55 protein-coding genes and 5 tRNA genes (1 of these 60 running past the window's edge) are annotated in these 57671 nt (G+C 55.6%); 14 read left to right on the top strand and 46 right to left on the bottom strand.

Annotation, left to right across the window (positions count from 1 at the left end; genetic code table 11):
- On the bottom strand, positions 1-1135 hold the 5' portion of the coding sequence (gene bioF, locus EKN83_RS18155) for an 8-amino-7-oxononanoate synthase (RefSeq protein ID WP_126801408.1). 23 nt of this gene lie to the left of the window's left edge; only the first 1135 of its 1158 coding nucleotides appear in the window; the start codon lies at positions 1133-1135; the stop codon falls past the left edge of the window.
- Entirely contained in the window at positions 1132-2172 is a 1041-nt protein-coding gene (bioB, locus tag EKN83_RS18150) for a biotin synthase BioB (RefSeq protein ID WP_045285438.1), read from the bottom strand. The genes bioF and bioB overlap by 4 nt, the downstream gene beginning before the upstream one ends.
- Positions 2173-2240: 68 nt before the next feature.
- Here bioB and bioA point away from each other — a divergent pair, with 68 nt between their 5' ends.
- Complete coding sequence (gene bioA, locus EKN83_RS18145) at positions 2241-3548, top strand: adenosylmethionine--8-amino-7-oxononanoate transaminase (protein ID WP_032672459.1); 1308 nt, start codon at positions 2241-2243, stop codon at positions 3546-3548.
- 48 nt (positions 3549-3596) lie between these two features.
- Positions 3597-4073, top strand: a complete 477-nt coding sequence (locus tag EKN83_RS18140) for a kinase inhibitor (protein WP_047958060.1) — start codon at positions 3597-3599, stop codon at positions 4071-4073.
- 85 nt (positions 4074-4158) lie between these two features.
- Here EKN83_RS18140 and hutH read toward each other — a convergent pair whose 3' ends face one another.
- The 5 genes from hutH to hutI all read right to left on the bottom strand — a co-directional run bounded on the left by hutH (position 4159) and on the right by hutI (position 10404).
- Positions 4159-5679, bottom strand: a complete 1521-nt coding sequence (gene hutH / locus EKN83_RS18135; RefSeq protein WP_126801407.1) for a histidine ammonia-lyase — start codon at positions 5677-5679, stop codon at positions 4159-4161.
- Entirely contained in the window at positions 5679-7364 is a 1686-nt protein-coding gene (gene hutU, locus EKN83_RS18130) for a urocanate hydratase (protein WP_045285436.1), read from the bottom strand. Before hutU ends, hutH begins: the two co-directional genes overlap by 1 nt.
- A gap of 127 nt (positions 7365-7491) precedes the next feature.
- Positions 7492-8226, bottom strand: coding sequence for a histidine utilization repressor (locus tag EKN83_RS18125; protein ID WP_094919195.1), 735 nt, complete (start codon positions 8224-8226; stop codon positions 7492-7494).
- A gap of 19 nt (positions 8227-8245) precedes the next feature.
- Entirely contained in the window at positions 8246-9184 is a 939-nt protein-coding gene (hutG, locus tag EKN83_RS18120; protein ID WP_126801406.1) for a formimidoylglutamase, read from the bottom strand.
- Positions 9181-10404 (bottom strand): imidazolonepropionase, encoded by a 1224-nt coding sequence (hutI, locus tag EKN83_RS18115; RefSeq protein WP_126801413.1) that lies wholly within the window; start codon positions 10402-10404, stop codon positions 9181-9183. The genes hutG and hutI overlap by 4 nt, the downstream gene beginning before the upstream one ends.
- A 224-nt stretch (positions 10405-10628) precedes the next feature.
- Between hutI and EKN83_RS18110 the strand changes: the two genes are divergently transcribed.
- Complete coding sequence (locus EKN83_RS18110; RefSeq protein WP_126801405.1) at positions 10629-11912, top strand: putative acyl-CoA thioester hydrolase; 1284 nt, start codon at positions 10629-10631, stop codon at positions 11910-11912.
- 55 nt (positions 11913-11967) lie between these two features.
- On the opposite strand, the gene tisB is transcribed toward EKN83_RS18110, so the two are convergent.
- On the bottom strand, positions 11968-12057 hold the full coding sequence (tisB, locus tag EKN83_RS18105; protein WP_023332440.1) for a type I toxin-antitoxin system toxin TisB: 90 nt from the start codon (positions 12055-12057) through the stop codon (positions 11968-11970).
- Positions 12058-12647: 590 nt separating this feature from the next.
- Positions 12648-13643: a 6-phosphogluconolactonase gene (gene pgl / locus EKN83_RS18100; protein WP_047958053.1), complete on the bottom strand. Its 996-nt coding sequence runs from the start codon at positions 13641-13643 to the stop codon at positions 12648-12650.
- A 140-nt stretch (positions 13644-13783) separates the two neighbouring features.
- Here pgl and EKN83_RS18095 point away from each other — a divergent pair, with 140 nt between their 5' ends.
- Entirely contained in the window at positions 13784-14602 is an 819-nt protein-coding gene (locus tag EKN83_RS18095) for a pyridoxal phosphatase (RefSeq protein WP_025757227.1), read from the top strand.
- On the opposite strand, the gene modC is transcribed toward EKN83_RS18095, so the two are convergent.
- From modC to EKN83_RS18075, 4 genes are all read right to left on the bottom strand, one after another.
- Positions 14603-15661: a molybdenum ABC transporter ATP-binding protein ModC gene (modC, locus tag EKN83_RS18090; RefSeq protein ID WP_126801404.1), complete on the bottom strand. Its 1059-nt coding sequence runs from the start codon at positions 15659-15661 to the stop codon at positions 14603-14605.
- A gap of 2 nt (positions 15662-15663) precedes the next feature.
- Complete coding sequence (gene modB, locus EKN83_RS18085; protein ID WP_025757225.1) at positions 15664-16353, bottom strand: molybdate ABC transporter permease subunit; 690 nt, start codon at positions 16351-16353, stop codon at positions 15664-15666.
- A complete protein-coding gene (gene modA / locus EKN83_RS18080) occupies positions 16353-17126 on the bottom strand; it encodes a molybdate ABC transporter substrate-binding protein (protein ID WP_126801403.1) in 774 nt (257 codons plus the stop codon). The genes modB and modA overlap by 1 nt, the downstream gene beginning before the upstream one ends.
- Before the next feature lie 178 nt (positions 17127-17304).
- On the bottom strand, positions 17305-17454 hold the full coding sequence (locus EKN83_RS18075) for an AcrZ family multidrug efflux pump-associated protein (RefSeq protein WP_013097516.1): 150 nt from the start codon (positions 17452-17454) through the stop codon (positions 17305-17307).
- Between the two features lie 127 nt (positions 17455-17581).
- On the opposite strand from EKN83_RS18075, the gene modE reads away from it, so the two are divergent.
- From modE to gpmA, 7 genes are all read left to right on the top strand, one after another.
- Positions 17582-18370: a molybdenum-dependent transcriptional regulator gene (modE, locus tag EKN83_RS18070; protein WP_025757223.1), complete on the top strand. Its 789-nt coding sequence runs from the start codon at positions 17582-17584 to the stop codon at positions 18368-18370.
- A gap of 67 nt (positions 18371-18437) precedes the next feature.
- Positions 18438-19910, top strand: a complete 1473-nt coding sequence (gene modF / locus EKN83_RS18065; protein WP_126801402.1) for a molybdate ABC transporter ATP-binding protein ModF — start codon at positions 18438-18440, stop codon at positions 19908-19910.
- A 201-nt stretch (positions 19911-20111) separates the two neighbouring features.
- On the top strand, positions 20112-21128 hold the full coding sequence (galE, locus tag EKN83_RS18060) for a UDP-glucose 4-epimerase GalE (protein ID WP_020884951.1): 1017 nt from the start codon (positions 20112-20114) through the stop codon (positions 21126-21128).
- 9 nt (positions 21129-21137) lie between these two features.
- Positions 21138-22184 (top strand): galactose-1-phosphate uridylyltransferase, encoded by a 1047-nt coding sequence (gene galT / locus EKN83_RS18055; protein ID WP_025757220.1) that lies wholly within the window; start codon positions 21138-21140, stop codon positions 22182-22184.
- Between the two features lie 2 nt (positions 22185-22186).
- Positions 22187-23335 (top strand): galactokinase, encoded by a 1149-nt coding sequence (gene galK, locus EKN83_RS18050; RefSeq protein ID WP_025757219.1) that lies wholly within the window; start codon positions 22187-22189, stop codon positions 23333-23335.
- Entirely contained in the window at positions 23329-24369 is a 1041-nt protein-coding gene (galM, locus tag EKN83_RS18045) for a galactose-1-epimerase (RefSeq protein WP_126801401.1), read from the top strand. The genes galK and galM overlap by 7 nt, the downstream gene beginning before the upstream one ends.
- A gap of 206 nt (positions 24370-24575) precedes the next feature.
- Positions 24576-25328: a 2,3-diphosphoglycerate-dependent phosphoglycerate mutase gene (gene gpmA / locus EKN83_RS18040; RefSeq protein ID WP_008501111.1), complete on the top strand. Its 753-nt coding sequence runs from the start codon at positions 24576-24578 to the stop codon at positions 25326-25328.
- A gap of 60 nt (positions 25329-25388) precedes the next feature.
- Here the strand turns inward: gpmA and aroG are convergent, their stop codons facing one another.
- Positions 25389-26441: a 3-deoxy-7-phosphoheptulonate synthase AroG gene (gene aroG, locus EKN83_RS18035; RefSeq protein WP_025757217.1), complete on the bottom strand. Its 1053-nt coding sequence runs from the start codon at positions 26439-26441 to the stop codon at positions 25389-25391.
- Between the two features lie 304 nt (positions 26442-26745).
- On the opposite strand from aroG, the gene EKN83_RS18030 reads away from it, so the two are divergent.
- Both EKN83_RS18030 and zitB read left to right on the top strand, forming a co-directional pair.
- Positions 26746-27126, top strand: a complete 381-nt coding sequence (locus EKN83_RS18030) for a protein YbgS (protein WP_025757216.1) — start codon at positions 26746-26748, stop codon at positions 27124-27126.
- A 106-nt stretch (positions 27127-27232) separates the two neighbouring features.
- On the top strand, positions 27233-28171 hold the full coding sequence (zitB, locus tag EKN83_RS18025) for a CDF family zinc transporter ZitB (protein WP_126801400.1): 939 nt from the start codon (positions 27233-27235) through the stop codon (positions 28169-28171).
- On the opposite strand, the gene pnuC is transcribed toward zitB, so the two are convergent.
- From pnuC to sdhC, 26 genes are all read right to left on the bottom strand, one after another.
- A complete protein-coding gene (gene pnuC / locus EKN83_RS18020; protein ID WP_045285425.1) occupies positions 28168-28887 on the bottom strand; it encodes a nicotinamide riboside transporter PnuC in 720 nt (239 codons plus the stop codon). The two genes, zitB and pnuC, sit on opposite strands and share 4 nt — an antisense overlap.
- Before the next feature lie 22 nt (positions 28888-28909).
- The gene (gene nadA / locus EKN83_RS18015) at positions 28910-29953 is read right to left on the bottom strand and encodes a quinolinate synthase NadA (protein ID WP_025757213.1); all 1044 of its coding nucleotides are present in this window, start codon (positions 29951-29953) and stop codon (positions 28910-28912) included.
- A 191-nt stretch (positions 29954-30144) separates the two neighbouring features.
- Positions 30145-30220, bottom strand: a tRNA-Lys gene (locus tag EKN83_RS18010).
- Positions 30221-30243: 23 nt separating this feature from the next.
- Positions 30244-30319 (bottom strand) — tRNA-Lys (locus tag EKN83_RS18005).
- 45 nt (positions 30320-30364) lie between these two features.
- A tRNA-Lys gene (locus EKN83_RS18000) sits at positions 30365-30440 on the bottom strand.
- 3 nt (positions 30441-30443) lie between these two features.
- A tRNA-Val gene (locus EKN83_RS17995) sits at positions 30444-30519 on the bottom strand.
- 127 nt (positions 30520-30646) lie between these two features.
- Positions 30647-30722, bottom strand: a tRNA-Lys gene (locus EKN83_RS17990).
- 161 nt (positions 30723-30883) lie between these two features.
- Positions 30884-31675, bottom strand: a complete 792-nt coding sequence (gene cpoB, locus EKN83_RS17985; RefSeq protein ID WP_025757212.1) for a cell division protein CpoB — start codon at positions 31673-31675, stop codon at positions 30884-30886.
- 9 nt (positions 31676-31684) lie between these two features.
- Entirely contained in the window at positions 31685-32206 is a 522-nt protein-coding gene (gene pal, locus EKN83_RS17980; RefSeq protein ID WP_003858578.1) for a peptidoglycan-associated lipoprotein Pal, read from the bottom strand.
- Between the two features lie 35 nt (positions 32207-32241).
- Positions 32242-33534, bottom strand: a complete 1293-nt coding sequence (gene tolB, locus EKN83_RS17975) for a Tol-Pal system beta propeller repeat protein TolB (protein WP_025757211.1) — start codon at positions 33532-33534, stop codon at positions 32242-32244.
- A 109-nt stretch (positions 33535-33643) separates the two neighbouring features.
- The gene (tolA, locus tag EKN83_RS17970) at positions 33644-34924 is read right to left on the bottom strand and encodes a cell envelope integrity protein TolA (protein ID WP_126801399.1); all 1281 of its coding nucleotides are present in this window, start codon (positions 34922-34924) and stop codon (positions 33644-33646) included.
- 28 nt (positions 34925-34952) lie between these two features.
- On the bottom strand, positions 34953-35381 hold the full coding sequence (gene tolR / locus EKN83_RS17965; protein ID WP_003858589.1) for a colicin uptake protein TolR: 429 nt from the start codon (positions 35379-35381) through the stop codon (positions 34953-34955).
- Between the two features lie 3 nt (positions 35382-35384).
- Positions 35385-36077 carry a Tol-Pal system protein TolQ gene (gene tolQ / locus EKN83_RS17960; protein WP_008501101.1) on the bottom strand — a complete coding sequence of 231 codons (693 nt, stop codon included), beginning with the start codon at positions 36075-36077 and terminating at the stop codon, positions 35385-35387.
- Complete coding sequence (ybgC, locus tag EKN83_RS17955) at positions 36074-36478, bottom strand: tol-pal system-associated acyl-CoA thioesterase (RefSeq protein ID WP_003858593.1); 405 nt, start codon at positions 36476-36478, stop codon at positions 36074-36076. The genes tolQ and ybgC overlap by 4 nt, the downstream gene beginning before the upstream one ends.
- Before the next feature lie 148 nt (positions 36479-36626).
- Positions 36627-36917 carry a cyd operon protein YbgE gene (gene ybgE / locus EKN83_RS17950; RefSeq protein ID WP_126801398.1) on the bottom strand — a complete coding sequence of 97 codons (291 nt, stop codon included), beginning with the start codon at positions 36915-36917 and terminating at the stop codon, positions 36627-36629.
- On the bottom strand, positions 36917-37030 hold the full coding sequence (gene cydX, locus EKN83_RS17945) for a cytochrome bd-I oxidase subunit CydX (protein ID WP_003858598.1): 114 nt from the start codon (positions 37028-37030) through the stop codon (positions 36917-36919). Before cydX ends, ybgE begins: the two co-directional genes overlap by 1 nt.
- A gap of 14 nt (positions 37031-37044) precedes the next feature.
- Positions 37045-38184: a cytochrome d ubiquinol oxidase subunit II gene (gene cydB, locus EKN83_RS17940; protein ID WP_045286160.1), complete on the bottom strand. Its 1140-nt coding sequence runs from the start codon at positions 38182-38184 to the stop codon at positions 37045-37047.
- A 15-nt stretch (positions 38185-38199) separates the two neighbouring features.
- Positions 38200-39768, bottom strand: a complete 1569-nt coding sequence (gene cydA / locus EKN83_RS17935; protein WP_025757209.1) for a cytochrome ubiquinol oxidase subunit I — start codon at positions 39766-39768, stop codon at positions 38200-38202.
- Between the two features lie 732 nt (positions 39769-40500).
- The gene (gene sucD / locus EKN83_RS17930) at positions 40501-41370 is read right to left on the bottom strand and encodes a succinate--CoA ligase subunit alpha (protein ID WP_008501094.1); all 870 of its coding nucleotides are present in this window, start codon (positions 41368-41370) and stop codon (positions 40501-40503) included.
- Entirely contained in the window at positions 41370-42536 is a 1167-nt protein-coding gene (gene sucC, locus EKN83_RS17925; RefSeq protein WP_006809579.1) for an ADP-forming succinate--CoA ligase subunit beta, read from the bottom strand. The genes sucD and sucC overlap by 1 nt, the downstream gene beginning before the upstream one ends.
- 117 nt (positions 42537-42653) lie before the next feature.
- Positions 42654-43874 carry a 2-oxoglutarate dehydrogenase complex dihydrolipoyllysine-residue succinyltransferase gene (gene odhB / locus EKN83_RS17920; protein WP_047958039.1) on the bottom strand — a complete coding sequence of 407 codons (1221 nt, stop codon included), beginning with the start codon at positions 43872-43874 and terminating at the stop codon, positions 42654-42656.
- Between the two features lie 14 nt (positions 43875-43888).
- Positions 43889-46696 carry a 2-oxoglutarate dehydrogenase E1 component gene (gene sucA / locus EKN83_RS17915; RefSeq protein WP_045286158.1) on the bottom strand — a complete coding sequence of 936 codons (2808 nt, stop codon included), beginning with the start codon at positions 46694-46696 and terminating at the stop codon, positions 43889-43891.
- Between the two features lie 238 nt (positions 46697-46934).
- Entirely contained in the window at positions 46935-47651 is a 717-nt protein-coding gene (sdhB, locus tag EKN83_RS17910) for a succinate dehydrogenase iron-sulfur subunit SdhB (RefSeq protein ID WP_014883037.1), read from the bottom strand.
- Positions 47652-47666: 15 nt separating this feature from the next.
- Positions 47667-49433 carry a succinate dehydrogenase flavoprotein subunit gene (gene sdhA, locus EKN83_RS17905; protein WP_025756374.1) on the bottom strand — a complete coding sequence of 589 codons (1767 nt, stop codon included), beginning with the start codon at positions 49431-49433 and terminating at the stop codon, positions 47667-47669.
- Positions 49433-49780, bottom strand: a complete 348-nt coding sequence (sdhD, locus tag EKN83_RS17900) for a succinate dehydrogenase membrane anchor subunit (protein ID WP_012016623.1) — start codon at positions 49778-49780, stop codon at positions 49433-49435. The genes sdhA and sdhD overlap by 1 nt, the downstream gene beginning before the upstream one ends.
- On the bottom strand, positions 49774-50178 hold the full coding sequence (sdhC, locus tag EKN83_RS17895) for a succinate dehydrogenase cytochrome b556 subunit (RefSeq protein WP_020684965.1): 405 nt from the start codon (positions 50176-50178) through the stop codon (positions 49774-49776). Before sdhC ends, sdhD begins: the two co-directional genes overlap by 7 nt.
- A 639-nt stretch (positions 50179-50817) precedes the next feature.
- Here sdhC and EKN83_RS17890 point away from each other — a divergent pair.
- Complete coding sequence (locus EKN83_RS17890) at positions 50818-52101, top strand: citrate synthase (protein WP_025756373.1); 1284 nt, start codon at positions 50818-50820, stop codon at positions 52099-52101.
- 85 nt (positions 52102-52186) lie between these two features.
- On the opposite strand, the gene nei is transcribed toward EKN83_RS17890, so the two are convergent.
- The 6 genes from nei to phrB are packed head-to-tail and all read right to left on the bottom strand — an operon-like array spanning position 52187 to position 57485.
- Positions 52187-52978 (bottom strand): endonuclease VIII, encoded by a 792-nt coding sequence (gene nei / locus EKN83_RS17885; protein ID WP_126801397.1) that lies wholly within the window; start codon positions 52976-52978, stop codon positions 52187-52189.
- Positions 52979-52988: 10 nt separating this feature from the next.
- Positions 52989-53735, bottom strand: a complete 747-nt coding sequence (pxpA, locus tag EKN83_RS17880) for a 5-oxoprolinase subunit PxpA (RefSeq protein ID WP_126801396.1) — start codon at positions 53733-53735, stop codon at positions 52989-52991.
- Positions 53722-54654, bottom strand: a complete 933-nt coding sequence (pxpC, locus tag EKN83_RS17875; RefSeq protein WP_025756370.1) for a 5-oxoprolinase subunit PxpC — start codon at positions 54652-54654, stop codon at positions 53722-53724. The genes pxpA and pxpC overlap by 14 nt, the downstream gene beginning before the upstream one ends.
- Positions 54648-55304, bottom strand: a complete 657-nt coding sequence (pxpB, locus tag EKN83_RS17870; protein WP_025756369.1) for a 5-oxoprolinase subunit PxpB — start codon at positions 55302-55304, stop codon at positions 54648-54650. The genes pxpC and pxpB overlap by 7 nt, the downstream gene beginning before the upstream one ends.
- Positions 55305-55318: 14 nt before the next feature.
- The gene (locus EKN83_RS17865; protein WP_025756368.1) at positions 55319-56062 is read right to left on the bottom strand and encodes a type 2 GTP cyclohydrolase I; all 744 of its coding nucleotides are present in this window, start codon (positions 56060-56062) and stop codon (positions 55319-55321) included.
- A 10-nt stretch (positions 56063-56072) separates the two neighbouring features.
- Positions 56073-57485, bottom strand: a complete 1413-nt coding sequence (phrB, locus tag EKN83_RS17860) for a deoxyribodipyrimidine photo-lyase (protein ID WP_126801395.1) — start codon at positions 57483-57485, stop codon at positions 56073-56075.
- Positions 57486-57671: the final 186 nt, after the last annotated feature.

Here is a 57671-nt window from a genome sequence, read left to right as displayed (position 1 = left end):
CCTCCAGAAGGGCATCAATATCGTCGGCTTCGTGTGCCGCGGTCAGCGTGAGGCGCAGTCGGGCGGTACCCGGCGGCACGGTGGGCGGACGGATGGCCGTGACCCACATCCCCCGCTCGCGCAGCGTATGCGCCAGCGTGAGCGCCAGGCTGTTTTCACCGACGATTACCGGCTGGATTGCGCTCTGCGATTCGGTACTCCGGAAGGGAAGCCGATCCAGACCCTGTCGAAAACGCCGGATGTGTTCCGCCAGACGAGCCCGGCGTTCACGGCCTTCGGCGCTGCGAATCACCCGCACAGACGCAGACAGCGCCACCGCCTGCGCGGGGGGCATACTGGTGCTGTAGATCAGATGACGGGCAAACTGCAGCAGATAGTCGGCGACGGATTCGCTGCACAGCACAGCCGCCCCGCTCACGCCAAAACCTTTGCCGAAGGTGACAATCAGCAGTTCCGGCTTCACCTGCTGCTGATGGGCGCTACCGCGACCCTCATCGCCCATCACGCCAATGCCGTGGGCATCATCCACCAGCACCCAGGCGTTTTGCCGTTTTGCCGCGTCATGCAGCGCGGCAAGCGGCGCGCTGTCGCCATCCATGCTGAACACCCCTTCCGTGACCACCAGCTGTTGCCCGTCGCAGGGTTTATCCAGCAGCGCAGCGAGTTGCCCCGCGTCGTTATGCGCAAAGCGGCGCAGCTGCGCCGGGCTTAAATGTGCCGCCTCCAGCAGGGAGGCATGGCTTAAGCGGTCGGCGACAATGCGGTCATTCTTCCCCATCAGCGCGGTAATGACGGCCTGATTGGCCGCGAAACCCGAGATAAACAGCAGCGCGCGCGGGTAGCCCAGCCAGTCGGCAAGCGTCTCCTCCAGCGCCTGGTGCGCGGTGGTGTATCCGCTGACGTGCCCGGACCCGCCGCTGCCCACGCCATACTGCTCCGCGCCCTGCTGCCAGGCGCGGATGATGGCCGGATGCTGGCTCAGCCCGAGATAATCGTTGCTGGAGAAGTTACAAAACTGCCGGTTCTCACGGGTCAGAAAACGGCCTGCGCCGTTTTCGACAACTCTGCGTACGCGAAACGCATCTGCCGCCCGCCGCTCGTCGAGCGCAGAATGGATACGTGCCTCCCAGGTCATACCGCTGCCGCGTTGTAGAACTGATCGGTGTCGGCATTAAAAATCTGCTGCTCCAGCTGCTGCTGTTGCTCGTTATCCCCCGCCAGCACCTCGGTCTGATGCGGGTTCAGCCCCAGCTTGCGGAACAGCTGAACGTCTTTGTCCTCTTCCGGGTTCGGCGTGGTCAGCAGCTTGCAGCCGTAGAAGATGGAGTTGGCCCCGGCCATAAAGCACATTGCCTGGGTCTGCTCGTTCATCTGCTCGCGACCGGCAGAGAGGCGCACATAAGAGGTCGGCATCATGATGCGCGCTACCGCGATGGTGCGGATAAAATCAAACGCATCCACATCCTCGTTATCCGCCAGCGGCGTGCCTTTCACCTTCACCAGCATGTTGATCGGCACGCTTTCCGGTGGCGTCGGCAGATTCGCCAGCTGCAGCAGCAGACCGGCGCGATCTTTCACCGTCTCACCCAGCCCCACGATACCGCCCGAGCACACTTTGATCCCCGCTTCACGCACTTTATCGAGCGTGTCCAGACGCTCCTGATAGGTACGGGTGGTGATGATATTGCCGTAAAACTCCGGCGAGGTGTCGAGGTTGTGATTGTAGTAGTCCAGCCCGGCCGCCGAGAGGCGCTGCGCCTGCTCTTCGTTCAGCGTGCCCAGCGTCATACAGGCTTCGAGACCCATCTCTTTCACGCCCTTCACCATCTGCTCCAGATACGGCATGTCGCGGTCGTGCGGGTTTTTCCACGCCGCGCCCATGCAGAAACGGGTCGACCCGGCGTTTTTCGCCTTACGGGCGGAGTCGAGCACCTGCTCGACCTCCATCAGCCGTTCGGATTCAAGGCCCGTTTTATAGCGCGCGCTCTGCGGGCAATATTTGCAGTCTTCCGGGCAGGCGCCGGTCTTGATGGACAGCAGCGTGCTGACCTGAACATGGCGCGGATCGAAGTGCTGACGATGCACCTGTTGGGCTTCGAACATCAGCTCAAGGAAAGGTTTGTTGAATAATTCAGTGACTTGCGACATCGTCCAGCGTGCGTGGTGAGCCATGGGGCTTCTCCAAAGGGTTTTGTTAATTTTCGGTTCGGTTTATACTCGTAAACCTAAAACTTTTCAAAATGGTTTACAAGTCGATTATGACCCAGGACGATCTCACCTTCGACACGCAGCATATCTGGCACCCTTACACCTCGATGACCCGCCCGCTACCCGTCTATCCGGTCGCCTCCGCCCACGGCTGCGAGCTGCATCTCGCCAGCGGCGAGCCGCTGATTGACGGGATGTCCTCCTGGTGGGCGGCCATTCATGGGTATAACCACCCGCGCCTGAATGCGGCGATGAAAGCGCAGATTGACCAGATGTCGCACGTAATGTTTGGCGGGATCACCCATCAGCCTGCGGTGGATTTATGTCGTCGGCTGGTGGCGATGACGCCTGACGCGCTGGAGTGCGTATTCCTTGCTGATTCCGGCTCCGTGGCGGTGGAAGTGGCGATGAAAATGGCGCTGCAGTACTGGCATGCCAGAGGGGAGTCCCGTCAGCGGTTCCTCACTTTCCGCAACGGTTATCACGGGGATACCTTCGGGGCGATGTCGGTCTGCGATCCGGATAACTCCATGCACAGCCTGTGGAAAGGGTATCTGCCGGAAAACCTGTTTGCCCCGGCCCCGCAGAGCCGTTTCGACGGCGAGTGGAACGAGATGGACATGGTCGGCTTTGCGCGGCTGATGGCTGCCCACCGCCAGGAGATTGCCGCCGTTATTCTGGAGCCCGTTGTCCAGGGTGCCGGTGGAATGCGGATGTACCACCCGGAATGGCTGAAGCGTATTCGCAGGATGTGCGACCGCGAGGGCATTTTGCTGATTGCCGATGAGATCGCCACCGGTTTTGGCCGCACGGGCAAGCTGTTTGCCTGCGAACATGCGGGTATCACCCCGGATATTCTGTGTCTGGGTAAAGCGCTCACCGGCGGCACGATGACGCTCTCCGCCACGCTCACGACCCGCCAGGTCGCCGACACCATCAGCGACGGCGACGCGGGCTGCTTTATGCATGGCCCGACGTTTATGGGCAACCCGCTGGCCTGCGCGGTAGCGAGTGAAAGCCTGGCGATTCTGGAGAGCGGTGAGTGGCAAACGCAGGTGGCGGCGATCGAAGCGCAGCTGAAAGAAGAGCTGAGCGCCGCCTCGGGAGCGAATTTCGTGGCGGACGTGCGCGTGCTGGGGGCCATCGGGGTGATTGAGACCACCCATCCGGTGAACATGGCGGCGCTGCAGCGCTTCTTCGTGGATCAGGGCGTTTGGGTGCGCCCTTTCGGCAAGCTTATCTACCTGATGCCGCCGTATATCATTACGCAGGAGCAGTTGCGTAAATTAACCGCCGCGGTCGTTACAGCCGTTAACAATCCCGCGCATTTCACGATTTAACCCCATGCGTTACACTTTCTGAACGAGTGAATCACGAGGGTAAACCGTATGAAAATCATCAGTAAAGATTTGCGCGACGGTGAAAAGCTGCCGGAGCGTCATGTATTCAACGGCATGGGGTATCAGGGAGACAATATCTCCCCGCACCTGGCGTGGGATGATGTTCCGGCGGGCACCAAAAGTTTTGTCGTCACCTGTTACGATCCGGATGCCCCCACCGGCTCGGGCTGGTGGCACTGGATTGTGGCGAACCTGCCTGCCGATACGCGGGTCCTGCCGCAGGGTTCCGGCTCTGACCTGGTTGCGCTGCCTGAAGGCGCCATCCAGACCCGCACCGATTTTGGCAAAGCAGGTTACGGCGGCGCGGCGCCACCAAAAGGGGAAACCCACCGCTATATCTTTACGGTACACGCGCTGGACGTGGAGAAGATTGACGTGGATGAAGGGGCGAGCGGCGCAATGGTAGGGTTTAACGTGCATTTCCATACGCTGGGGAGCGCGTCGATTACGGCGATGTATTCGTAAAAAAAGCCGGGTGGCGGCTACGCCTTACCCGGCCTGGATTTCGTACCCGTAGGCCCGGTAAGCGCAGCGCCACCGGGCAAAAAAATCACAGCACTGGCGGCAACAACCCTACCAGACGCCCTTCCTCCAGAAGCTGCATCGCCTTATCAATATCCGGCGCAAAGAAACGGTCATCATCGTAATGGGATACGTGCTCGCGCAACGTCTGGCGCGCCAGCTCCAGCAGCGGGCTGGATTTCAGGCCTTCACGCAGGTCGATACCCTGACATGCCGCCAGCCACTCCACCGCCAGCACGCCACGGGTGTTGGACGCCATCTCCCAAAGACGACGTCCGGCTGCAGGGGCCATGGAGACATGGTCTTCCTGGTTTGCGGAGGTAGGCAGACTGTCCACGCTGTGCGGGTGAGACAGGGCTTTGTTCTCGCTTGCCAGCGCCGCGGCGGTCACCTGGGCAATCATAAAGCCCGAGTTGACGCCGCCGTTACGCACCAGGAACGGTGGCAGCTGGGACATGTGTTTATCCATCATCAGCGCAATGCGGCGCTCGGACAACGCGCCGACTTCGGCAATCGCCAGCGCGATATTATCCGCCGCCATCGCTACCGGCTCAGCGTGGAAGTTACCGCCGGAGACCACCTCGTTTTCCTGGGCGAATACCAGCGGGTTATCGGACACCGCGTTGGCTTCCACCAGCAGCACCTCTGCGGCCTGACGCAGCTGCGTCAGGCAGGCCCCCATCACCTGCGGCTGACAGCGCAGTGAATACGGATCCTGCACTTTTTCACAGTTGTGGTGCGAATCCGCAATCTCACTGGTGTCGGTAAGCAGGTGACGGTACAGGCTGGCCGCGTCAATCTGCCCGCGCTGGCCGCGTACGTCATGGATGCGCGCGTCGAACGGACGACGCGAGCCCAGCACGGCTTCGGTGGTCAGCGCGCCGCACACAACGGCTGAGGCAAAGAGATCTTCCGCTTCAAACAGGCCGCGCAGCGCGAATGCCGTCGATGCCTGCGTGCCGTTCAGCAGCGCCAGCCCCTCTTTGGCCGCCAGCGTAATCGGGGTGAGCCCCGCTTTTTTCAGCGCCTCTTTCGCCGGGAGCCACTCGCCCTGCCAGCGCGCCTGGCCTTCACCCAGCAGCAGCAGCGACATGTGCGCCAGCGGCGCGAGGTCACCGGATGCACCAACGGAACCTTTCGCCGGGATCCACGGGTAGACTTCGGCATTGACCAGCGCCATCAGCGCCTGGATCACGCTCAGGCGAATGCCGGAGAAGCCGCGCGCCAGGCTGTTGATTTTGAGCACCATCATCAGACGGACAATCTCATCATCCAGCGGCTGGCCAACGCCCGCCGCATGAGACAGCACCAACGAGCGCTGTAAGTTTTCCAGATCGTGTGTCGCGATGCGGGTCTGCGCCAGCAGCCCAAAACCGGTATTAATCCCGTAGGCGGTGCGCCCTTCGGCCACAATGGCTTCGACGCAGGCGACGCTGTCGTTGATGGCGGCGTGGGCGCTTTCATCCAGCGAAAGGGTGACCGGTTGACGCCAGACGCTACGCAGCTGCTTGAGGGTCAGTGAGCCGGGTGTGAGTGTTAACGCGTTCATTAATGCTTTCCTTGTGTGGCAGGGATCATCGGCAGGTTGAGTCCCTGCTCTTTGGCACAGTCAATCGCAATGTCGTAACCCGCATCGGCATGACGCATCACGCCGGTTGCCGGATCGTTGTGCAGCACGCGAGCGATACGCGCGGCGGCTTCATCGGTTCCGTCACAGACGATGACCATCCCGGAATGCTGGGAGAAGCCCATCCCCACGCCGCCACCGTGGTGCAGCGAAACCCAGGTCGCGCCGCTGGCGGTGTTCAACAGGGCGTTCAGCAGTGGCCAGTCGGAGACCGCGTCTGAGCCGTCGCGCATGGCTTCGGTTTCACGGTTCGGGCTGGCGACAGAGCCGGAGTCCAGATGGTCGCGGCCGATAACAATCGGCGCGGAGACTTCGCCGCTGCGTACCATTTCGTTAAAGGCCAGCCCGAGCTTTTGCCGCCACGCCAGCCCTACCCAGCAGATACGCGCCGGTAAGCCCTGGAAGTTAATGCGCTCGCGGGCCATATCCAGCCAGTGGTGCAGGTGTTCGTCATCGGCGACGATCTCCTTCACTTTGGCATCGGTCTTGTAGATATCTTCCGGATCGCCGGACAGGGCAACCCAGCGGAACGGACCGATACCGCGGCAGAACAGCGGGCGGATATACGCAGGGACAAAGCCCGGGAAGTCAAAAGCGTTATTCACGCCCATCTCTTTCGCCATCTGGCGGATGTTGTTGCCGTAATCGAAGGTTGGAATGCCCATCTGGCTGAAGGCCAGCATGGCGGAAACGTGTTCTGCCATGGAACGTTTCGCGGCCAGCACCGTGCCTTCCGGGTCAGTTTCCGCTTTCTGCTGATAAGCTTCCCACGTCCAGCCTTTTGGCAGGTAACCATGCAGAGGATCGTGGGCGCTGGTCTGGTCGGTCACGAGATCCGGGCGCACGCCGCGGGCGACGAGTTCAGGAAGGATCTCCGCCGCGTTGCCGCACAGGGCAATCGACACCGCTTTGCCTTCAGACGTGTATTTTTTGATACGCGCCAGCGCATCGTCCAGGCTGGTCGCCTGCTCGTCGACGTAACGGGTACGCAGACGGAAATCAATGCGGCTCTGCTGGCACTCGATGTTCAGCGAGCAGGCACCCGCAAGCGTGGCGGCCAGCGGCTGCGCGCCGCCCATACCGCCGAGACCCGCGGTCAGTACCCAGCGGCCTTTCAGCGAGCCGTTGTAGTGCTGACGACCGGCTTCCACGAAGGTCTCGTAGGTGCCCTGCACAATCCCCTGGCTGCCGATGTAGATCCAGCTCCCCGCGGTCATCTGGCCATACATCGCCAGCCCTTTGGCGTCGAGTTCGTTGAAATGTTCCCAGGTGGCCCAGTGCGGCACGAGGTTGGAGTTGGCGATCAGCACGCGCGGCGCGTTTTTGTGGGTTTTGAACACCCCCACCGGCTTGCCGGATTGCACCAGCAGGGTTTCGTCGTGTTCGAGTTCAGTCAGGGACTTTACAATTGCGTCATAGCATTCCCAGTTGCGCGCGGCGCGGCCAATGCCGCCGTAGACCACCAGCTCGTGGGGGTTTTCCGCCACCTCAGGATCAAGGTTATTCATCAACATGCGCAGCGGGGCTTCGGTGAGCCAGCTTTTGGCGGTAAGGGTGGTGCCGCGCGCGGCGCGGACATCCTGCTGGCGGTATTTACCTGACGACATTGTGTGCTCCTCATACGGGACAGATGATGCATTTAGATATACTTGTATAGACAAGCACACACAAGGTCGGATTTAACAAAAAAGATACAATTTTGTTATATTGCGTTAGCTATCACGCTTTTAAAACTTATGACATAAAGTGGCCCTGCAGCCGGTAGCGATTCCCCGGGAAAAGCAACCGGGCATGCGACACAATATGTGACGATGACCAGGTTCGGCGGCGGATCAGCAGGCACGGATCGTGTTCTTTAATGCGCAGACGTTCGCACTCCTGCGGGGTGGCGCGCACGGCTTCCACAATGTGCTCCCCTTCCGTCAGCGGGGCGACCAGCGAGAGATAGGCGTGCGGCGTGGTTTGGGTGTAATCCTGGTTCAGATACTCCGGGATCCGTTCGGCGTTGACGCAGCGATCTTCAATCTGCACCGGAATGTCGTTTTCAAAATGCACCATCACGGAGTGGAAGATGCGGCTTCCCTCCCTGACATTAAGCTCTGCGGCCTGCTCGGCGCTGGCCTGCGTCTCTTCCAGCACCAGCACTTCACAGCGATGCTGATGATTACGCGCGGCAATCTCGTCCGCAATACTGCGGATTTCAAACAGGGCGGATTGCCCTTTCGGTTCTGCCACAAACGTCCCGACTCCCTGCAGACGTACCAGAAGCCCTTCATCGGTCAGCTCGCGCAGCGCCCGGTTGATGGTCATCCGGCTAAAACCAAACTGCGCCACCAGATCGGCCTCCGACGGAATGCGATCGTGCGGCCGCCAGACGCCGGTGGCGATTTTCTCGCTAATCGCCTGCTTTACCTTTTCGTAGAAAGGTGCGGGAGGGCTCGACTGCGGCAGCGGTGAGCGTGAAAACATCATGACTCCTTAAATGCTGTTATGCCCACCAGTGAGCAATTTGCCAGGCCAGACGGGCGGCGAGCTTTGCGCCCTGTCCGTCCCGATCGTAGTGCGGGTTAAACTCTACCAGATCGGCGGCCTGAAGCTTACCGCTACGGCAGATATGTTCGATAACAGGCAGGAGATCCAGAGCCGGTATGCCTAACGCAGCCGGTGCGGAAACAGCCGGCATTTCGCCTGCGGGCAGGACATCCAGATCGATCGTCAGGTAGATACGATCGGCCTGCGCCAGCACCTTTTCCACGGCGGATAACGCATCGCGTCTGAAATGCAGATCTTCCACCAGCGTGACGTTCAGACGTTCAGCCTCATCCCACAGCGCCTGCGTGTTCGCCGCCCGGCTTACGCCTAAACAGGCGTAGCGAAATTCCCGCCCGCGTTCATCGCAATGGCGTGCCAGCTGGCGAAACGGCGTGCCGGATGTCGCGCGCTCGGCCTTGCGCAGGTCAAGATGTGCGTCAAGGTTAATCACCGCCACGCGCTCGTCTGGGAAAGCATCCAGAATGCCCCGGCCATGCGCCCAGGCGGTTTCGTGCCCGCCGCCAAAGACCAGCGTGCGCATTCCGGACTGCTGGCAGGCGGTAACGGCATCGCTTAACGCCTGCTGGGCCGCTTCGAGCTCGTCTCCTTCCACACAGACCGAGCCCATATCCGCCAGCCGCTCGTGTCCCTGGTGGCTTGCCATGTTCGCCAGTGCCTTACGCAGGATATCCGGTGCCTGTACGGCGCCGGGCCGGCCCTGATTACGTTTAACCCCTTCATCACATTCAAAGCCTATCAGCGCAATGCCCTCTGGCAGTGGGGTAAACGTTGCCTGCTGTTGTATGGTTTGAAAAATACGCGTTGCATTGCTGGCCTCAGCGCTGTCGTCACGCCCCTGCCAGACCGATTCTGCAACGGGCCGCCATAACCTCATACTGCCTCCCCACGGAAAATACGTTGATACAGCGGATTGCGTCCCGGCTCGTAGACCATCTCTACCGGATGATGAGCATCCCAGACGATAAAATCAGCGACGAAGCCTGCCCGTAGCTGTCCGTGGGTTTTACCGCGGCCCAGCGCCTGCGCGGCATGTCGCGTCACGCCAGCCCAGGCTTCTTCAGGCGTCAGGCCAAACTGTACGCAGGCCATGTTCATCGCCAGGTGCAGGCTGGCAAACGGGCTCGTCCCGGGGTTATAGTCGGTGGCGACAGCCATCGGCACACCCTGTCTTCTGAGCTGTTCCACCGGCGGACGCTGGCGCTCCTGAAGAAAATAGAATGCGCCGGGCAGCAGAACCGCAACCGTACCGCTTTGCGCCATCGCCTGAACGCCTGCATCATCCAGGTATTCGATATGATCGGCCGACAGCCCGTTAAATCGGCTAACCAGCGCCGCACCGCCCAGATTTGAAAGCTGTTCCACATGCCCTTTTACCGGGATACCGAGCGCAGTCGCCGCCTGGAAGAGTCGCTCGGTTTGCGACGGCGTAAAGCCGACGTTTTCACAAAACACGTCCACCGCTTCAAACAGCTCTTTTTGCCACAGCGCGGGCATGATCTGCTCGCAGACCATCGTAAGGTATGCATCCGGATCGTGTTTGTATTCCGTCGGAACCGCATGCGCGGCCAGCAGCGTTGGGCTGATATCAATCGGGTTATTCAGGCTCAGCTGGCGTGCCACCTGCAGCATCTTCTCTTCGGCATCGGCGTTTAGGCCATATCCGGACTTGATTTCAAGGGTGGTGACACCTTCGTTCATCAGACGCTGAAGCCGCTGCTGCGCCAGCTTAAGCAGCGTTTCGGGTGAGCTGTTGCGCGTCGCCGTCACGGTAGCGTTAATACCGCCGCCCTGCGCGCTGATGGTTTGATAAGAGACGCCATTCAGCCGCTGCTCCCACTCCGCCGCGCGATCGCCGCCAAACACGAGATGGGTATGGCAATCAATCAGGCCTGGCGTCACCAGACGCCCCTGAAGATCGACGCAGTGACGGTGTCCATAAGGAATGTCAGATTCAGGGATCACAGCCGCAAGGGTGTGGCCGCGCACGACCAGGGCGTGTTGCTCTTTCAGTCCATATGGCGCAGCAACATCTGCCGCCATTGTCGCCAGTCGCGCATTTCGCCATATTACATCGTCAGGAAGGATCTGCTGCATGGGCATTCCACTTGTCATGAGTTGTATAGACATTTATTTTCATCTGCCGTCTGCTGTCAACCGTAATAAAGGAAAATGTTATTTATTTGTGACGACTTTCCCGCCCCCTGCGGGCGAAAAATGCAACTTTTACCCTTTTTATCTTCCCGTTTCGCTCAACTTAGTATAAAAAAGCAGGCTATTTCGTCTGTCCCGTAAAGACTTGCATACCCAGGAGCTTCACCTTGAACATTTCCAGGATTTCCCGTCTGGCGTTGGCACTCGCCTTTGGCGTGACCTTATCCGCATGCAGTTCAACACCACCGGACCAGCGACCGTCTGAGCAGGTCGCCCCCGGCACCGCATCCCGCCCGATTTTGTCCGCGGATGAAGCGAAGAACTTCGATCGTGCGCACTATTTCTCGGCGATGGATCCTAACGCTGCGCCGTGGACCCCGTCTTCTATTAACCTGCCGAAACAGCCAGATTTCGTGGTTGGCCCGGCGGGTGCGCAGGGCGTAACGCATACCTCTATTCAGGCTGCGGTGGATGCTGCCATCACTAAACACAGCGCGTCTCGCCAGTACATTGCTATCCTGCCAGGTGAATACGAAGGCACCGTCTATGTTCCGGCGGCGCCAGGCAGCATTACCCTGTACGGTCTGGGCGAAAAAGCGATCGATGTTAAAATTGGCCTGGCGATTGATTCCGAAATCGACAGCAACGCCTGGCGTCATCTGGTCAACCCTGCCGGCAAATACATGCCGGGCAAACCGGCGTGGTATATGTTTGATAACTGCCAGAGCAAGCGTTCCGCCACCGTTGGCGTGATGTGCTCAGCGGTATTCTGGTCTCAGAATAACGGTCTGCAACTGCAAAACCTGACCATTCAGAATACCCTGGGTGACAGTGTTGATGCCGGTACCCACCAGGCCGTTGCGCTGCGTAGCGATGGCGATAAAGTCCAGATCAACAACGTCAACATTCTCGGCCGTCAGAACACCTTCTTCGTGACCAACAGCGGCGTGCAGAACACCCTGCAAAATAACCGACTGACCCGTACGCTGGTGACCAACAGCTACGTTGAAGGTGACGTGGAACTGGTCTCCGGTCGTGGTGCAGTGGTGTTTGATAATACGGACTTCCGCGTGGTGAACTCGCGTACCCAGCAGGAAGGCTATGTGTTTGCGCCAGCCACCCAGTCTAACCTGTTCTACGGTTTCCTTGCTGTGAACAGCCGCTTTAATGCTGCCGGTGACGGCGTGGCGCAGCTGGGTCGCTCCCTGGATGTGGACTCTGCGACCAACGGCCAGGTGGTGATCCGCGACAGCGTGATCAACGAAGGCTTCAATATGGCGAAGCCATGGGCCGATGCCGCAATTTCCAAACGTCCGTTCTCCGGCAATACCGGTACGGTGGATGATAAAGGGAACGTGCAGCGCAACCTGAACGACGCTAACTTCAACCGCATGTGGGAATACAACAACCGCGGTCTGGGTAGCAACGTGGTGGCTGAGCCGAAGCAGTAATAAGATGAGAGTAAAAGGGGGAGTTCAATCCCCCTTTTTACTGCGACTGAATGCGTCAGGCTCCAAACTTAAGATACGCATCCAATAGTTGCATAATCGCAACCATGAGTTGCAGGAACAGAATTGCCCATTCCACACCGCTCATACGCCACTCCTTTGGTATTACCCGTCATACTTCAAGTTGCAGGTGCGTTGGCTACACTCGTTCACCGCGTGACTCGGCCTGTGGCCTCGCTCCTTCGGAGCCAGCGCAAGCGCTGTTCAAAACGCTATAGGCTTTTGTCCCGAAACTCGAATTATTTAGGGTACAGGAGCACTTCTCCTCTGATTTACCTTTCCGCTGCCTGTCACCAGAGGTGTGTTGGTTACTTTTCGATGTGCTCCACAGTTAAGGCACTGTCGGCACCACCCGACAGCCAGGACTTGAAACGGATCCTGAATTGCGGAACTGCAGCACATCGAACCAACAAAGAGAAGTATATCAACTCAATACTGTACATAAAAACAGTTAAAAGGAAATTAGGAATATATAAAGACAAGCCACATAACCCATTAAATCCAAAAGACATAACGACAAACGGGCCTACTCATTATCGATAACTTCTTTTTCAGCCGGTTTACAGACCCGATGCCTGCCATTATTATGAATTTGTTGGTTTCTTTTCGATGTGCTCACCCGGCTACCACCGGGCATAAAAAAACCTCGCATTCGCGAGGTTTTTTGTTTTAAGCCGCTTAATGAGCGTTTACCACCACCCACATCGGCCCCTGGCCGACGGCATAGCGCCCTTTCTCTTCCAGCAGACCCTGCTCGCCTTTAATTTCGTACAGCGCGATGTGGTGGGATTTCTGCCCCGCCGCAATCAGGAACTTACCGCTGTGATCGATATTAAAGCCGCGCGGCTGGGTTTCCGTTGGCTGGAAGCCTTCAATGGCCAGCACGCTGCCGTCCTCGGAAACGCTGAAAACGGTAATCAGGCTGGAGGTACGGTCACAGGCGTACAGATGACGACCATCTGGCGTGATGTGAATATCCGCCGCCCAGCGGGTGTCGGAGAAGTCAGACGGCATCATATCCAGCGTCTGCACACACTCAATCTGGCCGTTAGGATCTTTTAGTTCCCATACGTCCACAGAGCTGTTCAGCTCGTTCACCACGTAGGCATACTGCTGGTTCGGATGGAAGACCATATGACGCGGGCCCGCGCCTTCAACGGTAGTGACTTCCGCCGGATTCTGCGCCACCAGGTGACCATCGTCGCTCAGGGTGAACAGACAGATACGATCCTGCTTGAGCGCAGGCACCCACAGCGTGCGGTTATCCGGAGAGATATTCGCCGAGTGGCAGCCTTCCAGCCCTTCCACCACATCCACGGTTTCAACCGGGATGCCCTCTTCCAGACGCGTTACGCTAACACAACCGGCGTTATACGAGCCGCTGAAGACAAAGTTGCCTTTACGATCGGTAGAAATGTGGGTTGGGCTGCCCGGCAATGGCGCTTCGGCAGTGTAAGTCAGCGCGCCGTCGTCCGGAGAAATGCGATAGGCCAGCACGCGAAACTCCGGGCGCACACCCACGTACAAGAAACGTTTATCCGGGCTGATGACCATCGGCTGTACCTGGCCTGGCACATCAACAACCTGAACCAGCGTGAGTGTCCCTTCGGTATTTAAGCGCCAGACGTGGATCTGCTGGCTTTCAGGACTGGCGGTATAAACGGTTTGTTTCATGAATATTCACTCCTCACTGCGCATGAAAGTAGTTAACTTTTGACGGTGAATGCTGAATTGTCGACAGGAATTTTGAAGCCTTCGCCTCTCGGTGTACCATCCCATCAAAACGTAAATTCAATATTAACCCGGGAAAACAGATGACCTCGCGTGTGATTGCTCTGGATTTAGACGGTACCTTACTGACGCCGCAAAAAACCCTTCTCCCCTCTTCTCTGGAAGCGCTTAAACGCGCGCAGGAAGCGGGATATCAACTCCTTATCGTAACGGGTCGACATCACGTTGCCATTCACCCTTTTTATCAGGCACTGGCGTTAGATACACCTGCAATTTGCTGTAATGGCACTTATTTGTATGATTATCAGGCAAAAAAGGTTTTAGCATCCGACCCGCTGCCGGTACCCCAGGCGCTGCAGTTGATTGATCTGCTTGATGAGCATGACGTTCACGGCCTGATGTATGTGGACAACGCAATGGTCTACGAGCGTCCAACCGGCCATGTGGTGCGCACCAGCAACTGGGCGTTGTCTCTGCCTGAAGCCCAGCGTCCGGTCTTTACTCAGGTTTCCTCCCTGCGTCAGGCCGCTCAGGATGTTGAGGCGATCTGGAAATTCGCCCTGACGGATGAAGATACCACCAAACTGAATAGCTTCGCGAAACACGTGGAACAGACGCTGGGTCTGGAGTGCGAATGGTCCTGGCACGATCAGGTGGATATTGCCCGCAAAGGCAACAGCAAAGGCAAGCGTCTGACGCAGTACGTGGAGTCCCAGGGCGGGTCGATGCAGGATGTGATTGCCTTTGGCGATAACTACAACGACATCAGCATGCTGGAAGCCGCCGGTACGGGTGTGGCGATGGGCAATGCCGATGATGCCGTGAAGGCGCGCGCCAACGTGGTGATTGGTGACAACACCTCCGACAGCATCGCGCAGTACATTTATACCCACCTGCTGTAATCAGGTAGTGATTGAGACGCTCTTGATTTGCGCGTAAAGCCACAGGCCGGGTTTGATCCCCAACTCATCCCGGGCCCAGGGGCTGATGCGCGCCCAGAGCGTTCTGCTCCCCACCTCCAGTTTCACTTCCACCTGGCCGTTGTCATCAAAACACTCTGCCACTTTGGCACGCAGAATATTTCGAATGCTGGTCTGCAGCGGGGGTTGTAAAACCAGAGAGACATCCGAGGCCTGAATGCGGATCCGCAGGACTGACTGCAGCGGTTTATCGATCCGGTTAACCCACAGATGCTGATCGCCCAATGCCAGCGCGGTCATCGCGTAGTGCGGATGGTGTTCCAGAACGCTCACTTTCAGAATGCTGCTCTGCTGCTCTTTCGGTAGCCAGGGATGCATTACGCTGCTGCCCCATACCTCTTCCAGTTTGCCGAAGGCCTTCACGCAGCCCTCTTCCAGCACCAGCACGTTATCGGCCAGATGGAGGATCTCATCCAGCGAATGGCTGACGTAGAGCATCGGGATGTTGATTTCACGCGTCAGGCGCTGCAGATAAGGCAGAAGCTCACGTTTACGCGGAATATCCAGCGAGGCCAGCGGTTCGTCAAGCAGCAGCAGTTCGGGTGCGGTCAGCAACGCGCGGCCAATCGCCACGCGCTGTTTCTCTCCGCCGGAAAGCGAAGAAGGCAGTCTGTCGAGCAGCGGTTCAATACCTAACAGCGTGACCAGTTTATCAAACTGCGGAGCCATGCTTTTCGCCATGCCGTAACGCAGGTTGCCGCGCACGCTGTAGTGCGGGAATAAGCGTGCATCCTGGAAAACATAGCCAATACGACGTTTATCAGGCGACAGATATACCTTATTTTCCACGTCATTTAAGACGCGGTTATTCAATACAATCCGTCCTGACTGCGGACGGGTCAGGCCGCTTATCGCATTGATCAACGACGTTTTGCCCGCCCCTGAGACGCCAAAAATGGCGGTGATACCGCTTGCAGGCAGCGTCTCGTTAAGCGTCAGGGTATGGTTTCCCAGCGTCTGGGTGAAATGAAGCTCAAGCATGTCTATTTCCCCATCCGCTCACGACTGACTCTCGCCAGCCATTCCGACACCAGCAGCGATACCAGGGCTAACACAATGGAGATGATGCACAGCCGCGCTGCGGCCCCCTCTCCCCCCGGCGTCTGGATCAGGGTATACATGGCCGAAGGAAGGGTTCGCGTCTCGCCGGGAATGTTCGACACAAAGGTGATCGTGGCGCCAAACTCGCCGAGCGACCGGGCGAAGGCCAGCACCGTGCCGACAATAATACCCGGCAGCGTGAGCGGAAGTGTGATGGTGAAAAAGACGCGCCAGCGCCCGGCGCCCAGCGTGCGGGCTGCCTGTTCGAGCTTCATGTCCACACCTTCCAGCGCAAGGCGGATCGCTCTCACCATCAACGGGAATGACATCACCGCTGCGGCCAGGACCGCCCCGCGCCAGCTAAACGCAAACGTCAGCCCAAACCAGTCATAAAGTTTTTCGCCAATAAAACCGCGTCGCCCCATCGAAATCAGCAGCAGATAACCTACCACCACGGGCGGCAACACGAGCGGAAGATGCAGCACGCTGTCGAGCAGCGCTTTGCCGGGAAACTGACAGCGAACCAGTAACCAGGCAAAGAAGATCCCAAAGGGCAAACTCAGCGCAACCGCCAGGGAAGAGACTTTCAGGCTCAGCAGAACAGCCTGCCATTCAGGATCGGTCAATATCATCAGTGAGTCGTAAATCCATAACGTTTAAAGATTGCGGACGCGTGCGGCCCCTTCAGATAATCGCGGAAAGCCGTCACGGTCGCATTTTTATGTCCAGCAACAATCGCAACAGGGTATTCCACTTTCTTGTGGGAGTCTTCCGGGAACGTTGCGACCACTTTCACCCCCTTGCTGGCCACGGCATCAGAGCCGTAGACAATGCCCAGCGGGGCTTCGTTGCGTTCCACCAGCGCCAGTGCGCCGCGAACATCTTCTGCCGGTGCCAGTTTCGGCGACAGCGTCTCCCACGCGCCCAGTTTTTGCAGCGCTTCTTTGGCGTAAATGCCGGCCGGAACATGATCCGGATCCCCCACCGCCAGACGCCCCCCGTTCAGAAGCCGGGTCCAGTCTGTTGCTTTGTTGATGGTGATGTCAGCCTGGGCACTGGCTTTCGGCGCTACGACAACCAGGCTATTACCCAGCAGCGTTTCGCGGGTTGACGCATCAATCGCTTTTTTCTCCGCTGCGTAATCCATCCACTTCTGGTCCGCCGAAATGAACAGATCCGCCGGTGCGCCCGCTTCTATCTGGCGCGCCAGCGTAGAGGAAGAGGCAAACGAGGAGACCACCTCGACGTTGTTCTCTTTTTTATACGCCGCCGCGATATCCTGCAGCGCATTGGTCAGCGACGCCGCCGCAAAGACCGTTATTTTGCCGTCGTCCGCCAGCGCGTGTCCGGTAAGCGAAAGCGTCAGCGCAGCCACTGCGAAAAGGCGTACCCATGAACGTGCCATTTGTCACTCCTGTCAGTAGCGTTATATACGCATTAATATAACGATAACGTCAGGGAGATCCCAGCGTTTATTCGTACCGCTCAAGGGGTAAACCGGTGTCATCTGTAAAAGAATATCGGTGAAAAGAAGAAAAACTTGAGAGCAAAACGCCCGGACTGGCCGGGCGTTTTGTGGGGAATCAATGCTGTTTTTTAGCGCGGTCTCTGTGACCAATGTTCGAAAAGACGTTGAACACTTCACCCAGGCCGTAGATGGCACCGAGGATGATGGCCATCACTACTGGTACCATGATCACGGCGAATACCAGACTTTTCAACAACTCTAACATGGTTTTCTCCAGATATTGTGAATGGCTTATTCTACCCTTTCAGGTGAGAAAAACATCCCCTTTTGTGCGGTACCCTTTGCGCCCTGCACCATTTGGGTCACAATACCCTTTTTGCCAGGATACTGTTATGCAGGCCGAAATTCTCCTTACTCTCAGACTTCAGCAAAAGCTTTTCGCCGATCCGCGACGTATCACCCTGCTTAAACAGATAGAACAAACGGGCTCAATTAGCCAGGGGGCGAAAAATGCCGGGATCAGCTATAAAAGCGCCTGGGATGCCATCAATGAGATGAACACCCTGAGCGAACATCCGCTGGTAGACAGGGCCACGGGCGGCAAAGGCGGAGGTGGCGCAATCGTGACACGTTACGGCCAGCGCCTTATTCAGCTTTACGATCTGCTGGCCCGGATCCAGCAAAAAGCGTTTGATGTGCTGAGTGACGACGATAACGTGCCGCTGGACAGTTTGCTGGCCGCTATTTCCCGCTTCTCATTACAAACCAGCGCCCGCAACCAGTGGTTTGGCACAGTGACGGCGCGCGATAATCTGCAGATACAGCAGCATATTGAGATCCTGCTTGCCGATGGTACCACCCGTCTGAAAGCCGCCATCACGGCGCAGAGCGCAGAGCGTCTTGGACTCGATGAAGGAAAAGAGGTGCTGGTGCTGCTGAAAGCGCCGTGGGTCAACCTCACACGCAATCCCGATACGGCAAAGGCAGCAGATAACCAGCTTCAGGGCACCATCAGCCGTATCGAACGCGGCGAAGCGCAGTGCGAAGTGCTGATGACCCTGGCAGACGGGCAAATGCTGTGCGCGACGGTACCGCTCAGCGAGGCGGACGATTTAGAAGAAGGTGCTGTCGTCACCGCCTGGTTCAACGCAGACCGGGTGATTATCGCCACTTTGTGCTAAGCACATTGACAATCGTACCGACAGTGCGTATCCCTGATAACTATTGCTGCAAAAACAGGGATAAATCATGTCATCATTGCATATTTCGCAAGGCACGTTTCGTCTTGGCGATACCCGAACGCTGACGATTGCTGATTTGACAATACGCGCAGGTGAAAGCTGGGCGTTTGTCGGCACCAACGGCAGCGGTAAATCTGCCCTGGCCCGCGCGCTGGCCGGAGAGCTTACCCTCCTTAAAGGTGAAAACCAGAGCGAGTTTACCCGCCTGACACGCCTCTCATTTGAACAGCTGCAAAAGCTGGTGAGCGACGAATGGCAGCGCAACAACACCGATTTACTCAGCCCGGGCGAAGACGATACCGGCCGCACGACGGCGGAAATCATTCAGGATGAGGTTAAGGATCCTGCCCGCTGTCAGCGCCTGGCAGAACAGTTTGGCATTTCCGCCCTGCTGACCCGACGCTTCAAATACCTCTCCACCGGTGAGACGCGGAAAACGCTGCTTTGTCAGGCCCTGATGAGCGAGCCTGAGCTGCTGATCCTCGACGAACCGTTCGACGGCCTTGACGTGCAATCCCGTGCGCAGCTGGCAGCCCTGCTGGCGTCGCTGAATCAGCAGGGATATACCCTCGTGCTGGTGCTTAACCGCTTTGATGAGATCCCAGATTTTATCCAGCATGCAGGCGTACTGGCCGATTGTAATCTGGCCGAGACAGGGGAAAAATCGGCGCTGCTTAAGCAGGCGCTCATCGCCCAGCTCGCACACAGCGAACGGCTTGACGGAATTACCCTTCCGGAACCCGACGCCCCTTCGGCTCGCCACGCGCTTGATCCCCACCAGCCGCGCATCGTGCTGCGTGATGGCGTGGTTTCGTATGACGATCGCCCAATCCTTAATCACCTGAGCTGGACGGTTAATCCTGGGGAGCACTGGCAAATTGTCGGCCCCAACGGCGCGGGAAAATCGACGCTGCTGAGTCTGATCACCGGCGATCACCCGCAGGGTTATAGCAACGATCTGACGCTGTTTGGCCGCCGTCGCGGCAGCGGTGAAACTATCTGGGATATCAAAAAACACATTGGCTACGTCAGCAGCAGCCTGCATCTGGATTACCGGGTCAGCACCACGGTACGCAACGTGATCCTCTCAGGCTATTTTGACTCCATCGGCATTTATCAGGCGGTATCGGATAAACAGCAAAAGCTGGCTCAGCAGTGGCTGGACATTCTGGGCATGGATAACCGGGTCGCTGACGCGCCGTTTCATAGCCTGTCATGGGGACAGCAGCGCCTGGCGCTGATCGTGCGCGCGCTGGTGAAACATCCTACGCTGCTCATTCTGGATGAACCCCTTCAGGGGCTGGATCCGCTCAATCGACAACTTATCCGCCGCTTTGTGGATGTGCTGATTAGCGAAGGCGAAACGCAGCTGCTGTTCGTTTCACACCATGCCGAAGATGCCCCCGCCTGCATCACGCATCGTCTTGAATTTGTTCCGGACGGGGAACAGTATCATTATCAGCTCAGCAAAATCGATTAACCTTCGGAGGGCCAGGCCCTCCGTTTTTCAGATAACCTGCACTAAGACATCTCTATCCCGTTGATCTACAATGCCTCATGACCGCTGAAAATCGGATTTTAAAAACAGTGTAAACGATTCCACTATTTTATCCCATGTCACACTTTTCGCGTCTCTGTTATGCTATGGTTATTACATACCATAAGCCCAATGGAGCGAATTATGCGAGTTCTGGTAACAGGTGGTAGCGGTTACATAGGTAGTCATACCTGCGTGCAGCTGCTGCAAAACGGTCATGATGTCATCATCCTCGATAACCTGTGCAACAGTAAGCGCAGCGTGCTGCCTGTGATTGAACGTCTTGGCGGAAAACAGCCAACATTCGTCGAAGGCGACATCCGCAATGAAGCGCTGATGACCGAGATCCTTCACGACCATGCTATTGAAACGGTGATCCACTTCGCCGGCCTGAAAGCCGTCGGGGAGTCGGTCGCAAAGCCGCTCGAGTATTACGACAATAACGTCAACGGTACGCTGCGTTTAATCTCTGCGATGCGCGCCGCAAACGTGAAAAACTTCATCTTCAGCTCTTCCGCGACCGTCTATGGCGATCAGCCTAAAATTCCTTACGTTGAAAGTTTCCCAACCGGTACGCCACAAAGCCCGTATGGCAAGAGCAAACTGATGGTGGAGCAGATCCTGACCGATCTGCAAAAAGCACAGCCTGAGTGGAGCATCGCGTTGCTGCGCTACTTCAACCCGGTGGGCGCCCATCCGTCTGGCGATATGGGTGAAGATCCGCAGGGCATTCCGAATAACCTGATGCCGTATATCGCCCAGGTGGCGGTGGGTCGTCGTGAGTCACTGGCTATTTTCGGCAATGATTATCCGACGGAAGATGGCACCGGCGTGCGTGACTATATTCACGTGATGGATCTGGCTGACGGCCACGTGGCGGCGATGCAGCAGCTGGCCGACAAACCGGGCGTACATATTTACAACCTCGGCGCCGGTATCGGTAGCAGCGTGCTGGATGTGGTTAACGCCTTCAGCAAAGCCTGCGGCAAGCCGGTGAACTACCACTTCGCTCCGCGTCGCGAAGGCGATCTCCCGGCGTACTGGGCCGATGCCTCCAAAGCCGATAAAGAGCTTAACTGGCGTGTCACCCGCACGCTTGATGAAATGGCACAGGATACCTGGCACTGGCAGTCGCGCCATCCGCAGGGGTATCCGGACTAAGGATCCGTCATGACTTCGTTTAATCCCGTCGATCATCCGCATCGTCGTTTTAACCCGCTAAGCGGGCAATGGATTTTGGTTTCTCCGCATCGCGCCAAGCGCCCCTGGCAGGGGGCGCAAGAGACGCCTGCGAAACAAACGCTGCCGCAGCACGACCCGGACTGCTTCCTGTGTCCGGGCAACACGCGCGTAACGGGAGATAAAAACCCGGACTATAAAGGCACCTTCGTTTTTACCAATGATTTTGCCGCCCTGATGACCGACACGCCGGACGCGCCTGCGAGCCACGATCCGCTGATGCGCTGTGAAAGCGCCCGCGGGACCAGCCGTGTGATCTGCTTCTCGCCCGATCACAGCAAAACGCTGCCGGAGCTGAGTGTTGAGGCACTGCAAGAGGTGGTCAGTACCTGGCAGGCACAAACCGCGGAGCTGGGCCAGACTTACCCGTGGGTACAGGTTTTTGAAAATAAAGGCGCGGCCATGGGCTGCTCTAACCCGCACCCGCATGGTCAGATCTGGGCGAACAGTTTCCTGCCCAACGAAGCCGAGCGTGAGGACCGTCTGCAGAAAGACTATTACGCCGAAAATGGCTCGCCAATGCTGGTGGATTACACGCAGCGCGAACGGGCCGACGGCAGCCGGACCGTGGTGGAAACTGAACACTGGCTGGCCGTTGTGCCTTACTGGGCAGCCTGGCCGTTTGAAACGCTGCTGCTGCCGAAAGCGCACGTTCAGCGCATCACCGATCTCAGCGACGCGCAGCGCGACGACCTTGCTCTGGCGCTGAAAAAACTGACCAGCCGTTACGACAACCTGTTCCAGTGCTCCTTCCCGTACTCAATGGGCTGGCACGGCGCACCGTTTAACGGGGAAGAGAATCAACACTGGCAGTTGCATGCCCATTTCTATCCGCCGCTGCTGCGCTCCGCGACGGTGCGTAAATTTATGGTGGGCTATGAAATGCTGGCGGAAACCCAGCGTGACCTGACGGCGGAACAGGCGGCAGAACGTCTGCGTGCCGTTAGCGACGTCCACTATCGCGAATCAGGAGTCTAAAAATGAGTCTGAAAGATAAAACACAATCCCTGTTTGCTGAAAAATTTGGCTACCCTGCCACCCACGTTATCCAGGCACCTGGCCGCGTTAACCTGATTGGTGAACACACCGACTACAACGACGGTTTTGTTCTGCCCTGCGCCATTGACTACCAGACGGTCATCAGCTGTGCAAAACGCGACGATCGTAAAGTCCGCGTGATTGCCGCAGATTACGGTAATGAGACGGACGAATTTTCCCTCGATGCTCCGATTGTGACGCACGACAGCCAGCAGTGGTCTAACTACGTGCGCGGCGTGGTGAAACATCTGCAAAAACGTAATAAGAATTTTGGTGGTGCGGATCTCGTCATCAGCGGCAACGTTCCGCAAGGTGCGGGCTTAAGCTCCTCTGCGTCTCTGGAAGTCGCCGTTGGCACCGTCTTCCAGCAGCTTTATCATCTGCCGCTGGATGGCGCACAAATTGCGCTCAACGGTCAGGAAGCGGAAAACCAGTTCGTGGGCTGTAACTGCGGCATTATGGACCAGCTGATCTCTGCGCTGGGCAAAAAAGAACACGCGCTGCTGATCGACTGCCGGACGCTAGGCACCAAAGCCGTTCCTCTGCCAAAAGGCGCGGCAGTCGTGATTATCAACAGTAACTTTAAACGCACGCTGGTGGGCAGCGAATACAACACGCGCCGCGAACAATGTGAAACGGGCGCTCGCTTCTTCCAGCAATCTGCCCTGCGCGACGTTACGCTTAATGAATTCAATAAAGTGGCACACGAGCTGGATCCTATTGTCGCCAAACGCGTTCGTCACGTACTGACAGAAAACGCCCGTACCGTTGAAGCGGCGTCCGCACTGGCGAAAGGCGATTTGAAACGTATGGGTGAGCTGATGGCGGAATCGCATGCCTCGATGCGCGATGATTTTGAAATCACCGTGCCGCAGATTGATACGCTGGTTGAGATCGTGAAAGCGGCAATTGGCGATAAAGGCGGCGTGCGTATGACCGGCGGTGGCTTCGGGGGCTGTATTGTTGCCCTGGTGCCGGAAGAACTTGTTCCTGCCGTCCAGCAGGCGGTGGAGAAACAGTACGAAGCAAAAACAGGTATTAAAGAAACTTTCTACGTGTGTAAAGCATCACAAGGAGCCGGACAGTGCTAAACGAAACACCTACCCTCGCACCGGATGGTCTGCCGTATCGCCTGTTAACCCTGCGCAACAGCGCAGGGATGGTGGTTACGCTGATGGACTGGGGAGCCACGTTGCTCTCTGCCCGCGTCCCCATGCCGGATGGCAGCGTACGCGAAACCCTTCTCGGCTGCGCCTCGCCTGAGCAGTATATTAATCAGTCCGCCTATCTGGGCGCGTCTGTCGGACGCTATGCTAACCGCATCGCGAAAAGCCGTTTTGAACTCGACGGCGTGCAGTACACCCTGCTTCCAAGCCAGGGTGAAAACCAACTCCACGGCGGGCCAGAAGGCTTTGATAAACGCCGCTGGAAAATTGTCCGGCAAAACGACGGCGAAGTGCTGTTCTCACTGGATTCCCATGATGGCGATCAGGGCTTCCCGGGTAACCTTACCGCTTTCGCGCGCTTTACGTTGACCGACGACAACCGTATCGCCATTGAATACCGTGCAACGGTCGACAAGCCGTGTCCGGTCAACCTGACCAACCACGCGTACTTTAATCTGGACGGTAATCAGTGCGACGTACGTAACCACAAGCTGCAACTCCTTGCCGATGATTATTTGCCGGTTGACGAGATGGGCATTCCGTATCAGGGCCTGAAATCCGTGAACGGCACCAGCTTTGATTTCCGCCGCGCGAAAACGATCGCCCAGGATTTCCTGAGCGATGACGATCAGCGCAAGGTGAAAGGTTACGACCATGCTTTCCTGCTGCAGGCAAAAGGCGATGTGAAGCAGCCTGCCGCGCAGGTCTGGTCCAGCGATGAGAAGCTGCAGATGACGGTTTACACCACCGCGCCTGCCCTGCAATTCTACTCTGGCAACTTCCTTGGCGGCACGACGGCGCGCGAACACGTTGAGTACAGCGACTGGCAAGGACTGGCGCTGGAGAGCGAGTTCCTGCCGGACAGCCCGAATCATCCGGAATGGCCGCAGCCAGACTGTGTGCTACGCCCGGGTGAAGAGTACGTGAGCGTGACGGAATACCATTTTATTCCGCATTGATTTTCAGCCCTCCCATCAGAGGGCTTTTTTCTGCACGCTTTGCTGAAAATAGCGCCGATCGCAGACAAAATCATAACCCTGGATTCACAAGCATCTTACACTCAGAGACTATTTTCGCTATGGTTAGGGTTAAGCGTTGCTGCTGGCACGGCCACGGCAATATAATGAGAATTGTTATCATTCTAAAAATGCTTGAGGAGTAAGAGATGGCTATTACTAAGCTGGTCCTGGTACGTCACGGCGAAAGCCAGTGGAACAACGAAAACCGCTTTACCGGTTGGTACGACGTTGATCTGTCTGAAAAAGGCGTAAGCGAAGCAAAAGCAGCGGGTAAACTGCTGAAGGAAGAAGGCTTCAGCTTTGATTTTGCTTACACCTCTGTGCTGAAACGTGCCATCCACACCCTGTGGAACGTGCTGGACGAACTGGATCAGGCCTGGCTGCCGGTTGAGAAATCCTGGAAACTGAACGAGCGTCATTACGGTGCGCTGCAGGGTCTGAACAAAGCCGAAACCGCTGAGAAATACGGTGATGAGCAGGTTAAACAGTGGCGTCGCGGCTTCGCGGTTACCCCACCAGAGCTGACCAAAGATGACGAGCGTTACCCGGGCCACGACCCACGCTACGCAAAACTGACTGACGCTGAGCTGCCAACCACCGAGAGCCTGGCCCTGACCATCGACCGCGTTGTGCCTTACTGGAACGAAACCATTCTGCCACGCCTGAAAAGCGGTGAGCGCGTGATCATCGCCGCTCACGGTAACTCCCTGCGTGCGCTGGTGAAATACCTGGACAACATGGGCGAAGATGAAATTCTCGAACTGAACATCCCAACCGGCGTACCGCTGGTGTATGAGTTCGACGAGAACTTCAAACCAATCAAACACTACTATCTGGGTAACGCAGATGAGATCGCGGCGAAAGCAGCGGCTGTTGCGAACCAGGGTAAAGCGAAGTAATTTTCGCCAGCCATAAAAAAAGCGCGGAGCCTTCCGCGCTTTTTTATTTCCCCAGCCGGATTAACCGCGACGCGCTTTTACCGCATTCGCCAGCTGACGGAGGATCGTGTCGGTGTCGTCCCAGCCGATGCAGGCATCGGTGACGCTTTTACCGTAAACCAGCGGCTCGCTGCCTTCCAGGTTCTGGTTACCTTCAACCAGATGACTTTCGATCATCACCCCAATCACCGCCTTCTCGCCGCCGGCAATCTGCTGACAGACATCTGCGCCCACTTCCATCTGCTTTTTAAACTGCTTGCTGGAGTTCGCGTGGCTGAAGTCAATCATCACCTGCGGTGGCAGCCCTGCTTTCTCCAGCCCAACTTTGACTTCTGCGACATGTTTTGCGCTGTAGTTCGGCTCTTTACCGCCGCGCAGAATGATATGGCAGTCACCGTTACCGCTGGTGTTAACGATGGCAGAGTGTCCCCATTTGGTCACGGACAGGAAGCAGTGTGGCGCACCTGCGGCATTGATGGCATCAATCGCTACCTTGATTGTGCCGTCGGTACCGTTTTTAAAACCTACCGGGCAAGAGAGGCCGGACGCCAGCTCACGGTGAACCTGAGACTCCGTGGTGCGCGCACCAATCGCCCCCCAGCTCATCAGGTCAGCGAGATACTGTGGCGTAATCATATCCAGGAACTCACCGGCTGCAGGCAGGCCACTGTCGTTGATTTCGAGCAGCAGCTTACGGGCAATACGCAGGCCGTCGTTGATCTGGAAGCTATTGTCCATATGCGGATCGTTAATCAGCCCTTTCCAGCCCACCGTGGTACGCGGTTTTTCAAAGTAAACGCGCATCACGATCTCCAGCTCGCCTTTCAGCTCTTCACGCAGGGTGAGCAGACGGGCAGCGTACTCTTTCGCGGCTGCAGGGTCGTGAATGGAGCATGGACCAATTACCACCAGAAGACGATCGTCATTACCTTTCAGGATCTTGTGGATCGCTTTACGAGCATGAGAAACCGTGTTTGCGGCATTTTCAGTGGCGGGGAATTTCTCAAGGAGTGCTACAGGAGGTAATAACTCATTGATCTCTTTAATGCGTAAATCGTCGTTCTGATAATTCATTTTCTTTCCAGCTCTGCCATATCTTTAGTAATGAAAGCAATCCTTTCAATCTATCTTGTCGACCAGGAAGTGTAAACACGGTCTTACACTTCACGCAGATAATTCCTGGAATTCGCCTAAAAATCGCCACAAAATAGCGAAAAACGAGATCTAACCTAAGCTTTTTAACTGTAACAACCATTTTTAAACGCTTAAACGCGATTCCGTACTGACGTAAGTCGGTAAGGCGGGATCTTTCGCCTTTGAAAAAGATGCACTGTTGGAGAATGTTATCCAGCGTAACGACAAGAACAGGAGCACCATGATGAAAATGACGAAACTGGCAACCCTCTTCCTGACTGCCACTCTCACTCTGGCAAGCGGCAGCGTCCTTGCCGCTGAAACGGGCACCTCAGATAACAACGGTGATGCCAATGCGGCGGCATCAGCAGGTCAGGTCGCCCCTGATGCAAAACAGAATATCGCCCCGAATAATGTCGATAACAACCAGATTAATACCGGCAACACCAATACCGGGGGCACCATGTTGCACCCGAACGGTAGTGGTTCCGGTACCATGAATCATGACAACATGAGTTCGGATGAAGTCCATAAGAACTCGATGTGTAAAGACGGCAAATGCCCGGATCCCAACGACAAAGTGGGTAATGACGCCAATACCAAAACCGATGGCACGACCCAGTAATCTGTTGTGATCGGGAAGAAACAGGAGAGCTCAGGCTCTCCTTTCTTTTTGGAGTAACCTATTAAAAACGCTACACTAAAAACAATAACACACCAGGAAAGCACACATGGCGCACACCCATTCGCACTCTCACACTCCCGGCAACGACAACGCTAAACGACTGATGCTGGCCTTTGGCGTCACGGCAACCTTTATGGTTATCGAGGTCATTGGCGGGCTGGTTTCCGGCTCTCTGGCGCTTCTGGCTGATGCCGGACATATGCTGACCGACGCAGCCGCGCTGCTCTTCGCCCTGCTGGCCGTGCAGTTTGCTCGTCGTCCTCCGAACGCGCGCCATACTTTCGGCTGGCTGAGACTGACAACCCTTGCCGCGTTTGTTAACGCCATTGCGCTGGTGGTCATTACCGTGCTTATCGTCTGGGAAGCGGTACAGCGCTTCAGACACCCTCAGCCGATCGCCGGGACAACAATGATGGTGATTGCCGTGGCCGGACTGCTGGCGAATATTCTGGCCTTCTGGATTTTGCACCGTGGGAGTGGGGAGAAGAACCTCAACGTGCGCGCGGCTGCCCTGCATGTACTGGGGGATTTGCTCGGCTCAGTCGGGGCGATTGTGGCCGCACTGGTGATCCTCTATACCGGCTGGACGCCCGTCGATCCGATTCTGTCCGTGCTGGTGTCGTGTCTGGTCTTGCGCAGCGCCTGGCGTCTGCTGAAGGAGAGCGTTAATGAACTGCTTGAAGGGGCGCCGACATCCATGGATATCGACGAGCTGAAGCGTAACCTGCGCCGCTCAGTTCCGGAAGTACGCAACGTTCATCATGTGCACGTCTGGCTGGTAGGGGAAAAACCGGTCATGACATTGCACGTCCAGGTGATCCCGCCTCACGACCATGATGCGCTCCTAGACCGCATCCAGCATTTTCTTGAACATCACTACGACATTGGCCACGCCACCATCCAGATGGAGTACCAGCCCTGTAACGGGCCTGACTGCCACCTTAACGAGGCGCAGTCCGGCCATTCACATCATCATCACCCTTAACGGGAAAGCGCGTGAGAGCCTCGCTCACGCGCGCTGTTAATCCACATCCGACTACCATTCAGAGCGATGAAGGTCAGCAGCAGATATTCCAGCGACATGGCATACACACCCTGCAGAGCAAAAATCACCACGCTGATGACGTTAATGATGACCCACAGCAGCCAGTTCTCAACGTATTTACGGGTCATCAGGATCATCGCCGCAATCGACAGCACCATCATGCAGGAATCCCAGAACGGGAAGGCGTCCGGCTGCAGTTCCGGCATCGTCACATGCAAACCGAGACCGGACATGACCGCCACGGCAATTTGGGTCAGGAATGCAAATACCGGATTGATATAGACCGTCATTAAACCAATGGCAACCACGCACGCGACAAACCAGGCGATGGCTTTCGGTAAGGGCAGCCAGCGGATCTGCAACTCCGCCTCCTGCTGACTGTTCTGCCGCGACCACGCGTACCACCCGTAGATATTTGCCGCAAAGAAGAACAGCTGCAAAAGCAGGCTGGCGTACAGCTGGATCTGGAAGAAGATAATCGCAAACAGCGTGACGTTAATGATCCCAAACGCGTAATTACTGATCTTCTCAAGGCTTGCCAGCCAGATACACAATAATCCTGCCAGCGTACCAACCGCCTCAATCCATGACAGGTCATAGCCACCTGCACCAATCGGTATATGAACCAGAATGTTCTGTGTGCTAAAAAAATCCATCTTTTCCCCAGAGCGTTTTGAATTAAGTACGTAGTGTAGCCGCAAAATCCAGCATGCGGTTAAGTGGAACTAACGCGCCTTCACGCAGGGCAGCATCCACATGGATTTCATGCGCCGCACCGCCGGTTTCTAACCCTTCGGCAATGGCTTTCAGACCGTTCATCGCCATCCACGGACAGTGCGCACAGCTGCGACACGTTGCCCCCTCACCTGCCGTGGGGGCTTCAAGAAGCTCTTTTTCCGGCACGGCCTGCTGCATCTTATAAAAGATACCGCGATCGGTCGCCACTATAAGCTGCTTGTGAGGCAACGTCCTGGCCGCGTTGATAAGCTGGCTGGTGGAGCCCACGGCGTCCGCCATGTCGACAATTGACTGCGGTGATTCAGGGTGAACCAGAATGGCCGCGTCAGGATAAAGCGCCTTCATGCGCGCCAGCGCCTGGGTCTTGAACTCGTCGTGCACAATGCAGGCGCCCTGCCAGCAGAGGACGTCTGCCCCCGTCTGCTTCTGGACATAATTGCCGAGATGGCGGTCAGGTGCCCAGATAATTTTCTCACCCAGGCTATCCAGGTGTTCTATCAGTTCAACGGCGATACTCGATGTGACCACCCAGTCAGCGCGCGCTTTTACCGCCGCGGAGGTGTTGGCGTACACCACAACCGTACGGTCAGGGTGGGCGTCACAGAAAGCGCTAAATTCATCAATCGGGCAGCCGAGGTCCAGTGAACACTCCGCATTAAGCGTAGGCATCAGAATGGTTTTTTCAGGGCTGAGGATCTTTGCCGTTTCGCCCATAAAACGCACCCCTGCGACCAGCAGCGTGGAGGCTGGATGCCGTGCACCGAAGCGCGCCATCTCCAGTGAGTCAGAAATACAGCCTCCTGTCTCTTCCGCCAGTTGCTGGATTTCCGGATCGGTATAGTAATGCGCCACCATCACCGCATCTCGCTCTTTGAGAAGACGCTTGATTTTCTCTCGGTAGAACTGTTTTTCATCCACGCTTAGCGGGACAGGCTTTGGCGGAAACGGATAGATTGCGGCTTCAGGATCAAACATCACGCTCATTATGGCTTCTCGTTTTACTGGCTTAACAATATTGCCTTTCTTTTGCCTGACATAGCAAAACGCATGGCAATTGTGTTTTGTATACTAAACAAGATAGCGAATCTGGAGTGAAAAGTCACCGGGAATAGATATGCGGAGCATTTGTTGCATCGCAGATAGCAAAAAAGCGCCTTTAGGGCGCTTTTTAACATTGGTGGGTCGTGCAGGATTCGAACCTGCGACCAATTGATTAAAAGTCAACTGCTCTACCAACTGAGCTAACGACCCCTTGCGGGATTTTTTCTTCGAAGTGGTGGGTCGTGCAGGATTCGAACCTGCGACCAATTGATTAAAAGTCAACTGCTCTACCAACTGAGCTAACGACCCATTCGGGTGCTGACTTCGAAGATTTTACTCGGTTCCACTTTGAAGTGGTGGGTCGTGCAGGATTCGAACCTGCGACCAATTGATTAAAAGTCAACTGCTCTACCAACTGAGCTAACGACCCGAGTGGTGGGTGATGACGGGCTCGAACCGCCGACCCCCTCCGTGTAAAGGAGATGCTCTACCAACTGAGCTAATCACCCACTCTGTACTGCTGATAATGCGTTAAGTGGTGGGTCGTGCAGGATGACTCGGCTTCGCCTCGCCCTACGGGCCGTTGCTGACGCAACGTTATCCTTCACGTTTTACTACTACTTCCACCTGACTTAGTGGTGGGTCGTGCAGGATTCGAACCTGCGACCAATTGATTAAAAGTCAACTGCTCTACCAACTGAGCTAACGACCCACTTTTACGCTGTTTTCACGTTGTTTGATATCCCGTGGCAACGGCGGCATATATTACTGATTTAAGAATTCAGCGCAACAAAAATTTCGATGAAGATCACTTAACTGCTTAGTAATCATGCGGCACGACCAGAAATAACGCGATTTCTGGTCATGCGGTAATCATCCCATCGAATTCAGACGTTTTTGCGCCTGCTTAGCACCTTCGGTGCCCGGGAATTTTGCAACCACCTGCTGATAAACCGCTTTGGCCTTCGCAGTGTCGCCTTTGTCCTGCATGATTACGCCCACTTTGTACATCGCATCAGGCGCTTTTGGCGATTTCGGGTAGTTTTTCACCACTGAGGCAAAATAAAACGCCGCATCGTCCTTTTTACCCTTGTTGTAATTCAACTGACCAAGCCAGTAATTCGCATTCGGCTGATAAGTGGAATCAGGGTATTTCTTAACGAAGTTCTGAAACGCAACAAGCGCGTCATCCTGACGGGATTGATCCTGCACCAGGGCAATAGCCGCGTTGTAATCGGTATTCGCATCACCGCTCTGTACAGGCGCGCCTGTTGAAGCAGATGCATCCGCTGCCGGCGCAGAGGTTGCCGCCCCGCTCTGATCGCCCGCGGCTGGCTGTGCTTGCGCTGCACCACCGCTGCTCAGGCTATCTATTTGCAACAAGATTTGCTTCTGACGTTCCACAACCTGGTTAAGCTGATACTGGCTTTCCTGAATCTGTCCGCGAAGAGAGTCAATATCGTTTTGGTTATCGGAAAGTTGTTGCTGGAGTTGGGTTAAAAGCTGGCTGTGAGCGTTTGAAATACGCTCGAGTTGAGTGACCCGGTCTTCTACCGAGCCTGAGCCGACACTACTGATTGGTGCCTGAGCAAAAGCGGCCCAGGGGGCCGCTATTCCAACCAGTAACGACAGACTCAACAGTTGATGTCTGAAGTTACTGCTCATGCAATTCTCTTAGTAAACCAGTACGGCACGACGGTTTTTGGAGTAAGCCGCTTCGTCGTGACCCAGTACTGCAGGTTTTTCTTTACCGTAAGAAACGATGGAGATCTGGTCAGCAGAAACGCCTTTACCCTGCAGGTACATTTTAACAGCGTTAGCACGACGTTCACCCAGGGAGATGTTGTACTCTGGAGTACCACGTTCGTCCGCGTGACCTTCTACGGTGACTTTGTAAGATGGGTTGCTACGCAGGAAGTTAGCGTGAGCATCCAGCATCGCAGCGAAGTCAGAACGGATGTCGTATTTATCCAGATCGAAGTAAACGATGTTGTTCTGCTGCAGCTGCTGCATCTGAAGACGCGCTTGCTCTTCAGAAGACATGTTGCCATTGCCATTCGCGTCCATACCGGTGCCGGCACCCATCATGCCTTCGCCGCTCTGGTCATTGCTGGCGTTCTTGTTAGAAGAACACGCTGCGATTGCCATTACAGGCAGAGCGATCATCAGCCCCTTCAGCACTTTGTTCAGTTGCATTTCTATGATTCCTTTAGTAATCAATTAATTATTATTTACAGATACGGCGACCAGGCAGGTGATTTTACCTGTCCATCAGTTGCCGGAATACGCGCTTTGAAACGCCCATCTGTAGAAACCAGATTCAGCACAGATCCCATCCCCTGAGAAGAGCTGTAGATTACCATAGTGCCGTTAGGTGCCAGACTTGGCGTTTCATCCAGGAACGTTGACGACAGAACTTGTACGCCACCCGCTACCAGATCTTGTTTGGCAATGTGTTGCTGCCCACCGTTGGAGCTTACCATTACCATAAATTTACCGTCGCTGCTCACGTCTGAGTTCTGGTTCTGAGAACCTTCCCAGGTAATACGCTGCGGAGCACCGCCGTTGATGTTTACTTTGTAGATTTGTGGACGGCCAGCCTGGTCAGAGGTAAACGCCAGGTTTTGACTGTCCGGGAACCATGAAGGTTCAGTGTTGTTGCTGCGACCGTCGGTGACCTGACGGATCTGGCCAGAGCCAATGTCCATTACGTACAGGTTCAGGCTACCGGTTTTAGACAGCGCAAACGCCAGTTTAGACCCGTCCGGAGAGAACGACGGCGCACCGTTGTGGCGAGGGAACGACGCCACCTGACGAACAGCACCGTTAGCCAGCGTCTGGATAACCAGCGCAGAACGGCCGCTTTCGAAGGTGACATAGGCCAGTTTAGAGCCGTCCGGAGACCAGGCTGGAGACATCAGAGGCTGGGAAGAACGCTTCACCAGGAACTGGTTGTAACCATCGTAGTCAGATACGCGCAGCTCATACGGGAACTGACCACCGTTGGTCTGTACCACGTAAGCAATACGGGTACGGAACGCACCTTTAATGCCGGTCAGTTTTTCGAATACCGCATCGCTGGCTGCGTGTGCCGCATAGCGCAGGTACTGTTTAGTGACCTTGTAAGAGTTCTGTGCCAGAACGGTACCTGGCGCACCGCCGGTATCCACCAGCTGCCAGGCCACATTGTAAGAGCCGTCCGGGTTAGGGGTAACCTGACCCACAACCACGGCATCAATGCCCAGTGCAGACCACGCGGCAGGTTGAACTTCCTGCGCGCTACCCGGCTGCTGAGGCAGACGAGAACGATCTAACGGGTTGAATTTACCGCTGTTACGCAGGTCAGCCGCCACGATGCCACCGGCATCTTCAGGTGCAGCGCCAGAACCGGCCCACTGGAACGGAACAACACCGATTGGGCGTGCCGAGTCGTTCCAGTCTGTAATGTCAATGCTGACTGTTGCATGTACTGTTGCAGTCAACAGTACTAAAAAACCAAACGCTAATCGTAATGCCTGCTTCATCATATCTCCCTTATCCGAACAATTCGCCCTGGATAATTTAGCAGAAGGTTAACAAACTCATTTACACAAAACTATCAGAACTCGCCAACATAAACCGCTGCCATTCTGCTCATGGCTTAAAGTTCAGCGAGGCATCTTTGAATACCTCATACACAGCCTGGCTCGGTGGTTTAGGCAATTTTGCCTGGTTAACCGCAACAAGCGCAGCCTGGCACAATGCTTCATCTCCACCTTCTGACTCAACGCTCAGCACCATACCATCAGTAGCCAGTTTAATATGCAGTCTGCACGTTTTCCCGGTATACAATGATTTATCGTTAAGCCTGCTGGCTATAGCCGCAGCAATCTGGTTCTTATAGTCATTGATTTCAGCGCCAGAAGCACCGTTGTTCTTAGTGTTACCACTTCCCGCAGGAGCAGCATTACTTCCTTTCGCCCCACCGCCCGTTTTCGGCGCATTCTTACCGGAGCTCAAATCGCCCAGCAGATCGTCAACCCCTGCGGCAGCAGCGGCTTTTTCAGCGGCGGCAGCCTTTTTAGCAGCCGCTTTTTCAGCTGCTGCTTTCTTATCGGCAGCGGCCTTCTCAGCTGCAGCTTTTTTGTCAGCAGCGGCTTTTTCTGCCGCGGCTTTCTCTGCAGCAGCCGCTTTCTTCGCAGCCTCGGCAGCAGCTTTCTTCTCTGCTTCCTGAGCGGCTTTCTTCGCGGCTTCTGCTTCAGCTTTCTTCTGAGCATCAGCAGCGGCTTTTTTCGCAGCTTCGGCTTCCGCTTTCTTCTGAGCATCAGCTGCGGCTTTCTTCGCGGCTTCCGCTTCAGCTTTCTTCTGGGCATCAGCAGCGGCTTTCTTCGCGGCTTCCGCTTCGGCTTTCTTCTGGGCGTCGGCAGCAGCTTTCTTCGCCGCTTCTGCCGCTAATTTCGCCTGGGCATCAGCCTGTGCTTTTGCATCCGCTGCGGCTTTCGCTGCCGCCTCTTCCGCCTGCTTTTGCTGTTCCTGGGCTTTCTTCGCGGCCTCTTCAGCTTGCTTCTGCTGCTGTGCCTGCTCTTTCGCCGCTTCCTGGGCCTGCAAACGTTCTTTTTCAAGCTGCTTCAGACGCTCCTGCTCAGCAGCCTGCTTTTCACGCAGTTCTTCCGCTTGCTGTTGCGCCTGTTTTTCACGCTGCTCTTCAGCTCGTTTTGCACTCGCCTGCTGCTGTTGCTGACGGTTATAGTTCTGCACGACCGCACCGGGATCCACCATTACGGCGTCAATGGAAGAACCGCCACCGCCGCCTGATGCATCAATATGCTCGTCGAACGAACTCCAGATCAGCCCTGCAAAGAGAATCACATGCAGCACTGCGGAGACGATTATCGCTCGCTTAAGCTTGTCGTTCTGTTCGGTTGCCTTTGACACTATCGGTTCCCAAAAACTACGCGGATGATCAAATAGGCTGAGTCATTAAGCCAACTGACTTAACACCCGCACTATGTAGCAAGTTCAGCGCTTTAATAATTTCATCGTAGGGTACGTCTTTCGCGCCACCGATTAAGAAGACCGTTTTCGGATTTGACTCCAGGCGACGCTGCGCTTCAGCAATGACCTGTTCAGGTGGAAGCTGATCCATACGATCTTTTTCAACCACGACGCTATATTGCCCTACGCCGGAAACCTCAATGATAACCGGAGGATCGTCATTGGTGCTTACCGCCTGTGATTCTGTCGCATCTGGCAGATCCACTTCCACGCTCTGGGTAATGATTGGCGCTGTCGCCATGAAGATCAGCAGCAGTACCAACAGAACGTCCAGCAGTGGAACGATATTGATTTCGGACTTGAGCTCGCGACGACCTCGTCCACGCGATCTGGCCATGGTTTACCCCTTGTTGCTCTCGGTGCTGGTAAACGCCTGACGGTGCAGAATCGCAGTGAACTCTTCCATAAAGTTGTCGTAGTTCAATTCCAGTTTGTTCACGCGCTGGTTCAGACGGTTGTAAGCCATAACCGCCGGGATTGCCGCAAACAGACCGATAGCGGTCGCAATCAGTGCTTCTGCAATACCCGGGGCAACCATCTGCAGCGTCGCCTGCTTCACCGCGCCCAGCGCGATAAAGGCGTGCATGATGCCCCACACCGTACCAAACAGGCCGATATACGGGCTGATGGAACCGACAGTACCAAGGAAAGGAATGTGGGTTTCAAGGTTTTCCAGCTCACGGTTCATCGAGATACGCATGGCACGCGAGGCCCCTTCCACAACCGCTTCCGGCGCATGATTATTTGCGCGGTGCAGACGGGCGAACTCTTTGAAGCCGCTATAAAAAATTTGCTCGGAGCCGGTCAGGTTTTCACGGCGTCCCTGGCTTTCCTGATACAGACGAGAAAGCTCAATGCCCGACCAGAACTTATCTTCAAACGCTTCTGCTTCACGGCCAGCGGCATTGAGGATACGCGTTCTCTGGATGATGATGGCCCAGGATGCGATTGAAAAACCAATCAAAATCAACATGATAAGTTTAACCAGAAGGCTTGCCTTCAGGAACAAATCAAGGATATTCATGTCAGTCACTGCTTAAACTCCGCGACAATAGACTTAGGAAGCGCACGAGGCTTCATTATGGTTGGATCAACACAAACAATCAGTACTTCAGCTGAGTTCAGTACGGTGTTCTCTGCATTGACTATCCGCTGCGTGAAAACCAGTGAGGTCCCGCGCATTGATGTAATTTCAGTTTGGACTTCGAGCATATCGTCGAGTCTGGCAGGCGCAAAATACTCAAGCGTCATCTTGCGTACCACGAAGGCAACTCGCTCAGCCAACAGCACCTGTTGACTAAAGTGATGATGGCGCAGCATCTCTGTGCGTGCCCGTTCATAAAAAGCAACGTAGCTGGCGTGGTAAACCACACCACCGGCATCGGTATCTTCGTAATAGACACGAACCGGCCATCGAAACAGCGTTGTATTCACTTTACATCCCAGTAATGCAACAAAAGTTAGAGCTTTTAAACTTCGCTACTATACGCGCGGGAAAGATGGTTTGGAATGGGAGAAAGTAAACGGAGAGTAAATTTTTATGGGCTCGGGTAAGCCCATAACGTTAACGGACATTTCTTATTCAGAAGAAGAAGAAAATCAAACCTGCGAGAAGCACCAGATCGGCAATGAGGGGGCAAAAAATCCCCTGCCAGTGAATGGCTTTCGGGCGAAAGCCCACGCCGTGGATCACACCTGCGCACACCGCCCACATAATGAGGAAGCCATGCCAGATTTCCAGCCCGCTGGTTTTCGCTGCAAAGCGCGAAGGGTCCCAGAAGATACAACCTGCCAGCAGTAATGCCATCACTAAAGAAAGCGCCCGTAACGGGCGCTTATCCATTACCGCGTAAAGTGTCGCGATAATATTCATCAGTGTTTTTCTTCACCTGCTTTGGTCGCTTCAACGTGCTCAAGCGCCAGGGCAGTGATGACACCAAAAGCACAGGCAAGAAGCGTCCCTAAAATCCATGCGAAGTACCACATATTCAGCTCCTTACTTAGTACATAGAGTGGGTGTTGCTTTCGATATGCTCTTTAGTGATACGTCCGAACATTTTCCAGTAACACCAGATGGTGTAGGCCAGAACAATCGGAACGAACACGCAAGCAACATAGGTCATCAGGTTCAGCGTCATATGGCTGGAGGTTGCATCCCACATGGTCAGGCTAGCATTCAGCATGGTGCTGGATGGCATGACGAATGGGAACATGGCAATACCCGCAGTCAGGATAATGCACGCCAGCGTCAGTGAGGAGAACACGAACGCCAGGGCGCCTTTCTCCAGGCGAGACGTCAGCACGGTCAGCAGCGGCAGCAACACACCCAGTGCAGGGATAACCCACAGAACAGGCGTATTGTTGAAGTTCACCAGCCATGCACCTGCCTGACGCGCGACTTCTTTAGTCAGCGGGTTAGACGGCGCTGCGTGGTTGATAGCGGACGTCACCACGTAGCCATCAATGCCGTACACCACCCACACACCGGCCAGCGCGAAGCAGACCAGCGTAACCAGCGCGGCAACCTGAGCCGTCGCGCGAGAACGCAGGTGCAGTTCACCCACGGTACGCATCTGCAGGTAAGTTGCGCCCTGAGTGATGATCATCGCCACGCTCACGATACCTGCCAGCAGACCAAACGGATTCAGCAGCTGGAAGAAGTTACCGGTGTAGTAAAGACGCATGTACTCGTCCATGTGGAACGGTACGCCCTGCAGCAGGTTACCAAAGGCCACGCCAATCACCAGCGGCGGAACGAAGCTACCGATAAAGATGCCCCAGTCCCACAGGTTGCGCCAGCGGGTATCTTCAATCTTGGAACGGTAGTCGAAACCGACCGGACGGAAGAATAAAGAGGCCAGCACCAGAATCATCGCCACATAGAAACCGGAGAACGCAGCCGCGTAGACCATCGGCCAGGCAGCGAACAGCGCGCCGCCAGCGGTGATCAGCCACACCTGGTTACCGTCCCAGTGCGGGGCGATGGAGTTGATCATGATTCGACGCTCGGTGTCGTTACGACCGAGGAAACGGGTGAGCATCCCCACCCCCATGTCGAAACCATCCGTGACGGCAAAACCGATCAGCAGAACGCCGACCAACAGCCACCAGATAAAACGTAATACTTCATAATCGATCATTTGATGACTCCTGTCTTAGCGTGCCGGCTGAGTAGTCGCAGTGGACTGCTCGTAGTGATAGCGACCGGTTTTCAGGCTGCTCGGGCCAAGGCGCGCGAACTTGAACATCAGGAACAGTTCAGCCACCAGGAACAGGGTGTACAGACCACAAATCAGCAGCATGGAGAAGATCAGGTCGCCCGCTGTCAGGGAAGAGTTCGCCACTGCCGTTGGCAGTACCTCACCAATCGCCCATGGCTGACGGCCATACTCCGCAACAAACCAGCCAGATTCAATCGCGATCCACGGCAGTGGAATACCGTACAGCGCGGTACGCAGCAGCCATTTTTTCTCGCCGATGCGGTTACGAATCACAGACCAGAAGGACGCCGCAATGATCAGCAGCATGATGACGCCGCAGCCCACCATGATACGGAACGCAAAGTACAGCGGTGCAACACGCGGAATGGAGTCTTTGGTTGCCATCTGGATCTGCGCTTCCGTCGCATCAGAAACATTCGGGGTATAACGTTTCAGGAGCAGACCGTAACCGAGATCTTTCTTCACGGTATTGAACTGGTCACGAACAGCCTGGTCTGTCGAGCCGGCACGCAGCTGTTCCAGCAGCGAGTAGGCTTTCATACCGTTACGGATACGCTCTTCATGCTGAACCATCAGCTCTTTCAGACCCGTCACCTGCTTATCAACAGAACGGGTTGCGATGATACCCAGCGCGTAAGGGATCTGAATCGCGAAGCGGTTTTCCTGCGCATCCTGATCGGGGATACCGAACAGCGTAAAGGCAGCAGGAGCCGGTTGCGTTTCCCATTCGGCTTCAATTGCGGCCAGTTTGGTTTTCTGCACGTCACCCATTTCGTAACCGGATTCATCACCCAGAACGATAACAGAGAGGATGGCAGCCATACCGAAGCTTGCAGCGATAGCAAAGGAGCGCTTGGCAAAGGCGAAGTCACGACCACGCAGCATGTAATAAGAGCTGATGCCCAGTACAAACATCGCGCCGCACACATAGCCGGAAGCCACGGTGTGGACGAATTTAACCTGTGCTACCGGGTTCAGGACCAGCTCGGCAAAGCTGACCATCTCCATACGCATGGTTTCGAAGTTGAAATCAGACGCGATAGGGTTCTGCATCCAGCCGTTCGCGACCAGGATCCACAGCGCGGACAGGTTCGAACCTAATGCCACCAGCCAGGTTACCGCCATATGCTGGACTTTACCCAGACGGTCCCAACCGAAGAAGAACAGACCTACAAAGGTGGATTCGAGGAAGAAGGCCATCAGACCTTCAATGGCCAGCGGCGCACCGAAAATATCCCCTACATAGTGAGAATAGTAAGACCAGTTAGTCCCGAACTGGAACTCCATGGTCAGACCGGTTGCCACGCCCAGCGCAAAGTTGATACCAAACAACTTGCCCCAGAACTTGGTCATATCTTTATAAATCTGTTTGCCGGAGAGAACGTATACCGTTTCCATGATGGCCAGCAGGAACGCCATACCAAGCGTCAGTGGCACAAACAGGAAGTGGTACATCGCGGTCAAGGCAAACTGTAAGCGCGACAGTTCGACTATATCTAACATCATGACTCCTTGCTCATCGCATGAAGACTCCGAGAGTGAACCCCGTCAGAACGAGACCCACACGCATGCCCCAATACAAATTATTCGCATCCTTGTCGTCGTTATTACCCTGAGGGAGGATAAAAACGATGACGTGAGGTTACGAATACGTTAATAAAAAACTCAAATTGATCCCGTAAATATAATACGCTGCAAAACCCTTACAATAAACAGGTTTTTATTGAATCATATTTACGTTTTTCGACGGCGATCAATTTATAGCAAAATTACCACTTTTCGGCCATTTTGATCGGGAACAATTTAGCGCTTTTCGGCGCCTTTTTCCAAGGATTAAACATTGATTTAAATCAAAAACAATTCTATGTGTTAATTGTGTTTTGATGTGGTGAACATGGTAAAAACCATGTTAAAGATATGTATATGAAATACAATTAAGGTTATCGAATCAACGGATGAATATAAACAGAAGTGATTTTTATTAACTTAGTAATGCTTAATGACTGATTTATTCAGGACATAAATTTTAGTACGTTTTTTGTTTTTTTCCATCTGCTCTCTTAAGGCAAATAAATAACAATTATTTTACTTTTACATCCTCTCTAATTAACACCCAGTTGTGACTATTGCATGACGCCCGGCAGGCAATAAAAAAGGCCGCTTTACAGCGGCCAACCATGTCGAAACGGACATTTTTTATACTGCAACGCCCCCCTTCCGGGGAGCAGAGAGGACTTACTTAATGATGGATTTCAGTGCTTCGCCGATATCCGCCAGGCTGCGAACGGTTTTCACGCCTGCGGCTTCCAGCGCGGCAAATTTCTCATCAGCCGTACCTTTACCACCGGCGATGATCGCGCCTGCGTGACCCATACGTTTACCTTTCGGTGCAGTCACGCCCGCGATGTAACCGACAACAGGCTTGGTCACGTGTTCTTTGATGTAAGCAGCCGCTTCTTCTTCCGCGCTACCACCGATCTCACCGATCATGACGATCGCTTCGGTCTGTGGATCTTCCTGGAACAGCTTCAGGATGTCGATGAAGTTAGAGCCCGGGATTGGGTCACCGCCGATGCCCACACAGGTGGACTGGCCGAAGCCGTAATCGGTCGTCTGCTTAACCGCTTCATAGGTCAGGGTACCGGAACGGGAAACGATACCCACTTTGCCCGGCTTATGAATGTGGCCCGGCATGATGCCGATTTTGCATTCGCCCGGGGTGATAACGCCTGGGCAGTTCGGGCCGATCATGCGCACGCCCGCTTCGTCCAGCTTCACTTTCACGGTCAGCATATCCAGCGTCGGGATGCCTTCAGTGATGGTGATAATAAGCTTAATGCCTGCATCGATGGCTTCCAGAATAGAGTCTTTGCAGAACGGAGCCGGAACGTAGATCACGGTCGCGGTAGCGCCCGTCGCTTCTACAGCTTCACGCACGGTGTTGAACACCGGCAGACCCAGGTGCGTGGTGCCGCCTTTACCTGGCGTTACGCCGCCAACCATCTGCGTACCGTAGGCAATCGCCTGTTCGGAGTGGAAAGTCCCCTGGCTACCGGTGAAGCCCTGGCAGATAACCTTGGTATCTTTATTAATTAAAACTGACATTATTTCCCCTCCACTGCGGCAACAACCTGCTGAGCTGCATCCGTCAGACTTTTCGCTGCAATAATATTCAGGCCGCTGTCAGCCAGTTTTTTCGCGCCGAGTTCAGCGTTGTTACCTTCCAGACGTACAACAACCGGAACGTTAACACCCACTTCTTCTACCGCACCGATGATACCGTCAGCGATCAGGTCGCAACGTACGATGCCGCCGAAGATGTTAACCAGAACGGCCTTCACATTGTCGTCGGAGAGAATGATTTTGAACGCTTCGGTTACGCGCTCTTTGGTTGCGCCACCGCCTACGTCGAGGAAGTTTGCTGGCTCGCCGCCGTGCAGCTTAACAATGTCCATGGTGCCCATTGCCAGGCCCGCACCGTTAACCATGCAGCCGATGTTGCCATCCAGCGCCACGTAGTTCAGCTCCCACTGTGCAGCCTGCGCTTCACGTGGATCTTCCTGAGACTGGTCGCGCATTTCACGCAGGTCCGGCTGGCGGAACAGAGCGTTACCGTCAGCGCCAAGTTTGCCGTCGAGGCAGATCAGATCGCCCTGAGTGGTGATCACCAGCGGGTTGATCTCGATCAGCGCCAGGTCACGCTCCAGGAAGATCGTCGCCAGGCCCATGAAGATCTTGGTGAACTGCTGAACCAGCTTGCCTTCCAGACCCAGTTTGAACGCCAGCTCGCGCCCCTGGTAAGGCATTGGACCTGCCAGCGGATCGATAGCCACTTTGTGGATCAGATGTGGTGTCTCTTCCGCCACTTTTTCGATCTCCACGCCGCCTTCAGTAGACGCCATGAACACCACGCGACGGGAGCTACGGTCAACCACCGCGCCCAGGTACAGCTCTTTCGCGATATCAGTCGCCGCTTCAACCAGGATCTGGTTAACCGGCTGGCCGTTCGCATCTGTCTGGTAGGTCACCAGACGCTTGCCGAGCCAATGTTCAGCAAACGCACGAATCTCTTCTTTGCTCTTAACAACCTTCACACCGCCCGCTTTACCACGGCCACCAGCGTGAACCTGACACTTAACTACCCACGGGCCGGAACCGATTTTAGATGCGGCTTCTTCTGCTTCACGCGGGGTAGTACAGGCATAACCCACCGGAGCCGGTAAGCCATACCGGGCAAACAGCTGTTTGGCCTGATATTCATGTAAGTTCATGTGTTCTATCCATCCTTCAGGGTAATCGTTATCTTCAAACCTGTAGACCGGCGCGATCTGTGTGCCAGATGGCGCTACGCTTATCCGGCCTACAGGGCAGGTGATGCTAAATGGTTACTAGACGTCCAGCAGCAGACGCGTTGGATCTTCCAGCAGCTCTTTAATGGCGACCAAGAAGCCCACGGATTCGCGGCCGTCGATCAGGCGGTGGTCGTAAGAGAGCGCCAGGTACATCATTGGCAGGATCTCCACTTTACCGTCTACCGCCATAGGACGATCTTTAATGGCATGCATACCCAGGATCGCGCTCTGCGGCGGGTTGATGATTGGGGTAGACATCAGTGAACCGAATACACCGCCGTTGGTAATGGTGAAGTTACCGCCGGTCAGGTCTTCTACGGTCAGCTTGCCGTCGCGGCCTTTCACAGCCAGCTCTTTGATATTTTTCTCAATGTCAGCCATACCCAGGGTATCAACATCACGCAGGACCGGTGTCACCAGGCCACGTGGGGTCGAAACCGCCATGCTGACGTCGAAGTAGTTGTGGTAAACCACGTCATCGCCATCGATGGACGCGTTCACTTCCGGGTAGCGTTTCAGCGCTTCAACCACCGCTTTCACGTAGAAGGACATAAAGCCCAGACGGATACCGTGACGTTTTTCGAAGGCGTCACCGTACTGCTTACGCAGGTCCATGATTGGCTTCATGTTCACTTCGTTGAAGGTGGTCAGCATCGCCGTGGAATTTTTCGCTTCCAGCAGACGCTCAGCCACACGCTTACGCAGGCGAGTCATAGGGACACGTTTTTCGCTGCGCGCGCCCAGAGCAGGCTGGGCTGCAGGGGCTGCAGCTGGCGCTTTCGCTTCTGCCTGAGCAGGCGCTTTCGCCAGGTGTTTGTCGATGTCTTCGCGGGTCAGACGACCGCCCACACCGGTACCTTTAATGGCTGCCGGGTCAAGGCTGTGTTCAGCCAGCAGGCGACGGATCGCCGGGCTGAGCGCGTCGTTAGACTGTTCTTCCAGAGAAGCCTGCTGGCGCTGAGCCGGTGTAGAGGCTTTCTCTTCAGATTTCGCGCTGGACTCTTTGCCCGCGCTGTTGCCTTCACGCAGGCGACCCAGGATCTGACGAGAGGTGACGGTGGTACCTTCATCTTCCAGCACTGCGTCCAGAACGCCATCCGCCGAAGCCGGTACTTCCAGTACCACTTTGTCAGTTTCGATTTCTACCAGCACTTCATCACGCTTAACGGCATCGCCTGGTTTTTTGTGCCAGGTAGCGACGGTCGCATCTGCTACAGATTCAGGCAGGTCGGGAACAAGAATATCTACGCTACTCATTATGTATCCTTTAATTAATCGACGTTCAGCGCGTCATTGACCAGATCTTGTTGCTGCTTCTGGTGAACGGACATATACCCTACCGCCGGAGAGGCGGAGGCCGGGCGACCTGCATAGCGCAGGGCTGACCCAAATGGAATCACTTCACGGAAATGATGCTGGCTGCAGTACCATGCGCCCTGGTTGAGCGGCTCTTCCTGGCACCAGACAAAATCATGTACGTGAGCGTACGGTTTCAGCGCTTCCTGCACCGCCTGGTGCGGGAACGGATAAAGCTGTTCGATACGCACGATGGCGACATCTTTCTGATCGTTCTTACGGCGCTGTTCAAGCAGGTCGTAATAAACCTTACCAGAACACATCACCACGCGCTTCACGGCCTGCGGATCCAGCTCATCAATTTCACCGATAGCTGGCAGGAAGGTGCCGTTGGCCAGTTCATCCAGGCTGGAAACCGCCAGCGGGTGACGCAGCAGGGATTTCGGCGACATCACCACCAGCGGACGGCGCATACCGCGCAGCGCCTGACGACGCAGCATGTGGTAAACCTGAGCCGGGGTGGACGGTACGCAGACCTGCATGTTCTGCTCAGCGCAGAGCTGCAGATAACGTTCCAGACGCGCGGAGGAGTGTTCCGGGCCCTGACCTTCATAACCGTGCGGCAGCAGCATCACCAGGCCACACATACGGCCCCATTTCTGCTCGCCGGAAGAGATGAACTGGTCGATAACCACCTGCGCACCGTTAGCGAAGTCACCGAACTGCGCTTCCCAGATAGTCAGGGTACGCGGTTCAGCCGTGGCGTAACCGTATTCGAAGGCCAGCACCGCTTCTTCAGACAGCACGGAGTCCCAGACCTTGAACTGGCCCTGACCGTTGTGCACGTGCTGCAGCGGGGTGTACGTTGAACCGTTGGACTGGTTATGCACGACCGCGTGACGGTGGAAGAAGGTGCCACGGCCCGCATCTTCACCGGACAGACGAACAGGAATACCCTCGTCAACCAGTGTCGCGTAAGCCAGGGTTTCCGCGCCGCCCCAGTCGAACAGCTTCTCGCCTGCGGCCATAGCCTGGCGATCAGCATAAATTTTTGCCACGCGAGACTGCATCTCAATAGCGTCTGGTACGGTGCTGATGCGTTTAGCCAGCTCCTGCAGGCGCTTCATCTCGACCTTGTTCGGGTAGCTCTCATCCCACTCGTGGTTGAGGTACGGCGACCAGGTAAAGGAGTGCATGTTCATCGGACGCAGCTCTTTCACCACGCATTCACCTGCATCCAGCGCGTCGCGGTAGAGGTTGACCATCTCGGTCGCATCTTCCAGCGTCGCCACTTTTTCGCTTTCCAGCTTGTCAGCGTAGATTTTGCGCGGGGTCGGGTGTTTTTTGATTTTCTGGTACATCAACGGCTGGGTTGCACTCGGCTCGTCGGCTTCGTTGTGGCCGTGACGGCGGTAGCAGAACAGGTCGATGAACACATCGCGTTTGAAGGTGTTACGGAAGTCCAGCGCCAGACGGGTCACGAAGGCGACCGCTTCCGGATCGTCCGCGTTAACGTGGAAGATCGGCGCCTGAACCATCTTACCGATGTCGGTACAGTATGGGGTAGAACGCGCATCCAGCGGGTTAGAGGTGGTGAAGCCCACCTGGTTATTGATGACGATACGCACGGTACCGCCCACTTCATAACCACGCGCTTTTGACATGTTCAGGGTTTCCTGAACCACGCCCTGTCCTGTGACCGCCGCATCACCGTGGATGGTGATTGGCAGCACTTTATTGCTGCTTGGCTCGTCCAGACGATCCAGACGCGCACGCACGGAACCGATAACCACCGGGCTGACGATCTCCAGGTGTGACGGGTTAAACGCCAGCGCCAGGTGAACCAGACCGCCTTCGGTTTCGATATCAGACGAGAAGCCCATGTGATACTTCACGTCGCCGGTGCCAAGGTGTTCTTTATGTTTGCCAGCGAATTCGTCGAACAGGTCCTGCGGTTTTTTACCCAGCACGTTGACCAGTACGTTCAGACGACCACGGTGCGCCATACCCAGCACCACTTCACGGGTGCCGCTCTTGCCTGCGTGACGAATCAGCTCTTTCAGCATCGGCACCAGCGCATCGCCGCCTTCCAGCGAGAAGCGTTTTGCGCCCGGGAATTTCGCGCCCAGATAGCGCTCAAGCCCTTCCGCTGCCGTCAGTTCATTGAGGAAGCGTTTTTTCTCGTCAGCCGAGAAGGTCGCGTGGCCTGCTACGGATTCGATGCGCTGCTGGATCCAGCGTTTCTCTTCGGTAGAGGTAATGTGCATGTATTCCGCGCCGATGGAGCCGCAGTAGGTTTGCTTGAGCGCGTCAATCAGATCGCCCAGCTTCATCGTGTCTTTGCCGATGGCAAAGGAACCTACGTTAAAGCTTTCCTGGAAATCGGCCTCGGTCAGATCGTGATACGCCGGATCGAGATCGGCCACACGGTCTTGTTTCCACAGTCCCAGCGGATCGAGATTCGCATGCTGGTGACCACGGAAGCGATAAGCGTTGATAAGCTGCAGGACTTTAACCTGCTTCGCATTGGTGTCAGGGTCGGAAATCGCAGAAGAGTAACGTGAGGCATCCTTCGCCAGACGACGGAAATAATCACGTGTTTTGGAATGGAATTGATCCGGTTTGACTCCCGTGCCAGGCAACTGCTGGAACATGGAACGCCAGTTTGCGTCCACTGAGTCAGGATCGGTTAAGAAGTCTTCATAGAGCTGTTCTATCCAGCTCTGGTTGGCACCAGAGAGGTAAGAAGAGTCCAGCCAGGCTTTCATTGCGCCGTTCTGCATCGTGATCCCTTAAGCATTTTTATGCTTACTTTCGCCGTAGAAACTACCACGTACACACCGTGTACGTGCCGGGGTTCACCTGCGAGCTCTTTTCATTTGGCCCGCGAAGGAACCTTTAGAAACTGTCTAAACTTCAGGGCAGTTTTTAAAGGTTTCTGCATTTTGCCCGGTGGCGCTACGCTTACCGGGCCTACAGACTCGTAGGCCGGATAAGCGCAGCGCCGTCCGGCAAATTTACTTACGCACTGCGCTGCAGCAGCATCGACTTAATATGGCCGATGGCGCGCGTCGGGTTCAGCCCCTTCGGACACACACTGACGCAGTTCATGATGCTATGGCAGCGGAATACGCTGAAAGCGTCACTCAGTCCTTCCAGACGGCTTTCGGTTTCGGTGTCGCGGCTATCGATCAGGAAGCGATAGGCAGCCAGCAGACCGGCCGGGCCGATAAACTTGTCCGGGTTCCACCAGAACGACGGGCAGGACGTTGAACAACATGCACAAAGAATACACTCGTACAACCCATCGAGTTTTTCACGCTGCTCAGGAGACTGTAAGTGCTCACGAGCGGGTGGATTTTGCCCATTATTCAATAAGTAAGGCTTAATCTTCTCATATTGTGCATAGAATTGCCCCATGTCTACCACCAAATCACGCACGACCGGCAGACCTGGCAGAGGACGGATAACAATTTTCTGACCCGGACGCTGCAGCGCTGAAATTGGCGTGATGCAGGCCAGGCCATTTTTGCCGTTCATGTTCACACCGTCAGAGCCACAGACCCCTTCACGGCATGAGCGACGGAACGACAGGGTCGGATCTTTCTCTTTCAGCTGGATTAAGGCATCCAGCAGCATCATGTCACGACCTTCTTCCGCTTCCAGGGTGTAGTCCTGCATACGCGGAGCATCATCAACATCCGGGTTATAACGATAAACTGAGAATTCGAGTTTCATTATCCTGTCTCCGCATTAGTAAGTACGAATCTTCGGCGGGAACGCCGGACGCAGTTTCGGTTCCATATTGACGCTACGACGCGTCATGGATTCCGACTCTGGCAGATACAGGGAATGGCACAGCCAGTTTTCATCGTCACGCTCCGGGAAGTCGAAGCGGCTATGGGCGCCACGGCTTTCGGTACGGAAGTTTGCCGCCATCGCGGTCGCGAACGCGGTTTCCATCAGGTTATCCAGCTCCAGACACTCTACGCGCTGGGTGTTGAACTCGCTGGAGGTGTCATCCAGACGGGCGTTTTTGAGACGCTCGCGGATCGCTTTCAGCTGCTCAAGACCTTTGGCCATCGCGTCGCCTTCGCGGAATACCGAGAAGTTGTGCTGCATGCACTCCTGCAGCGCTTTACGGATTTCCACCGGATCTTCGCCGTTACGGTTGCCGTTCCAGCGGTTGAGGCGTTCAAGAGAAGCATCAATTTCGTCGTCGGTCGCATCACGCAGCGCACCCTGCTCGGCAATGGATTCCTGCAGATGCAGACCCACCGCACGACCAAACACCACCAGGTCCAGCAGGGAGTTGCCGCCCAGACGGTTAGCACCGTGTACCGATACGCAGGCGATTTCGCCCACTGCGAACAGGCCAGGGATAACCACATCTTCGCCCTGCTCGTTTACGGTCAGCGCCTGCCCGGTCACTTTGGTCGGAATACCGCCCATCATGTAGTGGCAGGTTGGGATGACAGGGATCGGCTCTTTCACCGGGTCGACGTGCGCGAAGGTGCGCGACAGTTCCAGGATGCCCGGCAGACGGGATTCCAGCACCTCTTTACCCAGATGGTCCAGTTTCAGCTTCGCATGCGGACCCCATGGGCCATCACAGCCGCGGCCTTCACGGATTTCGATCATGATGGAACGCGCCACCACGTCACGACCCGCCAGGTCTTTCGCATTCGGGGCATAACGCTCCATAAAGCGCTCGCCATGTTTGTTCAGCAGGTAACCCCCTTCACCGCGGCAACCTTCCGTTACCAGCACGCCCGCACCGGCGATACCGGTTGGGTGGAACTGCCACATCTCCATATCCTGCACCGGCACGCCCGCGCGGATAGCCATACCGACCCCGTCACCGGTGTTGATGTGGGCATTGGTGGTGGACTGGTAAATACGGCCTGCACCACCGGTCGCCAGCACGGTTGCGCGGGCTTTGAAGTAAACGACTTCACCGGTTTCGATGCACAGTGCGGTACAACCGACGATTGCGCCATCGGCGTTTTTCACCAGATCCAGCGCGTACCACTCGGAAAAGATGGTGGTGTGATTTTTCAGGTTCTGCTGATACAGGGTGTGCAGCAGTGCGTGACCGGTACGGTCAGCCGCCGCCGCGGTACGTGCCGCCTGCTCGCCGCCGAAGTTTTTCGACTGGCCGCCAAACGGACGCTGATAGATGGTGCCATTTTCCAGACGGGAGAACGGCAGACCCATGTGGTCCAGCTCCAGAATCGCTTCCGGGCCGGTCTTACACATATATTCGATGGCATCCTGGTCACCGATGTAATCGGAACCTTTTACCGTGTCGTACATGTGCCATTCCCAGTTATCTTCATGGGAGTTACCCAGCGCAACGGTAATACCGCCTTGCGCAGACACAGTATGGGAACGGGTTGGGAAGACTTTAGAGAGCAGCGCACAGCTCTGGCCGCTCTGGGAAATTTGCAGTGCGGCACGCATACCTGCGCCACCCGCACCAATGACGACAGCATCAAATTCTCTGACTGGCAGTTTCATTACACACCCCACACCACAACAAATCCATAAATAACGTAAACCACCAGAGCAACAACAATGGCCAGCTGCAGAGGGAGGCGAATCGCCAGAGGTTTAACGTAATCGGTCAGCACCTGCCACATACCAATCCAGGCATGAATAAGGATGGAGAACAGCGCCAGCAGGGTGAACACTTTGGTGAAGGCCGATCCGAAGAACCCACTCCAGATTTCCCACGTAAGCTCCCCGCTGGTGGCGAAGAAACCGATCATATAGATGATGTAAAGGGTGAGAACGATGGCGGTAGCACGGACCAGAATGAAGTCATGTACGCCGTTGCGTCCTAATGCGGAGGCGTTGCTTACCATACGAGAACTCCTGCGAGAAGTGAAAGCACGACTGTAATCACAAATGAAATGTTAGCGGAGCGTTTCCCGGCTTCGAAGGTCTCTTCGAGATAGCCAAAGTCCATCAGCATATGGCGAACACCCACCACAACGTGGTACGCCAGTGCGGTCAGAATGCCCCACATGATGAATTTCACGAAGAAGCTGTTCATGATGGCCGAGGCCTGGAGGAATCCTTCAGGAGAAGAGAGGCTGGTACCCAGTAACCACAGCAGAATGCCGACCGCCACAAACGTAATCACACCTGAAACACGGTGCAGAATGGACGCTATTGCTGTTACAGGGAACCGGATCGTTTTCAGATCCAGATTGACAGGTCTTTGTTTTTTCACATTTCTTATCATGAATAACGCCCACATGCTGTTCTTATTGTTTCCTTCCTCCGGACTGCGATGCGGGTCAAGCAGCGTTCCTTTTCTATAACTGCGCGTCATGCAAAACATTGCTTCCAGATGCTAAAACGACACGTTACAACGCTGGGTGGCTCGGGATTGCAGGGTGTTCCGGAGACCTGGCGGCAGTATAGGCCGTTCACAAAATCATTACAATTAACCTACATACAGTTTGTTGGGTTTTCTCTGGAACAGTGATCAGGGTCACGATAACAACATCTTTTTAATTTTTAATCATCTGATTTGACAAATGTTAAACAATATTGTTACAAACGTCATCAGAAAAGGCATATAATGCGCAAAAGTTATGAGGTCTCTCTTTCACCTGACAAATAGTTATGTAACAGTGTGATGGTATTGACCGAAGTTATCAGGACAGTTATTAGTGATATACAGGTTTGAATAATTCGGACTGCAAAAACGCTGATTTGCTGTGGTTTCACTGATATTTCATTCGTTTACCTGCAAGGCGCCATAGCTCTGTACCCTGGTTTGTCCTCGTGAGCTGAGCGGTAAGCCAAATAACAATCTGGTAACGATGATTAACAGCTGAAGGCAAATCCGGTAAAGCGCAGTCTTAAGCATAAGGCGCTAAGGAGACCGTAAATGGCTGATACTAAGGCAAAACTCACCCTAAATGGTGATGATGCTATTGAACTGGATGTGCTAAAAGGCACGCTCGGTCAGGATGTTATTGATATCCGTACGCTGGGTTCCAAAGGGATGTTTACCTTTGACCCTGGATTTACTTCTACCGCATCTTGCGAATCCAAAATCACCTTCATTGACGGTGACGAAGGTATCCTGCTCCATCGCGGCTTCCCTATCGATCAGTTAGCCACCGAATCCAACTATCTGGAAGTGTGCTATATCCTGCTGAACGGCGAAAAACCGACACAGGCTCAGTTCGATGAATTTAAAACCACCGTGACCCGTCACACCATGATCCATGAGCAGATCACCCGTCTGTTCCATGCGTTCCGTCGTGACTCTCACCCGATGGCGGTGATGTGCGGGATTACCGGTGCGCTGGCGGCGTTTTACCACGACTCTCTGGACGTGAATAACCCGCGTCACCGTGAAATCGCCGCTTACCGTCTGCTGTCCAAAATGCCTACCATGGCGGCGATGTGTTACAAGTACTCCATCGGCCAGCCGTTTGTGTACCCACGCAATGACCTCTCCTACGCGGGTAACTTCCTGCGCATGATGTTCTCCACGCCGTGCGAAGAGTACGAAGTGAACCCGGTGCTGGAACGCGCGATGGACCGTATTCTGATCCTGCACGCTGACCACGAACAGAACGCATCGACCTCTACCGTTCGTACCGCAGGCTCTTCAGGCGCTAACCCGTTCGCCTGTATCGCTGCGGGCATCGCCTCCCTGTGGGGACCGGCGCACGGCGGCGCGAACGAAGCGGCACTGAAGATGCTGGAAGAGATCAGCACCGTTGAGCACATTCCTGAATTCGTGCGTCGCGCGAAAGATAAGAATGACTCCTTCCGCCTGATGGGCTTCGGTCACCGTGTTTACAAAAACTACGACCCACGCGCAACCGTGATGCGCGAGACCTGCCACGAAGTGCTGAAAGAGCTGGGCACGAAAGATGATCTGCTGGAAGTGGCGATGGAGCTGGAACACATCGCGCTGAACGACCCGTACTTCATCGAGAAGAAACTCTATCCGAACGTCGATTTCTACTCTGGCATTATTCTGAAAGCGATGGGTATTCCGTCCTCCATGTTCACCGTGATTTTCGCCATGGCCCGTACCGTTGGCTGGATTGCGCACTGGAACGAAATGCACAGCGAAGGCATGAAAATCGCCCGTCCTCGTCAGCTGTACACCGGCTACGAGCAGCGTGATTTTAAGTCTGATCTGAAGCGCTAAAAGTTAAGCCCGGTGGCGCTACCGCTTACCGGGCCTACAAATGCGAAACGTAGGCCGGGTAAGGCGTAGCCGCCACCCGGCTTTTTTATTTTTGACAATGCGGACACCAGTAAAACGGTCTTGAGGAGAGCATTGTCCTCTCTATAATCCCGCCGCACCGCTCGCACTTTTTCCCCGCCCGATGAAATACCTTGAACCGGAAAAGCGCGCCGTGATGCTTATTCTCGTCCACCACCCCGCGCGTGTTGTACGACAGCCGCGGAATGTCCAGCAGCGCGTGGGACAGCGCCTCCAGCTGTTCATCGCTCAGCTGAGAAGCTTTGTGCTGCGGTGCCAGCCCGACTTCCCAGAGGATTTCCACCCGCAGGTAGTTGCCAAGTCCGGCCAGAAACGCCTGATCGAGGAATAACCCGGAAAATTGCCGGTTGCGGAATTTGGGAGACAACAAGCGGGCTTTGACATCGCTCGCCGTCAGGCGCATATCCAGCACATCGGGCCCGACCCGCTGTAAAAACGGATGCGTAAGCAGTTGCTCAGGCGTTAACATTTCGATATCAGATGCGCTGTACAGCAGGATCGCTTTCTCTGCCGTTTGCAGCCTGACGCGCAGCACGCGGGTGGTTTGCGGCTGTTCATCCGCGTTAACCACGTGCCACACGCCGTAAAGCTGATTGTGGCTATATAACGTCAGGTTATGGGAAAAGTGCGTAAGCAACGCTTTTCCGCGCGTTTCAATATGCGTCACCGTTTGTCCCACCAGCGGGGCTTCAAACGGTTTCAGTTGAGGGAAAGCAAACCAGACATCCGTCAGCGGTTTGCCTTTTATCGCCGCCTCGAGGCTATCCGCCGCGCGACGGATCTCCGGGCCTTCTGGCATTTTTCTGTCCTTATGATGATCGGGCGCTAACGAGAATACCTTGCTCTGCAAAAGCCGCCCGTAAGCGGCGCGCAAACTGCAGCGCATGCTCGCCATCGCCGTGTAAACAAACCGTTTCCGCCTGTACGCTGGCCGTTGAGCCATCCGTCGCGTTGACGGTCCCCTCACGCACCATCTGAAGGGTCTGCGCCAGCGCCTGAGACGCATCGGTGATTAATGCGCCGGGCTTGGACCGGGGGACCAGGCTACCATCAGGCAAATACCCTCTGTCGGCAAAGACTTCCTGACGCGTGGTTAACCCCAGACGCTGCCCCGCACGAATAAGCTCGCTTCCCGCCAGGCCAACCAGTATCAGCTGCGGGTTGCAGTCCCGTACCGCGCGGGCGATGGCGTCAGCCAGAACGGGATCTTTTGCCGCCTGATTGTAGAGCATGCCGTGCGGCTTCACGTGACGCAGCACCCCCTTCTCGGCGCGAACAATCGCCTCCAGTGCGCCTGTCTGATAGAGCGTCTGGGCGTAAACCGTCTCCGGTGGGAGGTCCATCGCGGTACGGCCAAAATTCTCCCGATCCGGAAAGCTCGGGTGAGCCCCCACCGCCACGCCGTTTTTGATGGCGTTTCGCACGCTCTCAAGCATCGTTTGGGCATCGCCCGCGTGAAAACCGCAGGCAATGTTGACCGACGAAACCAGCGTCATCAGTTCAGCGTCAGCACTACCGCCCTCGCCCAGATCGGCATTTAAATCAATCTTTACCATCGAGCCTCCACGCCAGTTGTTCCAGATAACGCTGCTGATCCTGACGCGCCTTGAGCGCCTCCTCCAGCGAACATTGCACGAAGTGAATCGGCTGCCCCAGGGGGATTTGCGCAAGATGATAGCGATCGGCTTCAATAATGCAGGCAATACGCGGGTAACCGCCCGTTGTTTGCGCGTCATTCATCAACACTATCGGTTGACCGTTCCCCGGCACCTGGATGACGCCGGGCAATAAGCCGTGGGAAAGCAATTCACGCTCTGTCGTACGGGTCAGTGGCTGCCCCTGCAAACGGTAGCCCATGCGGTTACTTTGTGGGCTGAGCTTCCACGGCGAGCGCCAGAAGGACTCTTTAGAAACCTCGTCGAACTCATGGTATTCCGGCCCCGGTAAGGCGCGGATCTGGTTGCCCCAGAGCAGTTGCTTCACCCCCTGAGCCGTCGAGAAGTGGCGCGCAGAGGGGTGAATCGCCAGACGGTCGCCATCGCGTAGCAACCGTCCTTCGTGACCGCCAATGCCGGCTTTCTGATCGGTACTGGCTGACCCCAGCACCGCCGGCACGTCAATCCCGCCCGCGACCGCAAGATAGCTGCGCACCCCGTGCAGAGGACGCTTAAGCGTTAAACGTTGTCCGGCTTTCGCACGTAGCCGCCAGCCGGTCCAGACCGCTTTGCCATCCAGCGTGGCATCGCACCCGGCGCCGGTTAAGGCAAACCAGGTCTCCTGACCAAACTCAATGACACACTGCCCGAGCGTAATTTCGAGCGCAGCCGTATTGCCGGGGTTGCCCACCAGCACATTAGCAATCTCCAGCGCGGGCCTGTCCAGCGCGCCGCAATAGCTCACGCCAGACTGGCGCATGCCAAAGCGGCCCGCATCCTGAACGGAAGTGTAAAGCCCAGCTCGAATAAGCGTTAACATACCCCCTCCTTCTGCGGAATAAAGCGGAGGGTATCGCCGGCACGCAACAGGACCGGCGATGCCTGTCCGGGTTCAAATAACGGCATGGACGTATGTCCGATAAGCTGCCAGCCGCCAGGCGAAGCCAGGGGATAAATACCGGTCTGCTCGCCGCCTATTGCGACGGTGCCAGCCGGTACACTCAGGCGAGGCTCCGCGCGACGCGGCGTATGCAGCCGCGGGGAGAGCCCGCCAAGGTACGGGAATCCCGGCTGAAACCCCAGGAACCAGACAACGTAATCAACCGAAGCGTGCAACTCGACGACCTGCTTTTCCGTTAACCCGCAGTGTTCCGCGACAACCGGGAGATCGGGTCCCCCCGCGCCACCGTACACCACCGGGATCTCAATCGTTCTGGAGTCAGGCTCCAGCGCTTCACTCTCTTCCCACCAGCGCTGTAAACGCTCGATAGCATCCAGAGCCAGCGTGTGCGGGCTACGCAGCACGACGGTAATGTTATTCATACCTGGAATGGCCTCAACCACCTCTGGCATGTCGGCCAGACGCTGGGTCAACCGCCAGATTCGCTTTTGCGTCGCCAGCGTAACAGGCGGCTCCAGCTCCAGTACCACTGCGGTTTCACCCAGAAGATAACAACGCGCTCGCTGCACTTAACTACCTCTCATCAGGCCGGATTAGGGATATCAATAAAGGTTACATCCAGATCGGTATTTTCCGTCAGCCACTCGCTGAGGGCGCGAATGCCGCCACGCTCCGTCGCATGGTGGCCTGCCGCGTAGAAATGGAGCCCCTGCTCCCGGGCGGAGTGAACCGTCTGCTCAGAAACTTCACCGGTAATAAACGCATCGACACCGAAGCGCGCGGCGCTATCGATAAAGCCTTGCCCGCCCCCGGTACACCAGGCGACACGCTTCACGAGATCGGGCCCGGTATCGCCGCACCACAGGGGACGACGCCCGAGACGCGCTTCGATCCATGATGCCAGTTCCAGCCCCGGCACCGGCATCGCTAACTCGCCCCACGGCACCAGCGGCTCAATTTCGCCCATCACGGTTATGCCTAATAATCGCGCCAGCTGGACGTTATTCCCCAGCTCCGGATGCGCATCCAGAGGCAGATGGTAACCGTACAGGTTGATGTCATTCGCCAGCAGCGTTTTCAGACGGTTGCGCTTCATACCGCGGATAATCGGCGATTCGTTTTTCCAGAAGTAGCCGTGATGAACAATCACCGCGTCGGCTTCCTGACGAACCGCCTCGTCCAGCAGCGCCTGGCTTGCCGTCACGCCGGTGATAATTTTCTGCACCGTTTCGCGTCCTTCCACCTGCAGGCCATTCGGACCGTAGTCGCTAAAGGAGACGGTATTCAGTTTTTCGTTAATCAGGCTTTCCAGTTCGCTGTTTTTCATCATCACTCTCTCAAGCTTTGCGGGCGGCTTCATAGGCCGCCAGCGTGGCGACGCGCGCCTGTTTATGGTCGACAATCGGACGCGGATAATCGAGCTTCACGCCCTGTTTATCCGCCCATGTCCACGGGTCGTGGATCGCTTTAGCAGGAACATTCCTGAGCGCGGGTAACCAGTGGCGAATAAAGTCGCCGTTGGCATCAAATTTTTGCCCCTGGGTCGTGGGATTAAAAATGCGGAAATAAGGGGCCGCATCGGTACCGGTAGAGGCCGCCCACTGCCAGCCGCCGTTATTCGCCGCCAGATCGCCATCGATCAGCCGGGAAATAAAATAGCGCTCCCCGACACGCCAGTCGATAAGCAGATCTTTTACCAAAAAGCTGGCGGTAATCATCCGCAGGCGGTTGTGCATCCACCCGGTTTCATTCAGCTGGCGCATTGCGGCATCCACAATCGGATAGCCTGTCTCACCCTTCTGCCAGGCCTCTAAAAGCGCTACATCGTGCTGCCATTTTACGTTATCGGTCCAGGGAATGAATGGACGATGCTTACATAAATCAGGGTGATACGTCATAAGATGGCGATAGAACTCGCGCCAGATAAGTTCGTTCAGCCACACCGAGCCTGAGCCACCATCCAGCGACTGAGGCTGCTCCGCCAGAAGACGATGTAAACACTGGCGAGGAGAAAGGACGCCCAACGCCAGGCTCGCGGATAAACGGCTGGTTCCTTCAATCGCCGGGAAATCCCTGCGCGCGTCATAGTCTCCTGCGCCCTGTTTGCAAAACTGGCGCAGCTTCGCGATAGCGACCTTCTCGTTTGCGGGAAACAGAAGCGCATCGAATGCCTGTTGGGGATAGTTAAACGTTAATTCAGGCAGATCGGTTATGGCGTCCCCTCTGGTGGAGGGCGCGGGTACGCACTCCGGCAGCGCCTCTTTAAGGCGTTTCACAAAAGCATTTTTAAAGGGCGTAAACACCTTGTACATTTCATGGCTGCCGGTCATGACGCTGCCCGGTGCCAGCATCACGCTGTCATCAAATCCCTGGCACTGAACCTCGCTCAGTAACGTCTCCAGCTGGCGATCCCGCTGACGCTCGTTCAGTTCGTACTGGTAGTTATAAAAAAGATGCGTGACATCATTCTGCTGGCAGACTTCCTGTATCGTCAGAAGCTGCGCAGCGAAGTCACTGACCTCTCTATAAATCAATGGAATGCCTTTTTCGGCAAGCGAGCGTTGCAAGTCGTTCAGATGTGCGCTGAGAAAAGCCGCCTGTCGCGGCGCCATATCATGCTGCTGCCACTGGCCAGGCGTAGCAATAAACAGCGCCAGCACCCTGGCATCCTGAGAGCGGCAGGCTGCCGCGAGAGCGATGTTGTCATGTACGCGCAGGTCCGCGCGAAACCAAACCAGATGGGTGGGCATAAAACTCCAGGCAAATATCCATTATGTCCGTAAGGGCATGCCGCCAAAGGAAAAAGCGGCGAGCTTTTACTGTACTTTGCCATGAAGTGTAGACGGGATGAAATAAAAAAGGCCGCCCGAGGCGGCCTTAACGCTACTTGTCCTGCGCTATCGAGGTGAAAGCAATGAACGAAATCGGTTCATCAT

Source organism: Enterobacter sp. WCHEn090032 (assembly GCF_003986875.1).
GTDB classification, from domain to species: domain Bacteria; phylum Pseudomonadota; class Gammaproteobacteria; order Enterobacterales; family Enterobacteriaceae; genus Enterobacter; species Enterobacter sichuanensis.
This window is presented reverse-complemented; position numbering and strand designations above follow the sequence as displayed.

Bases quoted from the DNA above. Each gene is read 5' to 3' on its own strand.
- cpoB (WP_025757212.1), bottom strand. From the start codon at position 31,675: ATGAGCAGTAACTTCAGACATCAACTGTTGAGTCTGTCGTTACTGGTT.
- EKN83_RS17890 (WP_025756373.1), top strand. From the start codon at position 50,818: ATGGCTGATACTAAGGCAAAACTCACCCTAAATGGTGATGATGCTATT.
- tolR (WP_003858589.1), bottom strand. From the start codon at position 35,381: ATGGCCAGATCGCGTGGACGAGGTCGTCGCGAGCTCAAGTCCGAAATC.
- nadA (WP_025757213.1), bottom strand. From the start codon at position 29,953: ATGAGCGTGATGTTTGATCCTGAAGCCGCAATCTATCCGTTTCCGCCA.
- pgl (WP_047958053.1), bottom strand. From the start codon at position 13,643: ATGAAACAAACCGTTTATACCGCCAGTCCTGAAAGCCAGCAGATCCAC.
- sdhA (WP_025756374.1), bottom strand. From the start codon at position 49,433: ATGAAACTGCCAGTCAGAGAATTTGATGCTGTCGTCATTGGTGCGGGT.
- ybgE (WP_126801398.1), bottom strand. From the start codon at position 36,917: ATGAATATTATCGCGACACTTTACGCGGTAATGGATAAGCGCCCGTTA.
- nei (WP_126801397.1), bottom strand. From the start codon at position 52,978: ATGCCAGAAGGCCCGGAGATCCGTCGCGCGGCGGATAGCCTCGAGGCG.
- galE (WP_020884951.1), top strand. From the start codon at position 20,112: ATGCGAGTTCTGGTAACAGGTGGTAGCGGTTACATAGGTAGTCATACC.
- hutH (WP_126801407.1), bottom strand. From the start codon at position 5,679: ATGAACGCGTTAACACTCACACCCGGCTCACTGACCCTCAAGCAGCTG.
- sdhD (WP_012016623.1), bottom strand. From the start codon at position 49,780: ATGGTAAGCAACGCCTCCGCATTAGGACGCAACGGCGTACATGACTTC.
- modB (WP_025757225.1), bottom strand. From the start codon at position 16,353: ATGATATTGACCGATCCTGAATGGCAGGCTGTTCTGCTGAGCCTGAAA.
- cydB (WP_045286160.1), bottom strand. From the start codon at position 38,184: ATGATCGATTATGAAGTATTACGTTTTATCTGGTGGCTGTTGGTCGGC.
- EKN83_RS18095 (WP_025757227.1), top strand. From the start codon at position 13,784: ATGACCTCGCGTGTGATTGCTCTGGATTTAGACGGTACCTTACTGACG.
- galK (WP_025757219.1), top strand. From the start codon at position 22,187: ATGAGTCTGAAAGATAAAACACAATCCCTGTTTGCTGAAAAATTTGGC.
- aroG (WP_025757217.1), bottom strand. From the start codon at position 26,441: ATGAATTATCAGAACGACGATTTACGCATTAAAGAGATCAATGAGTTA.
- modC (WP_126801404.1), bottom strand. From the start codon at position 15,661: ATGCTTGAGCTTCATTTCACCCAGACGCTGGGAAACCATACCCTGACG.
- tolB (WP_025757211.1), bottom strand. From the start codon at position 33,534: ATGAAGCAGGCATTACGATTAGCGTTTGGTTTTTTAGTACTGTTGACT.
- pal (WP_003858578.1), bottom strand. From the start codon at position 32,206: ATGCAACTGAACAAAGTGCTGAAGGGGCTGATGATCGCTCTGCCTGTA.
- cydX (WP_003858598.1), bottom strand. From the start codon at position 37,030: ATGTGGTACTTCGCATGGATTTTAGGGACGCTTCTTGCCTGTGCTTTT.
- sucA (WP_045286158.1), bottom strand. From the start codon at position 46,696: ATGCAGAACGGCGCAATGAAAGCCTGGCTGGACTCTTCTTACCTCTCT.
- sdhB (WP_014883037.1), bottom strand. From the start codon at position 47,651: ATGAAACTCGAATTCTCAGTTTATCGTTATAACCCGGATGTTGATGAT.
- pxpC (WP_025756370.1), bottom strand. From the start codon at position 54,654: ATGTTAACGCTTATTCGAGCTGGGCTTTACACTTCCGTTCAGGATGCG.
- odhB (WP_047958039.1), bottom strand. From the start codon at position 43,874: ATGAGTAGCGTAGATATTCTTGTTCCCGACCTGCCTGAATCTGTAGCA.
- EKN83_RS18125 (WP_094919195.1), bottom strand. From the start codon at position 8,226: ATGTTTTCACGCTCACCGCTGCCGCAGTCGAGCCCTCCCGCACCTTTC.
- modE (WP_025757223.1), top strand. From the start codon at position 17,582: ATGCAGGCCGAAATTCTCCTTACTCTCAGACTTCAGCAAAAGCTTTTC.
- phrB (WP_126801395.1), bottom strand. From the start codon at position 57,485: ATGCCCACCCATCTGGTTTGGTTTCGCGCGGACCTGCGCGTACATGAC.
- pnuC (WP_045285425.1), bottom strand. From the start codon at position 28,887: ATGGATTTTTTTAGCACACAGAACATTCTGGTTCATATACCGATTGGT.
- hutU (WP_045285436.1), bottom strand. From the start codon at position 7,364: ATGTCGTCAGGTAAATACCGCCAGCAGGATGTCCGCGCCGCGCGCGGC.
- bioB (WP_045285438.1), bottom strand. From the start codon at position 2,172: ATGGCTCACCACGCACGCTGGACGATGTCGCAAGTCACTGAATTATTC.
- zitB (WP_126801400.1), top strand. From the start codon at position 27,233: ATGGCGCACACCCATTCGCACTCTCACACTCCCGGCAACGACAACGCT.
- hutI (WP_126801413.1), bottom strand. From the start codon at position 10,404: ATGCAGCAGATCCTTCCTGACGATGTAATATGGCGAAATGCGCGACTG.
- sdhC (WP_020684965.1), bottom strand. From the start codon at position 50,178: ATGTGGGCGTTATTCATGATAAGAAATGTGAAAAAACAAAGACCTGTC.
- bioA (WP_032672459.1), top strand. From the start codon at position 2,241: ATGGTTTACAAGTCGATTATGACCCAGGACGATCTCACCTTCGACACG.
- pxpA (WP_126801396.1), bottom strand. From the start codon at position 53,735: ATGGTAAAGATTGATTTAAATGCCGATCTGGGCGAGGGCGGTAGTGCT.
- galT (WP_025757220.1), top strand. From the start codon at position 21,138: ATGACTTCGTTTAATCCCGTCGATCATCCGCATCGTCGTTTTAACCCG.
- sucD (WP_008501094.1), bottom strand. From the start codon at position 41,370: ATGTCAGTTTTAATTAATAAAGATACCAAGGTTATCTGCCAGGGCTTC.
- tisB (WP_023332440.1), bottom strand. From the start codon at position 12,057: ATGAGCGGTGTGGAATGGGCAATTCTGTTCCTGCAACTCATGGTTGCG.
- EKN83_RS17865 (WP_025756368.1), bottom strand. From the start codon at position 56,062: ATGAAAAACAGCGAACTGGAAAGCCTGATTAACGAAAAACTGAATACC.
- modF (WP_126801402.1), top strand. From the start codon at position 18,438: ATGTCATCATTGCATATTTCGCAAGGCACGTTTCGTCTTGGCGATACC.
- gpmA (WP_008501111.1), top strand. From the start codon at position 24,576: ATGGCTATTACTAAGCTGGTCCTGGTACGTCACGGCGAAAGCCAGTGG.
- EKN83_RS18075 (WP_013097516.1), bottom strand. From the start codon at position 17,454: ATGTTAGAGTTGTTGAAAAGTCTGGTATTCGCCGTGATCATGGTACCA.
- sucC (WP_006809579.1), bottom strand. From the start codon at position 42,536: ATGAACTTACATGAATATCAGGCCAAACAGCTGTTTGCCCGGTATGGC.
- hutG (WP_126801406.1), bottom strand. From the start codon at position 9,184: ATGAGGTTATGGCGGCCCGTTGCAGAATCGGTCTGGCAGGGGCGTGAC.
- cydA (WP_025757209.1), bottom strand. From the start codon at position 39,768: ATGTTAGATATAGTCGAACTGTCGCGCTTACAGTTTGCCTTGACCGCG.
- EKN83_RS18030 (WP_025757216.1), top strand. From the start codon at position 26,746: ATGAAAATGACGAAACTGGCAACCCTCTTCCTGACTGCCACTCTCACT.
- modA (WP_126801403.1), bottom strand. From the start codon at position 17,126: ATGGCACGTTCATGGGTACGCCTTTTCGCAGTGGCTGCGCTGACGCTT.
- EKN83_RS18140 (WP_047958060.1), top strand. From the start codon at position 3,597: ATGAAAATCATCAGTAAAGATTTGCGCGACGGTGAAAAGCTGCCGGAG.